Source organism: Nonomuraea sp. NPDC004186, from assembly GCF_053603495.1.
In genome coordinates, this window is the sequence record NZ_JBSGFQ010000063.1 from 1 (window position 1) to 56565 (window position 56565).

51 protein-coding genes and 1 riboswitch (1 of these 52 only partly in view) are annotated in these 56565 nt (G+C 70.8%); of the genes, 23 read left to right on the plus strand and 28 right to left on the minus strand.

Going from position 1 to position 56565, the window contains the following annotated elements:
* The 3 genes from ACWEPL_RS39400 to ACWEPL_RS39410 form a co-directional block, all read right to left on the minus strand.
* Nucleotides 1-939 (minus strand): ArsA family ATPase (locus ACWEPL_RS39400; protein ID WP_452439163.1); only part of this gene is annotated, 939 nt, incomplete at its 3' end.
* 1 nt (nucleotide 940) lies between these two features.
* The gene (locus tag ACWEPL_RS39405; RefSeq protein ID WP_350728975.1) at nucleotides 941-1375 is read right to left on the minus strand and encodes an SRPBCC family protein; all 435 of its coding nucleotides are present in this window, start codon (nucleotides 1373-1375) and stop codon (nucleotides 941-943) included.
* Nucleotides 1376-1442: 67 nt separating this feature from the next.
* Entirely contained in the window at nucleotides 1443-2210 is a 768-nt protein-coding gene (locus tag ACWEPL_RS39410; protein WP_350728974.1) for a metallophosphoesterase family protein, read from the minus strand.
* 103 nt (nucleotides 2211-2313) lie between these two features.
* On the opposite strand from ACWEPL_RS39410, the gene ACWEPL_RS39415 reads away from it, so the two are divergent.
* Nucleotides 2314-4062 carry an AMP-dependent synthetase/ligase gene (locus tag ACWEPL_RS39415; protein WP_452439164.1) on the plus strand — a complete coding sequence of 583 codons (1749 nt, stop codon included), beginning with the start codon at nucleotides 2314-2316 and terminating at the stop codon, nucleotides 4060-4062.
* A 20-nt stretch (nucleotides 4063-4082) separates the two neighbouring features.
* Here the strand turns inward: ACWEPL_RS39415 and ACWEPL_RS39420 are convergent, their stop codons facing one another.
* Nucleotides 4083-4862 carry a DeoR/GlpR family DNA-binding transcription regulator gene (locus ACWEPL_RS39420; RefSeq protein ID WP_452439165.1) on the minus strand — a complete coding sequence of 260 codons (780 nt, stop codon included), beginning with the start codon at nucleotides 4860-4862 and terminating at the stop codon, nucleotides 4083-4085.
* 174 nt (nucleotides 4863-5036) lie between these two features.
* On the opposite strand from ACWEPL_RS39420, the gene ACWEPL_RS39425 reads away from it, so the two are divergent.
* From ACWEPL_RS39425 to ACWEPL_RS39435, 3 genes are read left to right on the plus strand one after another with little or no spacing between them, the layout of a single operon-like run.
* Entirely contained in the window at nucleotides 5037-6323 is a 1287-nt protein-coding gene (locus tag ACWEPL_RS39425) for an ABC transporter substrate-binding protein (protein ID WP_363963510.1), read from the plus strand.
* Complete coding sequence (locus ACWEPL_RS39430) at nucleotides 6323-7195, plus strand: carbohydrate ABC transporter permease (protein WP_364251226.1); 873 nt, start codon at nucleotides 6323-6325, stop codon at nucleotides 7193-7195. The genes ACWEPL_RS39425 and ACWEPL_RS39430 overlap by 1 nt, the downstream gene beginning before the upstream one ends.
* Nucleotides 7192-8109 (plus strand): carbohydrate ABC transporter permease, encoded by a 918-nt coding sequence (locus ACWEPL_RS39435; RefSeq protein WP_363963506.1) that lies wholly within the window; start codon nucleotides 7192-7194, stop codon nucleotides 8107-8109. The genes ACWEPL_RS39430 and ACWEPL_RS39435 overlap by 4 nt, the downstream gene beginning before the upstream one ends.
* Nucleotides 8110-8115: 6 nt before the next feature.
* Here ACWEPL_RS39435 and ACWEPL_RS39440 read toward each other — a convergent pair whose 3' ends face one another.
* From ACWEPL_RS39440 to ACWEPL_RS39465, 6 genes are all read right to left on the minus strand, one after another.
* The gene (locus ACWEPL_RS39440) at nucleotides 8116-9237 is read right to left on the minus strand and encodes a glycosyltransferase family 4 protein (RefSeq protein WP_363963504.1); all 1122 of its coding nucleotides are present in this window, start codon (nucleotides 9235-9237) and stop codon (nucleotides 8116-8118) included.
* Between the two features lie 8 nt (nucleotides 9238-9245).
* A complete protein-coding gene (locus ACWEPL_RS39445; RefSeq protein WP_452439166.1) occupies nucleotides 9246-10820 on the minus strand; it encodes a M48 family metallopeptidase in 1575 nt (524 codons plus the stop codon).
* An 11-nt stretch (nucleotides 10821-10831) separates the two neighbouring features.
* Nucleotides 10832-11638, minus strand: a complete 807-nt coding sequence (locus ACWEPL_RS39450) for a hypothetical protein (RefSeq protein ID WP_452439167.1) — start codon at nucleotides 11636-11638, stop codon at nucleotides 10832-10834.
* A 524-nt stretch (nucleotides 11639-12162) separates the two neighbouring features.
* The gene (locus ACWEPL_RS39455) at nucleotides 12163-12678 is read right to left on the minus strand and encodes a C40 family peptidase (protein ID WP_363963498.1); all 516 of its coding nucleotides are present in this window, start codon (nucleotides 12676-12678) and stop codon (nucleotides 12163-12165) included.
* Nucleotides 12679-12751: 73 nt separating this feature from the next.
* Nucleotides 12752-12916, minus strand: a riboswitch (cyclic di-AMP (ydaO/yuaA leader).
* Nucleotides 12917-13310: 394 nt separating this feature from the next.
* The gene (locus tag ACWEPL_RS39460) at nucleotides 13311-14285 is read right to left on the minus strand and encodes a C40 family peptidase (RefSeq protein ID WP_363963496.1); all 975 of its coding nucleotides are present in this window, start codon (nucleotides 14283-14285) and stop codon (nucleotides 13311-13313) included.
* 131 nt (nucleotides 14286-14416) lie between these two features.
* The gene (locus ACWEPL_RS39465; protein ID WP_363963494.1) at nucleotides 14417-15739 is read right to left on the minus strand and encodes an NYN domain-containing protein; all 1323 of its coding nucleotides are present in this window, start codon (nucleotides 15737-15739) and stop codon (nucleotides 14417-14419) included.
* 144 nt (nucleotides 15740-15883) lie between these two features.
* Here ACWEPL_RS39465 and ACWEPL_RS39470 point away from each other — a divergent pair, with 144 nt between their 5' ends.
* Nucleotides 15884-16945: a phosphotransferase family protein gene (locus tag ACWEPL_RS39470; protein WP_452439168.1), complete on the plus strand. Its 1062-nt coding sequence runs from the start codon at nucleotides 15884-15886 to the stop codon at nucleotides 16943-16945.
* Here ACWEPL_RS39470 and ACWEPL_RS39475 read toward each other — a convergent pair whose 3' ends face one another.
* Both ACWEPL_RS39475 and ACWEPL_RS39480 read right to left on the minus strand, forming a co-directional pair.
* Nucleotides 16946-17593: a response regulator transcription factor gene (locus tag ACWEPL_RS39475; protein WP_363963490.1), complete on the minus strand. Its 648-nt coding sequence runs from the start codon at nucleotides 17591-17593 to the stop codon at nucleotides 16946-16948.
* Nucleotides 17590-18801: a sensor histidine kinase gene (locus tag ACWEPL_RS39480; protein WP_452439169.1), complete on the minus strand. Its 1212-nt coding sequence runs from the start codon at nucleotides 18799-18801 to the stop codon at nucleotides 17590-17592. The genes ACWEPL_RS39475 and ACWEPL_RS39480 overlap by 4 nt, the downstream gene beginning before the upstream one ends.
* A gap of 105 nt (nucleotides 18802-18906) precedes the next feature.
* Between ACWEPL_RS39480 and ACWEPL_RS39485 the strand changes: the two genes are divergently transcribed.
* Genes ACWEPL_RS39485 through ACWEPL_RS39495 form a run of 3 tightly spaced genes read left to right on the plus strand, consistent with a single transcriptional unit; the run spans nucleotide 18907 to nucleotide 21310 of the window.
* On the plus strand, nucleotides 18907-19134 hold the full coding sequence (locus ACWEPL_RS39485) for a hypothetical protein (protein WP_452439170.1): 228 nt from the start codon (nucleotides 18907-18909) through the stop codon (nucleotides 19132-19134).
* The gene (locus ACWEPL_RS39490) at nucleotides 19131-19631 is read left to right on the plus strand and encodes a PH domain-containing protein (RefSeq protein WP_452439171.1); all 501 of its coding nucleotides are present in this window, start codon (nucleotides 19131-19133) and stop codon (nucleotides 19629-19631) included. Before ACWEPL_RS39485 ends, ACWEPL_RS39490 begins: the two co-directional genes overlap by 4 nt.
* Nucleotides 19628-21310, plus strand: a complete 1683-nt coding sequence (locus tag ACWEPL_RS39495; RefSeq protein WP_452439172.1) for a PH domain-containing protein — start codon at nucleotides 19628-19630, stop codon at nucleotides 21308-21310. The genes ACWEPL_RS39490 and ACWEPL_RS39495 overlap by 4 nt, the downstream gene beginning before the upstream one ends.
* 211 nt (nucleotides 21311-21521) lie before the next feature.
* On the opposite strand, the gene ACWEPL_RS39500 is transcribed toward ACWEPL_RS39495, so the two are convergent.
* The 3 genes from ACWEPL_RS39500 to ACWEPL_RS39510 all read right to left on the minus strand — a co-directional run bounded on the left by ACWEPL_RS39500 (nucleotide 21522) and on the right by ACWEPL_RS39510 (nucleotide 26154).
* Complete coding sequence (locus tag ACWEPL_RS39500) at nucleotides 21522-23078, minus strand: hypothetical protein (protein WP_452439173.1); 1557 nt, start codon at nucleotides 23076-23078, stop codon at nucleotides 21522-21524.
* Between the two features lie 141 nt (nucleotides 23079-23219).
* Nucleotides 23220-24659 (minus strand): serine/threonine-protein kinase, encoded by a 1440-nt coding sequence (locus ACWEPL_RS39505; protein ID WP_363963480.1) that lies wholly within the window; start codon nucleotides 24657-24659, stop codon nucleotides 23220-23222.
* Nucleotides 24649-26154, minus strand: a complete 1506-nt coding sequence (locus ACWEPL_RS39510) for a serine/threonine-protein kinase (protein ID WP_363963478.1) — start codon at nucleotides 26152-26154, stop codon at nucleotides 24649-24651. The genes ACWEPL_RS39505 and ACWEPL_RS39510 overlap by 11 nt, the downstream gene beginning before the upstream one ends.
* A gap of 75 nt (nucleotides 26155-26229) precedes the next feature.
* Between ACWEPL_RS39510 and ACWEPL_RS39515 the strand changes: the two genes are divergently transcribed.
* Together ACWEPL_RS39515 and ACWEPL_RS39520 are read left to right on the plus strand one after the other, a co-directional pair.
* Nucleotides 26230-27954, plus strand: coding sequence for a DEDD exonuclease domain-containing protein (locus tag ACWEPL_RS39515; protein WP_363963476.1), 1725 nt, complete (start codon nucleotides 26230-26232; stop codon nucleotides 27952-27954).
* 17 nt (nucleotides 27955-27971) lie between these two features.
* Entirely contained in the window at nucleotides 27972-28259 is a 288-nt protein-coding gene (locus ACWEPL_RS39520) for an Lrp/AsnC family transcriptional regulator (RefSeq protein WP_080041188.1), read from the plus strand.
* A 479-nt stretch (nucleotides 28260-28738) separates the two neighbouring features.
* On the opposite strand, the gene qcrB is transcribed toward ACWEPL_RS39520, so the two are convergent.
* The 4 genes from qcrB to ctaE are packed head-to-tail and all read right to left on the minus strand — an operon-like array spanning nucleotide 28739 to nucleotide 32980.
* The gene (gene qcrB, locus ACWEPL_RS39525; RefSeq protein ID WP_452439174.1) at nucleotides 28739-30397 is read right to left on the minus strand and encodes a cytochrome bc1 complex cytochrome b subunit; all 1659 of its coding nucleotides are present in this window, start codon (nucleotides 30395-30397) and stop codon (nucleotides 28739-28741) included.
* Nucleotides 30394-31506, minus strand: a complete 1113-nt coding sequence (gene qcrA, locus ACWEPL_RS39530) for a cytochrome bc1 complex Rieske iron-sulfur subunit (protein WP_363963472.1) — start codon at nucleotides 31504-31506, stop codon at nucleotides 30394-30396. The genes qcrB and qcrA overlap by 4 nt, the downstream gene beginning before the upstream one ends.
* Nucleotides 31503-32312: a cytochrome bc1 complex diheme cytochrome c subunit gene (gene qcrC, locus ACWEPL_RS39535; RefSeq protein WP_350728936.1), complete on the minus strand. Its 810-nt coding sequence runs from the start codon at nucleotides 32310-32312 to the stop codon at nucleotides 31503-31505. Before qcrC ends, qcrA begins: the two co-directional genes overlap by 4 nt.
* Before the next feature lie 14 nt (nucleotides 32313-32326).
* Nucleotides 32327-32980, minus strand: coding sequence for an aa3-type cytochrome oxidase subunit III (ctaE, locus tag ACWEPL_RS39540; RefSeq protein WP_350728934.1), 654 nt, complete (start codon nucleotides 32978-32980; stop codon nucleotides 32327-32329).
* 210 nt (nucleotides 32981-33190) lie between these two features.
* Here ctaE and ACWEPL_RS39545 point away from each other — a divergent pair, with 210 nt between their 5' ends.
* Together ACWEPL_RS39545 and trpD are read left to right on the plus strand one after the other, a co-directional pair.
* Nucleotides 33191-33589: a hypothetical protein gene (locus ACWEPL_RS39545; RefSeq protein WP_355192687.1), complete on the plus strand. Its 399-nt coding sequence runs from the start codon at nucleotides 33191-33193 to the stop codon at nucleotides 33587-33589.
* A 6-nt stretch (nucleotides 33590-33595) separates the two neighbouring features.
* Nucleotides 33596-34642, plus strand: a complete 1047-nt coding sequence (gene trpD, locus ACWEPL_RS39550; RefSeq protein ID WP_363963469.1) for an anthranilate phosphoribosyltransferase — start codon at nucleotides 33596-33598, stop codon at nucleotides 34640-34642.
* Between the two features lie 609 nt (nucleotides 34643-35251).
* Here trpD and ACWEPL_RS39555 read toward each other — a convergent pair.
* The 4 genes from ACWEPL_RS39555 to ctaC all read right to left on the minus strand — a co-directional run bounded on the left by ACWEPL_RS39555 (nucleotide 35252) and on the right by ctaC (nucleotide 39538).
* A complete protein-coding gene (locus ACWEPL_RS39555) occupies nucleotides 35252-36454 on the minus strand; it encodes an Ig-like domain-containing protein (RefSeq protein WP_452439175.1) in 1203 nt (400 codons plus the stop codon).
* Between the two features lie 200 nt (nucleotides 36455-36654).
* Nucleotides 36655-37068, minus strand: coding sequence for a cytochrome c oxidase subunit 4 (locus ACWEPL_RS39560; protein WP_350728931.1), 414 nt, complete (start codon nucleotides 37066-37068; stop codon nucleotides 36655-36657).
* Nucleotides 37068-38732 carry an aa3-type cytochrome oxidase subunit I gene (ctaD, locus tag ACWEPL_RS39565; protein WP_350728929.1) on the minus strand — a complete coding sequence of 555 codons (1665 nt, stop codon included), beginning with the start codon at nucleotides 38730-38732 and terminating at the stop codon, nucleotides 37068-37070. Before ctaD ends, ACWEPL_RS39560 begins: the two co-directional genes overlap by 1 nt.
* On the minus strand, nucleotides 38729-39538 hold the full coding sequence (ctaC, locus tag ACWEPL_RS39570; protein WP_452439176.1) for an aa3-type cytochrome oxidase subunit II: 810 nt from the start codon (nucleotides 39536-39538) through the stop codon (nucleotides 38729-38731). The genes ctaD and ctaC overlap by 4 nt, the downstream gene beginning before the upstream one ends.
* Before the next feature lie 163 nt (nucleotides 39539-39701).
* On the opposite strand from ctaC, the gene ACWEPL_RS39575 reads away from it, so the two are divergent.
* The 3 genes from ACWEPL_RS39575 (at nucleotide 39702) to ACWEPL_RS39585 (ending at nucleotide 41584) form a co-directional block, all read left to right on the plus strand.
* Nucleotides 39702-40844: a cysteine desulfurase family protein gene (locus ACWEPL_RS39575; RefSeq protein WP_355191532.1), complete on the plus strand. Its 1143-nt coding sequence runs from the start codon at nucleotides 39702-39704 to the stop codon at nucleotides 40842-40844.
* A complete protein-coding gene (locus ACWEPL_RS39580) occupies nucleotides 40841-41086 on the plus strand; it encodes a sulfurtransferase TusA family protein (protein ID WP_452439177.1) in 246 nt (81 codons plus the stop codon). Before ACWEPL_RS39575 ends, ACWEPL_RS39580 begins: the two co-directional genes overlap by 4 nt.
* 63 nt (nucleotides 41087-41149) lie before the next feature.
* Nucleotides 41150-41584 (plus strand): CBS domain-containing protein, encoded by a 435-nt coding sequence (locus ACWEPL_RS39585; protein WP_350728925.1) that lies wholly within the window; start codon nucleotides 41150-41152, stop codon nucleotides 41582-41584.
* A gap of 55 nt (nucleotides 41585-41639) precedes the next feature.
* Here the strand turns inward: ACWEPL_RS39585 and ACWEPL_RS39590 are convergent, their stop codons facing one another.
* Complete coding sequence (locus tag ACWEPL_RS39590; RefSeq protein WP_452439178.1) at nucleotides 41640-42626, minus strand: carbohydrate kinase family protein; 987 nt, start codon at nucleotides 42624-42626, stop codon at nucleotides 41640-41642.
* Between the two features lie 98 nt (nucleotides 42627-42724).
* A complete protein-coding gene (gene erpA, locus ACWEPL_RS39595) occupies nucleotides 42725-43078 on the minus strand; it encodes an iron-sulfur cluster insertion protein ErpA (protein WP_192792115.1) in 354 nt (117 codons plus the stop codon).
* A 165-nt stretch (nucleotides 43079-43243) separates the two neighbouring features.
* Here erpA and nadA point away from each other — a divergent pair, with 165 nt between their 5' ends.
* Nucleotides 43244-44395 (plus strand): quinolinate synthase NadA, encoded by a 1152-nt coding sequence (nadA, locus tag ACWEPL_RS39600; RefSeq protein WP_350728921.1) that lies wholly within the window; start codon nucleotides 43244-43246, stop codon nucleotides 44393-44395.
* A 9-nt stretch (nucleotides 44396-44404) separates the two neighbouring features.
* On the opposite strand, the gene ACWEPL_RS39605 is transcribed toward nadA, so the two are convergent.
* Nucleotides 44405-45250, minus strand: a complete 846-nt coding sequence (locus tag ACWEPL_RS39605) for an alpha/beta fold hydrolase (RefSeq protein WP_452439179.1) — start codon at nucleotides 45248-45250, stop codon at nucleotides 44405-44407.
* 28 nt (nucleotides 45251-45278) lie between these two features.
* Nucleotides 45279-46115 (minus strand): NAD(P)H-binding protein, encoded by an 837-nt coding sequence (locus ACWEPL_RS39610; RefSeq protein ID WP_452439180.1) that lies wholly within the window; start codon nucleotides 46113-46115, stop codon nucleotides 45279-45281.
* A gap of 80 nt (nucleotides 46116-46195) precedes the next feature.
* Between ACWEPL_RS39610 and ACWEPL_RS39615 the strand changes: the two genes are divergently transcribed.
* The 7 genes from ACWEPL_RS39615 (at nucleotide 46196) to ACWEPL_RS39645 (ending at nucleotide 55133) form a co-directional block, all read left to right on the plus strand.
* A complete protein-coding gene (locus tag ACWEPL_RS39615; RefSeq protein WP_452439181.1) occupies nucleotides 46196-46798 on the plus strand; it encodes a TetR/AcrR family transcriptional regulator in 603 nt (200 codons plus the stop codon).
* A 198-nt stretch (nucleotides 46799-46996) separates the two neighbouring features.
* Nucleotides 46997-48616, plus strand: coding sequence for an FAD-binding oxidoreductase (locus tag ACWEPL_RS39620; RefSeq protein ID WP_452439182.1), 1620 nt, complete (start codon nucleotides 46997-46999; stop codon nucleotides 48614-48616).
* A 120-nt stretch (nucleotides 48617-48736) separates the two neighbouring features.
* Nucleotides 48737-49429 (plus strand): EthD domain-containing protein, encoded by a 693-nt coding sequence (locus ACWEPL_RS39625; protein ID WP_363963450.1) that lies wholly within the window; start codon nucleotides 48737-48739, stop codon nucleotides 49427-49429.
* A complete protein-coding gene (locus ACWEPL_RS39630; RefSeq protein ID WP_363963448.1) occupies nucleotides 49429-50940 on the plus strand; it encodes a GMC family oxidoreductase in 1512 nt (503 codons plus the stop codon). The genes ACWEPL_RS39625 and ACWEPL_RS39630 overlap by 1 nt, the downstream gene beginning before the upstream one ends.
* Nucleotides 50941-50951: 11 nt before the next feature.
* Entirely contained in the window at nucleotides 50952-52532 is a 1581-nt protein-coding gene (locus ACWEPL_RS39635) for a GMC family oxidoreductase (protein WP_452439183.1), read from the plus strand.
* A 127-nt stretch (nucleotides 52533-52659) separates the two neighbouring features.
* Entirely contained in the window at nucleotides 52660-53748 is a 1089-nt protein-coding gene (locus ACWEPL_RS39640) for an IS701 family transposase (protein ID WP_355191511.1), read from the plus strand.
* Nucleotides 53727-55133: an ATP-binding protein gene (locus ACWEPL_RS39645; RefSeq protein ID WP_452439184.1), complete on the plus strand. Its 1407-nt coding sequence runs from the start codon at nucleotides 53727-53729 to the stop codon at nucleotides 55131-55133. The genes ACWEPL_RS39640 and ACWEPL_RS39645 overlap by 22 nt, the downstream gene beginning before the upstream one ends.
* 3 nt (nucleotides 55134-55136) lie before the next feature.
* Here the strand turns inward: ACWEPL_RS39645 and ACWEPL_RS39650 are convergent, their stop codons facing one another.
* Nucleotides 55137-56565, minus strand: partial view of an FAD-dependent oxidoreductase gene (locus ACWEPL_RS39650; protein ID WP_452439193.1) — the 3' portion only. The gene runs 200 nt beyond the window's last position; 1429 of the gene's 1629 nt are visible here — the last part of the coding sequence; its start codon lies beyond the right edge, outside the window — the gene reads right to left on this strand; its stop codon occupies nucleotides 55137-55139.

Below are 56565 nucleotides of genomic sequence, written 5' to 3' on the forward strand. Positions count from 1 at the left end.
GGTGTGGCAGGCTTGCGGCGTGCTGTCGGCTTTCCTCGTACTCGGGCTCGCGCTCACCACGCTCGCCGTGGAGCGCGGCCGCATCTGGTCCGTCAGCAGGTAGGGGCTGACGTGGATGGGCAGCGGCGCGAACGACTGCTCCGCCTCGGCCAGCAGCCTGGACTGCGCCGCCGCCCACTGGGCGCGCCACTCGTCGGCGCCGTCGGAGGGGAAGACGCGGTTGGCGATGACGGCGTCGACGCGGTAGCCGTACAGGTTGAGCGAGGTGAGGGTGCGTCTGGCCTCGGCGAGCACCACGGACTCGGGCGTGAGCACGAGCCGCACGGAGGCGTGGTCGCCGGTGAGCAGCTCGCGCACCTCCATGAGGCCGCGGTGCAGGCGCTCGCCCGCGCTCATGACCTCCTCGCCGGGCGCGCTGACGTGGGCGACGCTGCGCACGAACGGCGAGACGAGCCTGACGAGCCTGCGGCCGACGGGCATGAGCTTGCTGACGTGCCAGTCGAGCGCCTCGGGCAGGGCCAGCAGCCGCAGCGTCTCGGCGGTGGGCGCGCAGTCGACGACGATCACGTCCCAGCGGCCCTCGCGGGCGTGCTCGCGCAGCTCGAGGAGGGCGATGACCTCCTCGGCGCCGGGCAGCACGGTGATCTCCTCGGAGGTGATCTCGTCGAGGCCCAGCTCGCTCAGCACCCCCCTGGCGTACTGCTGCAGCTCGCCCCAGTGGCGCTCCAGCGACTTCTGCGTGTCCACCTGGTGGAGGTGCAGGCCCGGCGCGATCTCGCCGGGCTCCACGTCGAGCGCGTCGGCCAGCGAGTGGGCGGTGTCGGTCGAGACGATCAGCGTCTTGAGCCCGCGCCTGGCGGCGAGCGTGGCGGTCGCGGCGGCGGCCGTGGTCTTGCCGACGCCGCCCTTTCCGGTGAAGAGCAGGACCCTCGGGCTCAACTCAGCTGCCTTCGACGCGCTTCTTGAGGCCCTTGAGCGCGGTGTCCACGATCACCTTCTCGGCCTTGCGCCTGATCATGCCGATCATGGGCACGCTCAGATCGACCGTGAGCTCGTACGTCACGTCCGTGCCCCTGCCCGTGTCGGCGAGCAGGTAACTCCCCCGCAGCTCGGAGACCATCTTGCCCGGCTCGACCACCTGCCAGCTCACGTGGTCGTCCTGCCAGGTGTAGCCGAGGGTGTAGGTGTCACTGATCATCCCGGCGTCGAGGACGAAGCGCACCGTCTCCGGCCTGCCCTGTCCGTCGGTGGTGAGGACCTCGGCGCTCTTGACCTGCCCGGCCCAGTCGGGGTACGAGGGGAAGTCGGCGATGACCGCCATGACCTCGGGCCGGCCTGCGCTGATGGTGGTGCTCGAAGTGGTGCGATCAGCCATGCGACCACCGTAATGCAGAATCCCCTCGTTGCGGTGGATCGCCCGGCGCGGCCCACCGCAGGCCGGGTCACCATTCGAGGACGAAAGGCACGCCCCTTCCTCTGAAGTGGCCCACGTTCACGCATTCGGTGCGCCCGATGCGCGTGCGCGCGTAGAGCGGGTTGTGCACGTGGCCGAAGAGCGCGTAGCGCGGCTGGGTCCGCTCGATGGCCGCCAGGGTGGCCTCGCTGCCGCGCTCGAACCGCCTGGCCACCACGTCGTAGAGGAGCTCGGGCACGGCCGGCGGGATGTGGCAGCACAGCACGTCCACCTCCCCGACCGCCTCGACCTTGGCCGCGTACTCCTCGTCGCTGATCTCGTACGGCGTGCGGTAGGGGGTCTGCAGCCCGCCGCCCACGAACCCGAACCGCAGGCCGCCGATCTCCGCCACCTGCCCGTCGAGCACCTGGAGGCCCGGCCTGAGGTAGTCGCCCCACAGGCGCGGCAGGTCGACGTTGCCGTAGGTGAGGTAGGCCGGGGTGGGCATGGCGGCGAAGAGGGTCTCGTACTGGGAGCGCACGTGGCGTTCGATGTGCTCGCGCGGGTCGCCGTCGAGCGTCGCCCACAGGCGCGCGGACATGGCCCTGGCCTCGTCGAACCGCTTGGCCGTGCGCAGCGCGATGAACTCGGCGGCCCGCTCGGCGCCGAACAGGGTGGGGAAGATGCCCTGCGCGTGGTCGTCGTAGTCGACGAAAAGGATCAGGTCACCCAGGCAGACCAGCGCGTCCGCCCCGTCGCCCGCCCTGGCCAGCGCGTCGACCCTGCCATGGACATCGCTGACGACATGGACCCTCATGGGCAAATCCTACTGAGGGTGGCTGCTAGCGTGAGCTGTGACACTACCCGCCCGTAACTTGACGCGGTAACGTCCAGGCGGTCCCCGAAGAGGAGTTGATCCGTTGCGCGAGTACAGCGTTCCCGTCCTGGTCGATGTGCCTGCTTCCGCAGGCCTGTCCGACACCGTGTTCAAGCGGGCCGAGCAGGAGCCGGGCGCCGTGATCATGCGCCGCAAGACGGACTCCGGCTGGCCCGTGGTCACCGCCTCCGAGTTCCGCGACCAGGTGGTCGGGGTGGCCAAGGGGCTGATCGCGGCGGGGATCTCGCACGGCGACCGGGTCGCGCTGATGTCGCGCACCCGTTACGAGTGGACGCTGGTCGACTACGCCGTCTGGACGGTCGGGGCGGTCACCGTGCCGATCTACGAGACGTCCTCGGTCGAGCAGGTCAGGTGGATCCTGACCGACAGCGAGGCGAAGGCGGTGTTCGTCGAGCTGGACGAGCACGAGGAGACCGTCAAGGAGGCCGTGCCCGAGCTGAAGCAGGTCTGGCGGGTCAACGGCGTCCTGGAGGCGGGTGACGTCTCCGACGCGGAGGTGGATCGGCGGCGCGAGCAGGTGGGCATCGCCGACCTCGCCACGGTCGTCTACACCTCGGGCACCACCGGACGGCCCAAGGGCTGCCGCATCACCCACGACAACCTGCTCTTCACCGCCCGCAACGTGCTGCGCGGGCCGCTGGAGCCGCTGTTCGCCACCAAGGACCCGGCGGCCCTGCTGTTCCTGCCGCTGGCACACATCCTCGCCCGGATCATCCAGGTGGTGCTGATCGAGGCGGGCGCGGTCATCGCGCACACCCCCAACATGAAGAACGTCGCCCCCGACCTGCAGGACTTCAAGCCCACGTTCCTGCTGGGCGTGCCCCGCGTGTTCGAGAAGGTCTACAACGGCGCCGAGCAGAAGGCCATCTCGGGCGGCAAGGGCAAGATCTTCGCCAGCGCCGTGGACGTGGCGATGGCCTCGAGCCGCGCCTCCGCCGCCGGCGCGCCGCTCGGGCTCCGGCTGAAGCACCTGCTGTTCGACCGGCTGGTGTACACCAAGCTCCGCGCGGCCACGGGCGGCCGCCTGTCGGCCGCCGTCTCCGGCGGCGGCGCGCTGGGCGAGCGGCTCGGCCACTTCTTCAAGGGCGTCGGCATCGAGGTCTTCGAGGGCTACGGCCTGACGGAGACCACGGGGCCGTGCACGGTCAACATGCCGTACGGCAACAAGATCGGCACGGTCGGCAAGCCGCTGCCCGGCGTGAGCCTGCGCATCGGCGACGACGGGGAGATCCTGGCCAAGGGCCGGAACGTCTTCCCGGGCTACTGGAAGAACGACGAGGCCACGGCCGAGGTGATCGACGCCGAGGGCTGGTTCCACACGGGCGACATCGGCGAGCTGGACGCCGACGGCTACCTGCGGATCACGGGCCGTAAGAAGGAGATCCTGGTGACGGCGGCGGGCAAGAACGTCGCCCCGGGGCCGCTGGAGGACGCGCTGCGCGCCCACCCGCTGGTCTCCCAGGCCATGATCGTCGGCGACGGCCGGCCCTTCGTCGCCGCCCTGATCACCCTCGACCCCGAGGCGCTGCCCGACGGGGCCTCCGCCACCGAACTGCGCACGGACCCGGCGGTGCTGGCGCAGGTCCAGGAGGCGGTGGACCGGGCCAACCTGCTGGTGTCGAAGGCCGAGCAGATCAAGAAGTTCATGATCCTGGACCGAGACATCACCGAGGACAGCGGGCACCTGACGCCCACGCTCAAGGTCAAGCGCAACCTCGTCATGCGCGACTTCGCCAAGGAGATCGACGGGCTCTACGACGGGAAGCACTGACGGCTCAGGCGCCGTCGTGGTCACGCGGGGCCGGGCGCCTCGGCGATGAGGAGCTCGCCCACGTGCCCGGCCAGCTCCTCCCTGGCCGGCTGCGGCAGGCCTGAGTCGCTGACGAGCACGTCCGCCTCGCGCAGCTCGGCGATGGTGCTGATGCCGACCGTGCCCCACTTGGTGTGGTCGGCGGGCACGACGAGCCGGCCCGCCGCCTCCACGAGGGCGCGGTCGGTCTCCGCCTCCATCATGTTCGGGGTGGTGAAGCCGGCCCTGACGGTCATGCCGTGCACGCCGAGGAACAGCAGGTCCACGTTGAGCCGGTGGATCGCGGCCACCGCCACCGGGCCGACCAGGGCGTCCGACGGGGTGCGCACGCCGCCGGTGAGCACGACCGTCTGGTCGCCCCTGCCGGCGTGGCGGAAGACCTCGGCGACGCGCACCGAGTTCGTCACGACGGTCAGGGCCGGGACGGCGGCCAGGCGGCGGGCGAGGGTCCAGGTGGTGGTGCCGGCCGAGAGCGCCACGGTGGCGCCGGGCCGTACGAGGGCGGCGGCGCGGCGGGCGATGGCCCGCTTCTCCCCCTCCTGGCGCACCGATTTGACCGCGAAGCCCGGCTCGTCCGTGGAGCCGACGCTGGTGGCGCCGCCGTGCACCTTGGCCAGCAGGCCGCGCCCGGCCAGCAGCTCCAGGTCGCGGCGGATGGTGATGTCGGAGACGCCGAACGCGCGCACCAGCTCGACCACGCGGACGCCGCCGTTCTGCCTGAGGAGCTCCAGAATCGCCTGCTGACGCTGCTGGGCGAGCATCGCATCACCAGATCCCGACAGGTTCCGACACCGGTTCGATCGCATCATGACACGGCGTGGCCGCTGGGCAAGGTCATAGAAATGTGCGTTGACAGTTGGAAATGTTGGGTTTTCGCTGAATGAAGGTGAGTGAAGTCGGGGGGATTTGAAGGGTCCGGCTAGGAGGAACCCATCATGGACCAACGTCTGCCGATCTCCCGTCGCCATCTCCTGCTCGGTGCCGCCGCGCTCGGCGTGCCGGCCGCCCTCGTCGGCTGCGGCTCCGACGACACCCCGGCCCCCGCCGGCGGCAAGACCGCCGGCAACCTGGGGACGGTCACGATCGGCTCCAACGCCTCCGACGAGATCCCGAAGAAGTCCCTGGATACCCAGGTCAAGGCCTTCACGCAGGCCACGGTCAAGATCAACACGGTGGACCACAACACGTTCCAGGAGAACATCAACCGCTACCTGCGCGGCACGCCCGACGACGTGTTCACCTGGTTCGCGGGTTACCGGATGCAGTTCTTCGCCGCGCAGGGGCTGGCGACCGACGTCTCGGACGTGTGGCGGGAGATCGGCGGCGACTACACGCAGGCGTTCAAGGACCAGTCGACCGGGACCGACGGCAAGCAGTACTTCGTGCCGGCCACGTACTACCCCTGGGCGGTCTTCTACCGCAAGAGCGTCTGGCAGGAGAAGGGATACCAGCCGCCGGCCACGCTGGACGAGTTCACCGCGCTGGCCAGGAAGATGAAGGCCGACGGGCTCATCCCGATCGCGTTCGCCGACAAGGACGGCTGGCCGGCGATGGGCACGTTCGACATTCTCAACATGCGGATCAACGGCTACGACTTCCACGTCTCGCTCATGGCGGGCAAGGAGTCGTGGACCGACCCGAAGGTCAAGCAGGTCTTCGACACCTGGCGGGGCCTGATGGAGTACCACCAGCCGGCCGCGCTCGGCCGCACCTGGCAGGAGGCCGGGCAGTCGCTGGCGCAGAAGAAGACCGGGATGTACCTCCTGGGGATGTTCGTCGCCCAGCAGTTCCCCGAGGCCGACCGCGCGGACCTCGACTTCTTCACCTTCCCCGAGATCAACCCGGCGTACGGGACCGACTCGATCGACGCGCCCATCGACGGCTACATGATCTCCGCCAAGGCCAAGAACGTGGACGGCGCCAAGGCGCTGCTCAGGCAACTCGCCCAGGCCTCCTCGCAGAACATCGCCACGAAGCTGGACCCGGGCACGCTGGCCGCCAGCTCCAAGGCCGACACCTCCGGCTACAGCGCCCTGCAGAAGCGCGGCGCCGAGCTGGTGTCCAAGGCCACCCACATCGCGCAGTTCCTCGACCGCGACACGCGGCCGGACTTCGCCTCCACCGTGATGATCCCGTCGCTGCAGTCGTTCGTGAGCAAGCCCGGCGAGATCGACTCCCTGCTGGCGAGCATCGAGAAGCAGAAGGCCAACATCTTCCGCTGATGGCAGTCAAAACCCGCCGCTACTCCGCCCGCGACGTGACCATCCTGGTCATCGGGCTGGGGATGGCCATCGTCGTCAACGTGGGCCTCATCTGGGGGCCCACGCTGGCCTCCGTCGGGCTCTCCGCCACCGACTGGAACGGCATCGGGCCGATCGAGTGGGTGGGCGGGCAGAACTACCACGACCTGGCGGCCGAATACCCGCCGTTCTGGTCGGCCGTCCGCAACAACCTGCTGTGGCTGGGCTTCCTCGGGCTGGTCGCGACGCCGTTCGGTTTGTTCTGCGCGGTGCTGCTGGACCGGCGGCTGCGGCTGTCGCGCGTCTACCAGAGCGCGCTCTACATGCCGGTCGTGCTGTCGCTGGCCGTCGTGGGCTTCATCGCGCAGCTCGTCTACTCCTCCGACTACGGCGTGCTGAACGCGGTGACCGGGCTGACCGTGGACTGGCTGGGCGACAGCTCGATCAACATCTGGGTCGTCATGGTCGCGGCCGGGTGGCGGCACGTCGGCTACGTCATGATCATCTACCTGGCCGGGCTGAAGGCGGTCGATCCGGCGCTGAAGGAGGCGGCGGCCATCGACGGGGCCGACGAGCGGCAGGCGTTCTTCCGCGTGGTGTTCCCGACCCTGCGGCCGGTCAACGTGATCGTGCTGGTCATCACGGTGATCGAGGCGCTGCGGGCCTTCGACATCGTCTACGCCATCAACAAGGGCAGGAACGGGCTGGAGCTGCTGTCCGTGCTGGTCACCGAGAACATCGTGGGCGAGGCCAGCAGGATCGGGTTCGGCTCGGCGATCGCGGTGATCCTGCTGGTGATCTCGCTGGGGTTCATCGTCACCTACCTGTCGCAGATGTTCAGGGAGGAACGATGACGCTCACGGCCCCGCCCGCCGCTCCCCCGGCCCAGGAGCGGCGCGCGCCGTCCCGGCGTCCGGTGCGGCCGTTGCGGATCCTGCTGCACGCCTTCCTGACGCTGGTGGCCCTCGGGTGGCTGCTGCCGCTCGCGCTGGCCGTCTACGCGTCGCTGCGCCCGTACGAGGAGACCGCCCGCCTGGGCTACTTCTCGCTGCCCGAGCACCTCACGCTCGGCTACTACGGGCAGGCGTGGTCCCAGGCCGAGCTGCCCCGCTACTACCTCAACACGTTGATCATCGTCGTGCCCGGTGTGCTGATCACGTTGTTCATGGCGTCGTTCACGGCCTTCGCCATCGCGCGGCTGCGCATTCCCGGGCGCAAGGCGCTGCTGATCGTGTTCACCGCCGGGAACCTGCTGCCGCCGCAGGTCCTCATCACCCCGCTCTACACCCTCTACACCCTCGTCCCGCTGCCCGCGTGGCTGTCGGGCTCGCAGTCGCTCTACGACTCCTACCTGGGGCTGATCCTCGTCCACGTGGCGTTCCAGTTCGGCTTCTGCGTGTTCGTCATGGCGAACTTCATGCGCACGATCCCCGAGGAGATCACCGAGGCGGCGCTGGTGGACGGGGCCTCGGTGTGGAAGCGGTACTGGCGGCTGACGCTGCCGCTGTGCCGTCCGGTGCTGGCGGCGCTGTCCACGCTGCAGTTCACCTGGATGTACAACGACTTCCTGTGGGCGCTGGTGCTGATGTCGTCGGGCGACAAGCTGCCGGTCACCTCCGCGCTGAACAACCTGCGCGGCCAGTTCTTCACCGACTACAACCTGCTGGCCGCCGGGTCGGTGCTGGTGGCACTGCCCACGCTGATCGTCTTCCAGCTCCTGCACAAGCAGTTCGTCGCCGGTCTGACGCTGGGGGCCACCAAGGGCTAGAGGGGGCTAGAGGAGGGTGCGGAAGCGGGCGGCCACGTGCTCCCACGCCCAGTCGCGGGCGATCCAGTCGCGGCCGCCCGCGCCCATCTTGCGGGCCTTGTCGGGGTCGGTCAGCAGCTCGACGATCGCCTGGGCCACCTCGCCCGGGTCCTCTCCGTCCACGACCAGCCCCGTCTCGCCGGGCCGCACGGCGTCGGGCGCGCCACCGGACGCGCCGGCCACCACCGGCAGCCCGGTGGCGGACGCCTCCAGGAACACGATCCCGAGCCCCTCCACGTCCACCCCCTTCCACCGGGTACGGCACGGCATCGCGAACACGTCGGCGGCGGCGTAGTAACCGGGCAGGCTCGCGGCCGGCACCGTGCCGGTGAACCTGATCGACTCCCGCCCCGCCGCCAGGCGTTCCAGCGTCCTGCGGTGGGGGCCGCCGCCGACCAGCAGCAGCACCGCCTCCGGCACCGAGCGCAGCACCCGGGGCCAGGCCCTGATGAGCTGGTCCTGGCCCTTCCTCGGCACCAGCCGCGACACGCACACGACCACCGGCCTGCCGTCCAGGCCCAGCTCCGCCTTGGGCGCGTCGGGGCGGAACTGGCCGACGTCCACGCCGGGCGCCAGCCGTACGAGCTTGCCCGGCGGGACGGCGGCGACCAGGCGGCCGCGCGTGTACTCGCCCAGGTACGTCACCACGTCGGCGTGCTCGCCGATCCTGCGCAACACGGCGCGGAAGCCCGGCGCGCTCGCCCACGACGCCTCGTGGCCGTGGGTGAGCATCACCACGCGCCGCGCGCCCGCCCGGCGCAGGCGGGGGGCGAGCAGCCCGAGCGGCGCCGCCGCCCCGAACACCACGGTCTGCGCGCCGTGCTCGGCCACCAGCCTCGCCGCCCTACGGGCGACGGCCGGCGTCGGGAGCATGAGCCGCGTCGGATGCCGCACGATCGGGAACGGCTGGAGCTCGTCGAACTCCTCGCAGCCCGGCCAGGCGGGCGCGTAGACGACCACGCCCGGCGTGCGCAGCGCGAGGCCGTGCACGAACGACTGGATGCCGCCCGGCCTGGGCGGGAAGTCGTTCGTGACGACCAGCACCTTGGGCCCCGCACCCGGCGTCGCGCCGGCCGCCGCGCTTGTCACCGCGCGTGTCACTGCACGGGGACGCCGTTCAGCTTGGCCCATGCACGGGCCATCGCGATGCGCTCGGGGCTGGAAGGATGGGACGCATAGAGCACATATTCCACCGCATCCGGCGACAAGTCGGAAATATTGGTGACTGCCAGGCGTTTCTGCATCGCTATGAACGTGGCCGGGTCGTGCGTGAGGTCCAGCGCGTGAAGGTCGGCCCTGGCCTCGATCTGGCGGCTGATCAGGTTCTCGGCGGGGCTCATGAGCAGCGAGCCGAAGGTCATCAGGCCTATGACCGCGCCGACCGCGCGCGGATCGCCCAGGCCTGTGACGCCGGTGCGGCGGCGTACCAGGTCAAACACCCAGAACAGCAGGATCGCGCCCAGCGCGGCGCCCAGGGCGCCGATGAACGTGCCGTAGAGCACGTCGTCTGTCTTGGCGTGGCCCAGCTCGTGCGCCACGACCAGCTCGACCTCGGCCTTCGGGGCCTTGAGCAGCGTGTCGTAGACGACGATGCGGCGCGTGGCGCCGAACCCGGACACGTAGGCGTTCAGCGCCGTCGTCCTGCGGGAGGCGTCGGCGACCAGCACGTCCTCGACCGGCACGCCGTCCCGCTTGGCCATGTCCAGGAGCTCGGTGCGGAGCTGGCCCTGCTGCATGGTCGTGAAGTCGTTGAACAGCGGCTCGAACACCACCGGGTAGACGAACGACGCCAGCACCGTCAGCGCGAACGCGCCCACGGCGGCCGGGATCCACCACCGCCTGAACTTGCGGGCCAGCGCCACGAGCACCAGCAGCATCAGGCTGAGCATGAACGCGTCGACGCCGATGTTCTTCAGCCGGTCGCTTCCCCAGGACCCCCAGGTCTGGATGGACAGGCCGTAACTGCGCAGCAGCGTCTCGCCCCAGATGGCGATCGGCAGCTTGATCAGCTGGGTGAAGAGGGTGATGACCACGACGCCCAGCACCACGCGGACCCACCAGGAGCCTTTGAGCCACGCCACCAGCTTCACGCCGAGCGGGGTGGCGACGAGCAGCCCGGCGATGATCAGCATGAGGGCCAGCGAGAGGTAGGCGGGCAGGGTGCTGGCCGCGTCGAACGCCTCGGACCTGGCGATCTGCGCGGCGGTGAAGTCGCGGGCCGGGTCGGGTGGTCCGGAGGTCAGGAGGTGCCAGGGGGTGCTGAAGGCGGCCACGGCCGCGATCACCAGGCCGAGCAGCACGGCCGCCACCGCCGCCTGCCGCCTCAGCCGGCGCTCGCCGTCGGACTCCGGTGGCCCTCCCCCGTTCACGGACACACCCTCACCATGCCCCCGCCTTCCGCCGCCGCTCTCCTCCTTCACGAACACACCACCGCCGGCCACCGGCCCCGCGCTCTCCCCTTTCACGGGCGCGCCACCCCCGGACACCAGCCCCGGGCTCTCCCCTTTCGCGGACGCGCCACCCCCGGACACCGGGCTGACGCCCTCCCCCTTTACTGACGCGCTCTCACCGTGACCGCGCGCCTCGCCACTCAGAGCCGCGGTGCCTCCGGCCTCCTCACCCTCCTTCGACGCCTCTTGCGACGCGTCGTCCACGTTCCGCCGTTCGCTCATCTGCCTCCCCCTCACGCGAGCTGGTCTCGCACGTAGTCGCGCCACCGTGCCGTCAGCGTGGCCGCGGAGAGGCCGAGCGCGGCGAGTGCTCGGTCTACGCCGCCCGCGCGGGCGTCACGGTAGAGCCTCACCAGCGTCCTCTCACCGAACCGGTCAGCCAGGAAGCGACACGCCAGCCAAGCCTCCTGGTACGCCCGGGCGAGCCGGACGGAGTCCCGCCCGTCAGCCGCGAAAGCCGCAGGTCCGGGCAATTCCCTCGGCAGCCTCCCGGCCCGCACCTCGGCGGCGAGCTCGGCGGCCGCGGTACTCACAGGGAGCCCGGAGTCGCGGTAGCCGACGTAGTCGGCGAACCCCTCATAGAGCCATGGGGGCAGGCGGTCGGTGCCGGCGACGACGTGGGTGAGCTCGTGGGTGAGTACGACGTCCTTGCCGGTGGAGTTCAGCTTGGCGAAGAACTCGGGGACGATGATCACACGCCCGCGATCGGCCACCGCCGCCAGCCCGTCGACCCGCCCCACCCCGGCCAGCCCGGCCGCCTCGACGGCGGACGAAGGAACGACTACGAGCGGTCGTACTGACCTTCCGAGCACGGCCGACACCCGCTGCCCCGCCCGATCAGCCCTCCGTGCGATGTCGCCGAGCTCGGCGGGTGCGGTGCGCCGGCCGACGACCACGGACCGCGCCCCACGGGCCACGACCTCGCCGTCACCCCACGGTCCGCGGACTCCGGCGGGAAGGATGGGGGAATCGGGGGTGGGGGCGCTGGCGGAGGCGACGGCGAGAAGCAGGACGGAGACGATCGCAGCCCGCCGACTCACCTGCCCTGACACGATGCCCGATCGTAGCCGCCCGCCGACCCATGACCGGCCACTCCGCACCCCGAACCGCGCGCCCGTGAGAGCCGTCCACCCGCACCGCATGCGGTGGCTGCGCGCCAGAGGACCGCACACCGCGCGCCACCGGACGGGGAGCCTGGCCCGTGAGCCGTGACCCGTGAGCCGAGGGTCATGAAGCCGAGGGTCGTGGGGCTGAGGGTCGTGAGGTCGTGGGGCCGTGACGTCGTGGGGCCGTGGGGCCGAGGCTTGGGGGCTGTGGGGCCACGTGCGCGAGGCCGTGAGGCGGGGAGCCGTAAGGCGGGGAGCCGTAAGGCGGGCGGTGTGGGTGAGTGGGTGGGGTGGCTGTTTTGAGGGGGTGCCGTGGCGGTGGGTGCGTTGTGCGGGTCAGCGGGCGTCTTCCTGGAGGCCCTCAGCCAGGTGCGGCGGGTGGTGCCGCCCGTGCTCCGCCGTAAAAAATGAAAGTGACAATGGGAGAGCCCCGCCCGGAGGAGCCGGGCGGGGCTTCTTCACATGCCGGGACGAACAGCGCCGACGAACGACGCCCGCCGCCATTCACTCAGCTTGTCGATGCGTACCCGTTCGCCTGTCCGAGGCGAGTGGACCATCTTGCCCTTGCCGACGTACATGCCCACGTGGCCGAGCCCCCTGAAGAACATCAGGTCGCCGGGCCGGAGGTTCCGCCACGAGACCTTGTTCCTGGTGCGGGCGAACTGGCTGGCCGCCACGCGTGGGAGCTTCACCCCGGCCTTCTTCCAGGCGTACTGGACGAGGCCGGAGCAGTCGAACGAACCAGGGCCTGTGCCTCCGTACCGGTACGGGTCACCGACCTGGTTCTTGGCCACGACGACAGCCTTGCGGGCCTTCGCCTTCTGACGGGCGACCTTGGCCGCCCTCAGCGCCGCGGCCGAGGTCGTCTTCGAGGTTCCGGCGGTTGCGGCCGCCTTGGTCGTCGAAGCCGAATCGGTCGTGGCCGCCTGAGCCGTTGGGGCATGGAGGATCGCACCTCCGGCCGTCACGGTCATCGTGAGCGCTACGCCACTCAGGGCAATGCGGGACAGACGGGGGTTATGCAGGGAGGTAGACAGGATTTCTCCTTGACTCTTCCACGAATGCCTGCCGGGTTAGCTGACGGATTCGGGCCTGGAAGTCGCCCTACGGCGCGATGTGCGCGCCGATTCACCCCCTGATCCCTGGGGAACTGGGATCGCTGGGTCCCCGGCTCCGTGCCTCCTGGCTGCACGGATTCGGCAGGCCAACCGTCCCGACCAATGTGTTGATATGGGGACATTTGGGCGGTTGACCAGCGGATCTTTATCTGTCTCACACCGGGAAAGACCGGTGCGGGTTCGCGGGGGACATGGCTTGTTCACCGCGACGTCGCCAGAAGCTACGCCGAAGGGTCAAGGATCGGCAAAGCGGAACACCGCTTGTAAAGATCAGATAGTGGAGTCAGTAAGGAGGGAAATCCCTGCTGGAACACCAGGTTCCGTTACCGAAATGTGACGCTGCTCACATTTGTTTTCGCGCCCGTTTGTCAGGCCCCAAATGTCGCGTTTGTCACACTTGTTGCGACTCGTCAGGCGCGCTGGATCGTTCCCATCGCCCATCAGCCGAACCTCGTTCGGCTGATGCGATCAACGATCCGGCGTCGTAGCTACGGGCGGATGGCGCCCACGAGGCGGCCGCCGTACGCCGAGAGTTTGACGACCTTGACCACGTCGCCCGTCTGCGGCGCGTGAACGATTTTCCCGTCGCCGGCGTAGATACTGACGTGACCCAAGCTCGAGCTGAAGATGAGGTCCCCCGGCTGGAGGGCGCTCAGTGAGACCTTGCGGCTCGCGCCCCAGGCCCACTGCTGCCAGGTCGTGCGCGGCAGTGACACGCCCGCGGCGCGCCACGCCGCCTGGGTCAGGCCGGAGCAGTCCCAGCCGCCCGGACCCGTCCCGCCGAACACGTACGGCTTGCCCACCTGGGCGAAGGCGAAGCGCAGGACGGCGGCGGCGTTGCCCGAGGCCGGGCCCGTGTACTGGATGCCGACGCTGTTCGGGTTGCCGGGGTTGTAGGCGCCCAGCTTCTTCAGGAGCTTCTTCTGCTCGGAGATCAGCTTCATGATCTCCGAACGCTCCTTCTCGACCCCGTCCCGTTCCCGGTCGGCCGCCTCCAGCGCCTCTTCCGCCTTGTCGCGTTCGACCTTCAGCCCGCGGTTCTCCCGGTCGAACGCGGCCAGCTTCTCCGCCCGCTCCCGCGAGAGCTGCCCGGCCAGCGCCAGGCTCATCAGGAAGTCGTCGGGGCGGTCCGCGCTCACCAGGCCGGGCAGGGAGGTCACGTCGGTGCCGAGCTTGTAGCTGTCGACGGCCATGCCGATCACCTGGGCGCGCAGGTCCGCGACCGTCGCCAGCTTGGTCTTGTAGCGGTCGTTCAGCTTGGTGTAGGCGCCCTTGGCGGCCTTGTACCGCTCGGTGGCCGTGTTGAAGCGGTCGACGACCTTGTCGGCCTTGTCGTTGAGCTTGTCGAGCTTGGCCTTGGCCTGTCCGAGGGTGGGCCGGGGATCAGCGACGGCGGCTCCCATGGGAGACAGGACCAGCCCGAACGCGAGACCCGCGGCCACCGGCACCCTGCCAAACCTCACTGTGTCGCCTCCCAGGGATGATATCTGGGGCGAATAGTACAGAAGTGGCGGGTGAGGTCACACGTTATCCGCCCAATTCGTAATATCCCTGGCACGGCGCGGCAAATCCGCACGTAAGGGGTGCAGGTAATCTAGGCCCGGCCCAGCCTGCGCAGCAGCAAGCCAGACGGAACGGGTCTGGCTCCCATCCGCCTGACGGACTCGGCCACCTCGCGGTCCGACGACACCACGGCCATGGCCCGGCCGGGCGGCTCGGCGCGTACGAGCTGGCGGATCAGATCGTCGGCGATCTCCCCCGGCTGGCTGAACAGCACCCGCACCCCGCGCGGCGCCACGACCTGCACCGGGGAGTTGAGCTCGGCCCCGTCGAACACGACGGTGACCTCGACCCTGGTCTGCGCCACCAGCCCGCCGAGCCCGGTCATGAGCCGGGTGCGCTGGTCGGCGAGGGTGAGCGTGCCGTAGCCGGTCTTGGTCACGTTGTAGCCGTCAATGATCAGGTGGACCTGCGGCAGGGCCAGGAGCTGGTCGAGGAGCTGCGGGTCGTCGTCGGCCAGCGCCCGCGCGGGCACCCCCCGGACGCCGGGCCGCTCGCCGGTGACCGCGGCGACCGAGTCGGCGGGCCGGCTGATCATCGTGGGCAGGGCGAGCTCCCTGCGCAGCCCGGCCGAGGCGTCCTGCAGCGCGTCGAGCAGCACCCGGATGCGGGCGTCCTCGATGCTCCTGCCCTCGCGGGCGGCCCGGCGCGAGGCCTCCAGCTGCTTCTCCACGTCGGCCAGCCGCTCACGCAGCCGCCGCAGCTCGGACTCGCCCGCGGTGCCCGCGACCGTGGCGGCCGACCTGGCGTCCTCCGCCGCGTGCTCCATCTCCTCGGCCCGCTGCACCGCGGCCTTGGCCCGCTCGCGGGCGTCGTGGAGCTTGCGCCTCAAATCAGAATTTTCCGCCCGGGCCGCCCTGATCTGCTCGCGCAGCCGGTCGGCCTCCTCCTTGGCGGCGGTCTTCTGCGCGGCGAGCTGCTCGCGGAGCCGGTTGACGACCTCCTCGCGCTCCGATCCCTCGGCCGCCACGGCCGACTGCACCAGGTCCGTACGGGCGACCTCGATCATCTCCGCCCAGCCGGGCGGTCGGGTGAGGTAGGCGGCCGCGGCCACGAGCACGGGGTCGGCGGCCGGTGGGACATTTCCCTCGGCCAGGGACGCCACCAATTCGGGCCAGCCGGCCTCCACCGATTCGGCCACCAGCTCGCGGAACTTCTTGTCGTTCTCGAGCTGCGCCGCGATGGGCGCGCTGCCGAGTTTGGCGCGTTTTCGGGGGTCGAACTTGGCGATCCCGCGAAGGGGCGGCGGTATGGAGGCAGCGGGCATCGTCCCGAGGACCTGGGACGCCAGATCGACGACATTGAGCCGCACCTGCTCGGGAAGCGGGCGAGACAGGCCTTCACCCGCTGAACTCATCCCACTTGTCCCTTCGTGACATGCCCTTTCAGACAAGGGTACGGCTGCCGCGTACCTGACCGTAACGGCCACCTCTGTCTAGACAAGCGCTTGGTTGGGGATGTACGACTGAGCCGGGACGGGTGTTCACCCAGGAGGCCGACCATGGCAGAAGAGATCCGCACCTCCACCCGTGACCTGGTGGAACTGCGCGACAGCCTGGCCCGCTGGCTGCGCGGGAGGGTCGGGGCGAGCGCCTCGGTGTCCGAAGTGTCCAGACCCGCCGAGAACGGCATGTCCAGCGAGACCCTGTTCTTCACCGCGACCTGGGGCGAAGGGCGAACGCGCTGCGTAGCCAGGCTCGCACCTGCGGTAGAAGCCGTTCCCGTGTTCCCCTCGTACGATCTTCGGGCGCAGTTCGAGATCATGCGCCTGGCCAGGCAGAAAGCTGGGATCCCAGCGCCCAGGGCCCTCTGGTTCGAGCCGGACCCGGAACACCTGGGCACGCCGTTCCTCGTCATGGAGCGCGAGGACGGCGACGTGCCGCCGGACGTGATGCCGTACACGTTCGGGAGCTGGCTGCTCGACGCGGCGCCCGCGGACCAGCGCAGGCTGCAGGACGCCGGTGTGGCGGTCCTGGCGGCGCTGCACCGGGCGGAGTTCACGCCCGCGGAGCTGGCCCCGTTCGGGGCCGCCGGGTTGCGCGCGCACGTCGAGGCGCAGCGGCGCTATTACCAGTGGGCCCACGGCGAGCGGCCGATCCCGGTGCTGGACCGGGCCTTCCGGTGGCTCGAGTCGCGCTGGCCGCGGGAGCCCGGGCCCGACGTGCTGTGCTGGGGCGACGCCAGGATCGGGAACATGATGTTCAGGGACTTCACCCCGGTCGCGGTGCTCGACTGGGAGATGGCCGCGGTGGGGCCGCCCGAGCTGGACCTGTCCTGGATGATCTTCCTCCACCGCTTCTTCCAGGACATCACAGTCTCCGCAGGCTTTCCTGGCATGCCCGACTTCATGCGCAGCGAAGACGTTTGCAGGAAATATCGGGAAATCACGGGGTACGAGCCTCGCGACATGGACTTCTACGAGATGTACGCGGCGCTCCGGCACGGCATCGTCATGGCCAGGGTGTGGCAGCGCCGGATCCACTTCGGCGAGCAGCCCAGGCCCGACGACCCCGACGACATGGTGCTGCACCGGGCCACGATCGAGGAGCTCCTGACCCGCTGACTACGTGCCTGCGTCGTAGACCAGCAGCGCGACCTGGACCCGGTTGTTGAGGTCGAGCTTGGACAGGATGCGCGAGACGTGCGCCTTGACCGTGGGCACGCTCATGTAGAGCTCCCGCGCGATCTCGGCGTTGGACCTGCCCTGCCCCACGGCCAGCGCCACCTCCCGCTCCCGCTCGCTGAGCCGGCCGAGCAGCTTCCTCGCCCGTGAGGTACGGTCTCCCGCAACGCCGTCGGACACGTGCGTGATGAGCTGCCGCGTCACCGCGGGCGACAGGATCGGCTCGCCCGCGGCCACCTTCCTGATGGCCTGCACCAGGTCGCCAGGCGCGATGTCCTTCAGCAGAAACCCCGCGGCCCCCGCCCGCAGCGCCCGCAGCACCTGCGCGTCGGCGTGGAACGTGGTCAGCACCACCACCTCGGGCGGCGCGGACGTGCCGCGCAGCGCCTCGGTGGCGGTGAGCCCGTCGACGCCGGGCATGCGGATGTCCATCAGCACCACGTCGGGCCGGTGCTCGGCCACCAGCGGCGGCACCTCGGACCCGTCACCGGCCTCGGCCACGATCACGATGTCCTCGGCGCCGCCCAGGATCATCGACAGCCCGGCACGCACCATCGCGTCGTCGTCGACGATCAGCAGCCTGATCATGCGTCCTCCCGAGTCGTCTCCACCGGCCAGGGTAGCCACGCGCGCACCACGAACTCGCCGTCCTGCGTCGCGCCGTGCTCCAGCCGCCCGCCCGCCAGCTCGGCGCGTTCGGTCAGCCCGATGAGCCCGGCCCCGGCACCCGGGATGTACGGGACGTGGCGCACCCCCACGGGATTGCGCACCTCCGCCGACAGCCCCTCGCCCCGCGTGCCCGAGACGGCGACCGCCACGGGCGCCCCGCCCGCGTGCTTGCGCGCGTTGGTGAGCGCCTCCTGGACGATGCGGTAGACGTTGCGGCCGAGCCCTTCCGGCGCGTCGCCGCCGGCGCGCAGGTCGAGCCGGACGTCCATGCCCGCGTGGCGGCACTCCTCGACCAGCGTGGGCAGATCGGCGAGCGTGGGCTGCGGCCGGTCGGGCACCGGGTCGTCGTCGCCGCCCGGCCCCGCGTGGCGCAGCACGCCGATGACCTCGCGCAGGTCCTGCAAGGCCAGGTGGGCGTTGGTCCTGATCGCCCCGGCCGCCCTGGCGATCTCCTCGGCGGGCGCGTCCGGCCGGAACTCCAGCGCGCCGGCGTGCAGGCTGAGCATGGAGATGCGGTGCGCGAGCACGTCGTGCATCTCCCGGGCGATGCGCTCGCGTTCGAGCCGCTTGGCCTCCTCCGCGGCGCTGTCGGCCCGCTGCCTGAGCGACCAGACGAGCTGCCGCCGGGCCCTGACCACGACGCCCCACGCGAACACGGTCAGCACCAGCGCCAGGGACAGGGCCACCATCTCGCCGCGCTCCGCGTCGGTGTGGTACCGCAGCAGGATGAAGGGCACGAGCGTGACGAGGGAGAACAGCATGACCGGGCCGGAGACCTTGAACGGCCGGTGCACCGCCACGGTGAACAGCCCGACGACCGAGGCCCCGCCGGCGAGCTCCAGATAGGACGAGAGCAGGGTGGCCACCAGCGCGAACCCCACCGGCCAGCGCCGCCGCAGCCACACCGCCACGCACGACAGCGCGCCCACCACCTGCTCCAGCAGCTGCAGCGGCTCCGGCTCGTCCTGGAGCTCCGGCAGGGTCATGACCGTGATGCCGCACGCGAGCAGGAACATGGCGATGTCGACGATCCAGTCGCGGGTCGAGCGGCGCACCCGGCCGCCCTCCCTGCCGTCGCCGAGCAGCACCGACGGCAGCGCCCACCGGTATTCGTGCGTCACGTTCATCGAGATTAGGCCCCGTCGAGGGTACGGCGACAGCGACCAAAGTAGCTGCCGCGCGAGACCTACGGCCGACGCGGCCCCCGTGACCCGTGGACGACGCTGGGGACCATGAAAATGGTGCTGACGCTGCTCGGCTGGCTGCTGCTCGTGCAGGGAGTGGGCGGCCTGCTGAACACCCTGTTCGGTTGGTGGCGGTGGGCGCACGACCTGCTCCTGGTCAACCGGCTGCCGTTCCTGGAGGGCTACGAGGTGTTCGCGGCCATCGTGATCGGCGTGCTCGGGTTCGTGCTGCTGGCCGTGGTCGACTCGGGCAAGAACGCGGAGAGCGGCAGATGAACGCGGGGACGCCGGCCGGGCTGCGGCCGCCGCGCAACCAGGCCGATCCGCGGGCGGTCGCCTGGTGGACGGTGCAGGGGCTGATCCTCTTGGTGCCCGTGGCCGCCGCCGCGGTGGCGGCGTACTGGATCCTCACCTCGCGGCCGGTCTGGCTGGGGGCGTGCGTGGCGCTCTTCGCGGCGGGCTGCGTGGCGCTGGCCGTCCTGGCGCCGCGGGCCACCTACCGGGTGGAGCGCTGGGAGGTCACCGACCAGGCGGTCTACACCCGCAAGGGGTGGCTGACCCACACCTGGCGGGTGGCGCCGATGTCGCGGATCCAGCGGGTCGACACCGCGCGGGGGCCGGTGCAGCGATTGTTCGGGCTGGCGGACGTCACGGTGACCACGGCCTCCTCCGCGGGGGCCATCAAGATCGAGGCGCTGGACCACGAGGTGGCGGCCGAGCTGGCCGAACGCCTCACCGCCCTCACCCAGGCCACGCCGGGGGACGCCACGTGAACGACGACCCCTTTCTTGACGAGGGCTGGCGGCGGCTGGCGGGGCGGAGCCTCCTGGCCTCGGCGGTCAAGTCGCTGGCGATCGTCGCCGGCGTGGTGGCCGGTCTCCTGCGCTTCCTGACGAGCCTGGACTGGCCGATCGGCGGGATCGCGGCGGTCTGCGCGGCGGCCGCGATGCTGGTCGTCTCCGCCGTGGTGGCGTATGACGTGGCCAGGCTCCGTACGACGCGCTGGCGGCTCACCCGGGAACGCCTCGAACTGCGCTCGGGCATCACTCTCCGCCGGCACCGCGCGATCCCGCTCGACCGGGTCCGCAGCGTGAACCTGCGGGCCGACCCGGTGGCGCGGGTGTTCGGCCTGACCGTGGTCAAGGTGGGCACGGGCGAGCACGCGGCCGAGGGGACCGAGCTCGTGCTCGACCCGCTGACCAGGCACGAGGCGGAGTCGCTGCGCCGTACCCTGCTGCGCCAGGACGAGCGGCCCGCCTCCGGCGAGGGGCCGCTGGCGGAGCTGCGCTGGTCGTGGATCCGGTACGCGCCGCTGTCGCTGTGGTCGTTCACGGGGGCCGCGCTGGTGCTCGGGGCGCTCTACAAGGCGCTGAACTCGTTCGGGGCCAAGAGGCTCGTCACAGAGGCAGCCGACGGGCTGTGGGACTGGGTGACGGCGCGGCCGCTGGTGGCGGTCCCGCTGATCCTCGCGGTGAACCTGGCCGTCGGCGTCCTGGGCGCCGTCCTGCTGTTCGCCGAGTCGTGGGGACGTTACCGGCTGGAACGCGAGCCCGGCCGCCTCCGCCTCCACCGCGGCCTGCTGACCACCCGGTCCCTGACCCTGGAGGAGCGCAGGCTGCGCGGCGTGGAGATCAGCGAGCCGCTGCTGCTGAGGCTGGGCGGCGGGGCCCGCGTCAAGACCATCGCCACGGGCCTCGGCAAGGCGGACGAGCACGAGACCGAGGACGCCGCCGCCCTCACCCCTCCCCTCCCCCGCGCCATGGCCTGGTCCCTCGCCACCAAGATCGCCAACACCCCCGCCGCACCACCGGCTCCCGCCGCACCCCGGACGGATGCGCTCGGGCATGCCACGCCCGTGGACGCGCCCTGGCCGACGGCGGGCGTCACCGGCCACGGCGCGGCCCCGGGCCGGCACCGGGCGACCGAGCGTGACGCGGGCGAGGCCGCCGGACCGGACGCCGGCGCGGGCGGGCTGGCGATGGGCGCGCTGGTGCCGCATCCGGCGGCGGCCGGGCGGCGGCGGATCGTGCGGGCGCTGGTGACGGTGGCCGTGCTGGCCGCGGGCGCCGGCCTGGCGTCCTGGCTGCTGCCGTGGCAGTGGTCGCGGGCCGCTGTCTGGGCGATCCCCGCGCTGGCGCTGCCGTTCGGGATGTGGCTGGCCGTGGAGAGCGCCAGAAGCCTCGGCCACGCGCTCGGCCGCCGCCACCTCCTCACGAGGCAGGGCGCGGTGGTACGCAGGACGATCGCGCTCGACCGCAGAGGCGTCTCCGGCTGGACGATCACCGAGTCGTACTTCCAGCGCCGCAGCGGCCTGCTGACCGTCTCCGCCGCCACCGCCGCGGGCAAGGGCCACTACGACGTGGTGGACGTGGACCGCGGCGACGGCCTGGAGCTGGCGGCGCGGGCGGTTCCGGGCCTGCTCGAACCGTTCCTGGTCCGGGAAAAGAAATGAGCCGCGTGATCCCCCTCGGTTTGCCCATGCCCCTGTACTGGACAAACGTGATCGCGCGGCTCAGGTCCTGCAAGACATAAAGGTATTTGTCGCGCTTGCAAGCGGGTTGCAGCTCCATTAACCGTTGACAGGATGATCCGTCAGGGGGATGTTTCCCGCGCGCGGCCGTCACCGAGGAGGGGCGCCACGCCCCTCCTCGACCGGGGTCTGCTCAGCTGCCCGCGGGCTGCTTCGCCAGCTCGGCCATGAACGCCTCGGCCACGGTGACCACGCCGTCCATCGCCTCCTTCTGCGGCATGAACACGACCTTGGGCGAGGTGGCCGGCTCCTTCTCGGGCCGCTGGTGGCCGGAGAAGTCGATCCTGACGACCACCGGGCCCTTGCGCATCAGCACCGTGCCGGTGGACGCGGAGACCTCGCGGCTGTGCCGGTTCTGGATGAACTGCTGGTACGCCTGATCGCCCATCCCCTTGATATCGGTGAGCTTGCCCCAGGAGATGCCGCCGATGGACGACTCCTCGAACTGCTTGTCGCCGCCCCGCTCGCTGGCGTAGTAGCTCACGGCGGCGCCCACGTCGGCGGCGCCCGCCCGGTTGGTGAACCGGTGCACGGTGATCAGGACGCTGCGGATCTTCCTGATCCCCTCGCCCGCGCCGGGCACGTCCAGGTTGAGCCAGCGGCACTCGGTCTGGGCGTCGGAGCCGGCCTCGGTGCCGCGCGCCCTGGTGGTGGGCTCGGGCACGAGCCGCGTGGCCACCTCGGTCACGGCCCCGCACTCTCCGGGGAATGCCGCCAGGACGGTCGGCGAGGGCTCGGGGCTCGCGCTCGTACTCGTACTCGTGCTCGTGCTCGGCGAGGCGGGGGCCTGCGACGGCTCCGGCTGGGCCAGCACGTTCGGGTGCTGCGCCTGCCAGGCCGCCATGCCCTTGGCGAAGAAGCCGGCCAGCCGGCTCACCTCGCGGATCGCGTTGTCCTCGGTGATCGACTGCGTGGTCTCGCTGGTCAGGATCGCCGCGTCCTTGCGCTGCTGGCCCGCCTGGTACTTGATCTCGACCGTCATGTCGCCGACCCGGGCGTTGGCCTGGCCGTAGGAGTACCACAGCAGCTTGCCGCTGCGACGCCAGGTGTACTGGGCGTGCGCGGCGTCACCGACGCCCTGGATCTCCTTGATCGGGGAGACGTACTCCTTCTCGTCGGGCTTGAGCGAGGGCTTGGCGGTCGCGGCGTACCTGTCGCCGCCGTAGTCGACCTCGTACGAGTTCTGCGCCATGGACCTGCCGGTCTTGGCGCCGTCGGCCTTGTGCTGTTCGATCCGGACGTCGATCTCCCTGCTGCGCCAGAACTCGCCGAACGAGATGCGCCGGTTCTCCCATTTGCAGGTGAAGGAGACCGTGTAGTCGCCTTCCCTGGAGTCCTTGGTGACGGTCGCGCCGGGCACGAGCCGGTCGGCCTCCTCCGCGGACAGCATGGCGCACACGTCCAGGCCGACGGGCGCCGAGGAGGCGGCCCGCGACGGCCGCTCGCTCTGCGCCGCGGGCGGCTGGGAGGGGCGCGAGACCTTGCTGACCACGAAGTACGCGCCCACCCCGCCCATCGCGACCAGCACCACGATGGCGGCGGCCAGCGTGGGCAGCAGCCAGGCGGGCCGCCGGGGCGGCGGTGGCGGTGGCATCGGTGGCAGGGTCGGCGGCTGGGTGGGCGGCTCGAAGCGCCTGCCCGGCACCTGGTAAGGGGTGGTGGACGGCTCCCACTCGCTGCCGGGGTTCACTGGGACTCCTGGGGTTGCCCTGACTTGCGGGGAAACATGCTAGTCATCCCCCTTGCAAGGTACTTGCAGCACTCCCGCCCATTCTGGCAGCGGCCCCTCCCCGACGGCGCCCACTTCGAACGGCACGGTGCTCCCACGGGCTCACTTCGACAGGGCGGCCGAGACCAGGCGGGCGACGGCGAGGGCGGGCTCCTTGTCCGCCGGGGCGCTGACCGGAACGTTCTCGCGGTGCCAGACCACCTCGCCGAGCACGTTGCTCGTGCGGAAGAGCACCGTGCTGTCGGACCAGCCCGTCGCGTCGCTGTTGATGTAGGCCTTGAAGCTGTTCTGGATGATCGCCGACTCCCCGACCCCCGGGACGTCGGAGACCGAGCCGCGGACCTCGCGCATCACCGTGCCCTCCGCGCCGGTGCGGCCGGTCTTCTCGCTGGCGAAGCGGCGCTGCGCCACCTGGGGGCCGCCGAGATCGCCGTCGGGCCGCTCCGCCCAGGCGCGGACGACGATGCGGCGGCGGCCGTCCTCCCCGCCGTCACGCAGGATCCACTGGCACTCGCCCGGCCGGGTGGCCTCGCGCGACGGCTTGGCCTTCATGATCCGGGCGGCCTGCTCGTCGGTGAGCAGCTTGCAGGGATCGGGCGCCTTGGCGAACCTCCCGGTCTCAGGCCCTTTGCCCAGCGCGCCCGCGGCGTACCAGCCGCCCGCGCCCAGCACCACGGCGGCGGCCAGCACGACGGGCACCAGCCACCGGCGGCGCCGGGGCACGGGGGCGGGCCCGGCCAGGGCGCTCAGCGCCTGGCGGACCTGGGCCGCCGTGGGGCGGGCCGCCGGGTTCTTGGCGAGCATGGCCATGAGCAGGCCGCCGAAGTCGCGGCCCGCCCTGACCGGCAACGGCGGCTCGTGCAGCAGCACCGCCGCCGTCACCGCCGCGGGCAGCGCCCGCTCGAACGGCGCGCGCCCCTCCACCGCGGTGTAGAGGCTGGCGCCGAGCGACCACAGGTCGGACGCCGGGCTGGAGGGCTCCTCGTTGAGCCGCTCGGGCGCCATGTAGCCGGGCGAGCCCGCGCCGCCGAACCTGCCGCCCTGACCGCCCATCGGCGTCGCGATGCCGAAGTCGGTGAGCATGGCGGAGCCGTCGAAGTCGAGCAGGATGTTCGCGGGCTTGACGTCCTGGTGGAGCATCCCGTGGGCGTGGGCGACCTCCAGCGCCGACAGCACGCGCAGCCCGACCGCGGCCACGAACCCGGGCGGCAGCGGCCCCTGATCCTTGATCACCTTGTCCAGCGAGCGGCCGGTGACCAGGTCCATGATGATCCACGGCTGGCCGCCCTCCAGGACGACGTCGTGCACCAGCACGATCGCCGGGTCGCGCAGCCGTCCGGCCGACCTGGCCTCGTGGATCGCCATGTCGGCGAACTCGGCCCGCTCCCGCGGGGTGAGCCCCTCCGGCACGCGTACCTGCTTGGCCGCGACCTGACGGTCGAGGATCTCGTCGATGGCCCGCCACACCGTGCCCGCGCCGCCCTGTCCGAGCCGCTCGATGAGACGGTAGCGGCCGGCCAGCAGATAGAGGTCATCCGGCATTGCGCAACGCCTGCTCGCTCGTCTGCGCCGCTTTCAGCGCCCGCTGCTTGATCTCCTCGTCGGTGGGTTTGTCCCCGAGGGTGGTGAACTGCACGGTGACCACCAGGTTGGCCAGGCGGTAGTAGATCTGGGAGGTGTGCACGCGGCCCGTGGGGCCCTTCAGCTCGAAGCCGAACGCCTCCTCGCCGACGCCGGCGATCTCGCGGACCGGGGTGCGCGTGGCCCGCTGCGAGGTCTTCGCGCCGATCTCGTCCCAGGTCCAGTCGACCGTGCCGGTCCTCGTCCACCAGGTCTTCTGGCCCTTGAAGAGGGCACCGGCCGTGGCCGGGGTCATCGACCACGGGTCGACGGTGTCGGAGTCCTTCTGCACCTGCAGGCCCACACCCGTGTTGGCGAGCGTCCAGCCGCACTTGGGGCCGTCGCCGTCGGAGCTCGCCTGCGCCTTGGGCGGGCTCTGCGTACGCAGCAGCGCGCCCACCTCCTCCTGGCTGATCAGCTTGCACACGTCCATGGGCACGGTGAACGCGGCCGGCACCGCGCCCGCCCGGTCCCTGAGGACGAGGAAGGCGGTCGCGCCGCCCGCGCCGAGCACGAGCGCCGTCGCCGCGGCGATCCAGATCGCGGCCCTGCCGGGCCGCTTGACCCTGGTCGGCGCGGTCACGTCCTGGTTGACGGGCAGGTGCGGGGCATGCCCGCCGGCGGCCACCTGCCGGAGCGCGGACACGATCACCCGGGGGTCGGGGCGGGCGGCCGGCTGGTGCGCCATCATGGCCGCCAGCAGCGGCCCCAGCGGCCCCGGAGCGGCCGGTACGGGCTCCGTCAGCGTGGCCCGCACCCGCTGGGCCGCCGACCCCCCATAGGCCGGCGCGCCCGTCAGCGCGACGTAGAGCGTGGCGCCGAGCGACCACACGTCGCTGGCGGGCCCGCCCGGCTCGCCGGCCAGCCGCTCGGGCGCGATGAACCCGGGCGAGCCGATCATCAGCCCCTGCTCGGTGAGCGTGGCCTGGCCCTCCTGCCGGGCGATGCCGAAGTCGGTGAGGACCACCCGCCCGCTCTCGGTCAGGAACACGTTGCCCGGCTTGACGTCGCGGTGCTGCATCCCCAGCGCGTGTGCCGCGATCAGCGCCTCCAGCACGTCGGCGCCGACCCGCGCGGCATGATCGGCCGGCATGGGTCCGAACTCGCGGACCGTCTCACCCAGCGTGCGGCCCCGCAGCAGCTCCATGACGAGCCAGGGCCGCTCCTGCTCGACGACCACGTCGTGCAGCGCCACGATGCCGGGATGGCGCAGCCGCGCCGTGGCCTGCGCCTCCCGCACGGCCCGCATCACCGAGTCGGAGCGCTCCTTGGGCGACATGCCCTCGGCCAGCGTGAGCTCCTTGACCGCCACCTCGCGGTCGAGCATCTCGTCCCTGGCCAGCCACACCTTCCCCATGCCGCCCGCGCCGAGCGGGCGCAACAGGGCATAGCGGCCGGCAAGTCTTCCCGAGGACATACAGGGAAGGGTAACTAAGGATCAAGAGCGGTGGTTATTCGTTCCTGTCGGTCTTCCTCTCTATGGTCTTGGAACGTGGACGCGGTTCAAGGCACTCTCGACGAGCTCGGCACTCCGCTGAGCGAGGTCACTTTCGTCGTTTTCGACCTCGAGACGACCGGCGGCGCCCCGTCCGACGACGCCATCACCGAGATCGGCGCGGTCAAGGTGCGGGCGGGCGAGGTGCTGGGCGAGTTCTCGACGCTGGTCGACCCAGGAGGGCCGATCCCGCCCTTCATCTCGGTGCTGACCGGCATCACCGACGCGATGGTCGTGGCCGCGCCGCGGATCGAGGCGGTGCTGCCGAGCTTCCTGGAGTTCATCCGGGGGGCCACGCTGGTGGCCCACAACGCCGGCTTCGACACCCGCTTCGTCAAGGCCGCCTGCGCCGCCCACGGCTATCCTCCGCCGGCCAATCCGGTCGTCGACACCGTCGACCTGGCCCGCCGCGTGCTGACCCGCGACGAGGTGCCCAACGCCAAGCTGGCAACGCTGGCGAGGTTCTTCCGCAGCTCCACCGAGCCGTGCCACCGTGCCCTGCAGGACGCCAGGGCCACCGTCGAGGTGCTGCACGGGCTGATCGAGCGGGCCGGCTCGTTCCAGGTGCACACGCTCGAGGAGCTCAAGTCGTTCGTCCGCGCCCCCACGCCGGAGCAGCAGCGCAAGCGCCACCTGGCCGAGTCGGTGCCGCACGCCCCCGGCGTCTACTTCTTCGAGGACGAGCGCGGCGAGGTCCTCTACATCGGCAAGAGCACCAACCTGCGCAACCGCGTACGCTCCTACTTCACCGCGGGCGAGACCCGCCCGCGCATCCGCGAGATGATCGGCATCGCCGAGCGGGTGCGCCACGTCGTCTGCGCGACCGCCCTGGAGGCGGAGGTCAGGGAGCTGCGCCTGATCGGCGGCGCCAAGCCGCGCTACAACCGCCGTTCCCGCTTCCCCGAGAAGGTGGTCTGGCTCAAGCTCACCACCGAGGCGTTCCCGCGGCTGTCGATCGTCCGCGAGCTCAAGGACGACGGGGCCACCTACCTCGGCCCGTTCGGCAGTGCCCGGCTGGCCGACGAGGCCCGCATCGCCCTGCACGAGGCGGTCCCCCTGCGCCAGTGCACCCAGCCCGTCACGCTGCGCACCCGGCGGGCGGCCTGCGTGCTCCACGAGATGGGCCGCTGCGGCGCGCCCTGCGAGGGCAAGGAGAGCCAGGAGGAATACGCGCTCCACGCGGAGAGCGCGCGCCGGGCCATGACGCTCGACGCCTCGCTCGTGTTCAGCGCCGTGTCGGCGCGCATGGAGCGGCTGTCGGTGGAGCAGCGCTACGAGGAGGCGTCGGTCGATCGCGACCGGCTGGCGTCCTTCGTCCGTACGGCGGCCCGCATGCAGCGCCTGAGCGCCATCACGCGCATCCCGCAGCTGGTGGCCGCCAGCCCGGCGTTCGGCGGCGGCTGGGACATCCACGTCATCCGGTACGGGCGGCTGGCGGCGGCCGGGGTCATGCCGAAGGGCGCCCATCCGACCCCTTTCGTCGCCTCCCTCACGGCCACCGCCGAGGCGGTCATCCCAGGCGCCGGCCCGATCCACGCGGCCAGCGCCGAGGAGACCGAGTGCATCCTGCGCTGGCTGGAGTCTCCCGGGGTGCGGCTGGTGGAGGTGGAGGGCGAGTGGAGCCTGCCCGCCTGGGGCGCCGCCCGGCACAAGGCCCGCATCGACCTCGCGTACCGCCATCTTGATCAGCCCCGTAATCGGGAGGGGCGACCTTTGAGGTGAAACGATAGAGTTGATGCATGGTCACGGCTATCGTCCACATCAATGCAGAGGTAGACCGGATCCCGGAGGTCGCCCAGACGATCGCCGAGATCCAGGGGGTCAGCGAGGTCTACTCCATCACCGGCGAATACGACCTGCTGGCGATGGTGCGGGTGGCGGCGTACGAGGAGATCGCCGAGGTGGTCCCCGGGCGGATCAACAAGGTGGCCGGGGTGCTGCACACGGAGACGCACATCGCCTTCCGGGCCTACTCCAAGCACGACCTGGACGCCGCCTTCTCCATCGGCTTCCCCGAGGCCGACTGACCCACACGGGCCGACCCCCACACGGGCTGCCACACGGGCCGACCCACACCGGCTGCCCCACGCGGGCTGACCCACGCGGGCTGACCTCATCGGCCGCGGCGGCCTGCCTGTCGATGCGCCGCCTCGAGACGTCTCGGGCCGAGCGCCCGCGACCGGCGCGACTTCCGGCGCCTGACCACGCCGTCTTCCGGCGAGCCCGCCCCTCGGCCGTGCCTTTGGCCGGGGTCCCCCACCGCGTGCGAGCGCCTGTGACGACGCTCCCAGCCCCGGCCAAGCGCGCCCGCGCATCCCAGGCACAGCACGCTCACCGGGCGCCGTAGTCCCACGGCGCGCCCCCAGGCACGACACCCTCGCCGGGCGCCCAGGCCGCCTCTTCCCGGGCAACGCCCTCTTCCCCGGCAACGAGAACGGGATGAGACGGCGACGGGCCCGGACGAACGTGTCGTCCGGGCCCGCACCGTATGTGGCGAGAGGTGATGTCAGTGCGTGAGGCTTCGGTCTTCCTCGCCACCGGAGCCGATGGCGGCGTGCTCTTCCTCGTGCCCGTGCCCGTGTCCCTCGTCCAGCGGGATCTTCTCCCCGCCGTACGCCTTCGACATGCGAGCGCGCAGCTTGCCGAGCGGACCACGCATGCCCTTCGGCGGGATGCCCGCGGTGTCCTCGGCCACCGGCAGCATCGCCACCGGCTCCTTGCCCCGCATGTGGGCCTCGATGTCGTCCGCCGGCGGCGTGTGGACCTCGATGAACTCACCGTGCGGCAGCCGCTTGATGACGCCCGACTCCACGCCGTGCGACACGACCGCGGCGTCGGAACGCTGCAGGCCGAGGCAGATGCGGTAGGTGATGATGTACGCCAGCGCCGGCGCGACGAAGACCAGCACCCGGCCGGCGTACGTCGTCACGTTGAGGCTGATGTGGAAGTTCGCCGAGATCTCGTCGTTGGCGCCCAGCAGCCAGAGCACGCCGTAGAACGTGATGGCCGACATGCCGATCGAGGTGCGGTGCGGGTTGTTGCGCGGCCGGTCCGCGATGTGGTGCTCGCGGTGGTCGCCCGTCACCCAGCGTTCGAGGAACGGGTAGAGCGCCAGGCCCGTCATGACGATGCCCATCGGCACCAGCGCCGGGATGATCACGCTCAGCGGCAGGGTGCCGGCATGGGAGGTGCCGAAGAGGTTGATCTCCCACGGCACCATGATGCGCAGCGCGCCTTCGAGGAAGCCCATGTAGAAGTCGGGCTGCGAACCCGCTGACACGTCGGCGGGCGTGTAGGGGCCGAACAGCCAGATCGGGTTGATCTGGGTGAACGTCGCCAGACCCGCCACCGTGGCCAGCGTGAACAGGAAGTACGCCCCCGCCTTCGCCATGAAGGCCGGGTAGAACGGCGCGCCGACCACGTTGTGGTTGTTGCGCCCCTTGCCCGGCATCTGCGTGTGCTTCTGCACCCACATGAGCACCATGTGAGCCGAGATGAGCGCCAGCAGGATGCCCGGGATGAGCAGGATGTGCAGCGAGTAGAACCGGGCGACGACATCCTCACCCGGATATTCCCCGCCGAACAGGAAGAACGTGATGTACGTGCCGACCAGCGGCAGCGAGATCGCGACACCCTCGGTGATCCGCAGACCGGCGCCGGAGAGCAGGTCGTCGGGGAGCGAGTAGCCGGTCAGACCCTCGGCGAGCGCCAGCGTCAGCAGCAGCACGCCGATGATCCAGTTGAGCTCGCGCGGCTTGCGGTAGGCGCCCGTGAAGAACACCCGCAGCATGTGGACCATCATGCCGGCCACGAACATCAGGGCCGCCCAGTGGTGCATCTGCCGGATGAGCAGACCACCCCGGACGTCGAAGCTGATCTCCAGCGACGACGCGTAGGCCTCCGACATCATGACGCCCTTGAGCGGCGCGTACGAGCCGTCGTAGGCGACCTCCATCATGCTGGGCTTGAACCAGAACGTCAGGAACGTACCGGTCAGCAGCAGGATGACGAACGAGTAGAGCGCGATCTCACCCAGCAGGAACGACCAGTGGTCCGGGAAGATCTTGCGCAGGTTGCGCTTGAGGAAATTGGCCCCGCCCAGGCGGTCGTCGAGGAATGTCGACGGCCCGGCGATGGCCTTGGGCACGGCGGTCAGATCGCTCATGCCTGGCCTCCCTTCTCCCTGGCCGCGCGCTCGGCGTCACCGCGTTCCCAGTAGCTCGGGCCGACCGGCACCTGGAAGTCGCCCTGGGCGATCAGGTAGCCCTCGGCGTCGACCGTGATCGGCAGCTGCGGCAGCGGCCTGGCGGCCGGACCGAAGATGACCTTCGCGCCGTCGGCCGCGTCGAACGTCGACTGGTGGCAGGGGCAGAGGATGTGGTGGGTGTTCTGCTCGTACAGGGCCGCGGGGCAGCCCACGTGCGTGCAGATCTTGGAGTACGCCACGATCCCGTCGTGCGTCCAGTTCTGCCGGACGCCGCTCTTGAGCTCCTCCGGGCGGAACTTGATCAGGATCAGCGTGGCCTTGGCGAGGGCGTTGAGGTCGTGCTGGTAGCCCTCGGGGACCACCGACAGGATGCCGCCGGGCGAGTTGAAGTCGGCGGCCCGGATGGGCTGGCCGGTGCCCTCGACGACGAGCCTGAGCGGCTTGCCCTCCTTGGTCTTCTCGCCCCAGACCGTGTGGCGCAGCAGCTTGTTGAACTTCGCGCCCGGCATCTTGCTGTTGTCGAGGTCGCGCAGCAGCACCACCGGCACGAGGCCGAGGGGCGCGGCGGCCAGCAGCAGCGTGCGGCGCATCAGCTTGCGCTTGACGAAGCCGCTCTCGTTGGCGCCCTGCACGAACGTGTCGGCGACCACCTCGCGGTCCTCCTCGGCGGAGGCCATCGGGTGGCGCTCCTGGACCAGGGAGTACTTCGGCATGATCATGCGTACCCAGATCACGATGCCGATCGCCAGCCCCAGGATCGCCACGGTCAGCGAGGTGCCCAGCGCGAAGTTGGACACTCCGGTCGCCTCGGGGCTGCCGACCTGGAAGACCACGTAGGAGATGATGAACGCGATCGCGGCCAGGAACGTGATCGTGAAGCAGAGCGCCACGATCTTCTCGGCCTTGCGGGCCTTGCTCTCGTCCGGCAGCGTGACGCCGGGGACGTCCTTCTCGACGTCCGTGGCCTCCGCGGTGCCGAGCATCGAGGTGCCCGGCGCGGGGGTGCCGATGACGCGCTTGGGTACGCGCTCATCGGGCTGCTCGATCTCGTGCTCGTTGTCTGTCATGACTTCTGTCGCTTCTTCGCGGTGATCCAGATGGCGGCGAGTGCGAGGACACTGAGGCCTGCGATCCACGCTACGAGACCTTCGGTCACCGGGCCAATGCGCCCGAGGCCGAAACCTCCCGGGTCCTTCTGCGCGCGGACCTGCGTGATGTAGGCGATCATGCTGCGCTTCTCTTCGGGCGTGATGGTCGAGTCATTGAAGACCGGCATCGCCTGCGGGCCGGTGACCATCGCCTCGTAGATCTGGGTGGGGGTCGCCGAGTTGAGGTTGGGGGCGTACTTGCCCTGCGTCAGGGCGCCACCGGCGCCGACCCAGTTGTGACACTGGATGCAGTTGGCGCGGAACAGCTCGCCGCCCTTGCCGGCGTCGCCGAGCTTGGCGTCGACCTGCTCCTGGCCCGGGACCTGCGGGCCGCCGCCGAGCGACTGCACGTAGGCGCCGATCTGCCTGATCTTGGTCTCGTCGACCCAGGGCGCCATCGGCTTGCGCGGCGCCTGCGGACCCGGGTTGGCGGCGGGCATGCGGCCGGTGCCCATCTGGAAGTCGACCGCCGCGGCGCCGACGCCGACGAGCGTGGGCGCCGTCTTGGTGCCCTCCGCGTTCATGCCGTGGCAGCTGGAGCAGTGCTTGACGAACAAGCTCCTGCCCTCGGCCACGTCATCGACCTTGCCTGCCGCCAGTGCCGCGTCGGCAGGCTTACCCGCCTGGACAAAGGCGGCGTATACCATCCCGACCAGCGCCAACGCCAAAATCAGGACGGCATATCTCGCGAGGGGATGCCGCCGCCAAGCGGTGATCCTAGTCACAGAGATCCCGTTCCTTAACGAATGATGTAGATGGTCGCGAAAAGACCAATCCAGACGACGTCTACGAAGTGCCAGTAGTAGGACACGACGATCGCGCTGGTGGCCTGCTCATGCGTGAAGCGCTTCGCGGCGTACGTGCGTCCCAGCATGAACAGGAACGCGAATAGGCCACCGGTCACGTGCAGGCCGTGGAAGCCCGTCGTCAGGTAGAACACCGAGGTGTAGGGGTTGGCGGACAAGGTCGCGCCCTCTGATGCCAGCTCGCCGTACTCGTACAGCTGCCCGGCCACGAAGACCGCGCCCATGAGGAAGCTGACGATGTACCAGAAGCGGAGCTTGCCGACCTGCCCCTTCTCCGCGGCCCACACGCCCAGCTGGCACGTCACACTCGACAGAACCAGGATGATCGTGTTGGCCGTCGCGAACGGGATGTTCAGGTGAGCGCCCTCGGCGGCCTCCAGGCCGACCTTGTGGAAGGCGGGGCCCCAATCGAAGCCGTTGCCCACGCTCACCGACCGGATGGTGAAGTACATCGCGAACAGCGCCGCGAAGAACATGAGCTCAGAGGACAGCCAGACGATCGTCCCGACACTGACCAGATTGGGTCTGCGGTACGACTGTGCTGTCGTCGTCGAAGTTATTGCGGATGCTGTCGCCACGGGCAGCATTATTGCGGCTTCGGTGGTCGGTCCCGCGCACGACCCCCCGGTTAGCAGGTACAAACCGGGAGGCAACCTGGGAGAATCGCCTCAAAACCCCCTGTCAGGCATGGTGGCCTGGGAATGCACACCGGCGCACCGGTACGATCCGAGGTGACCATACTGCTACAAGGGATAGCGAGCGCGACAGTGACCTCCACTGGGAGCACCGACGACACGATGAGGGTTCTCGTCTACAGCGACGACGCCGCCACCAGGGCCGAGGTGATCCAGGCCATCGGCAGGCGCCCCGCCGCCGACGTACCCCTCGTGGAGATCGTGGAATGCGCCACCGAGCCCAAGGTCCACCAGTGGCTGGGCTCGGGCGAGATCGACGTGGCCGTCCTCGACGGCGAGACGCAGCCCGCGGGCGGCATGGGCGTCTCCCGCCAGGCCAAGGACGAGGTCTACGACTGCCCGCCCGTCTGCCTGATCATCGCCAGGCGCGACGACCGCTGGCTGGCCGACTGGTCCAAGGCCGACGCCGTGGTGCCGCAGCCGCTGGAGCCCATGGTCCTGGCCGACACCGTGGCCGACCTCATGCGCCGCCGCTCCTCGACCCGACTCAACGCTAAGTAGGTGCCCATGGACTCCCGGACGACCTGGCCCACCCTGCTGTCCGCTCTCCTGTCCGGAGAGCACCTCACCTCCGACGAGTCGGCCTGGGCGATGCGGGAGATCATGTCCGGCGCCGCGACGCCGTCCCAGATCGCCGGCTTCGTGGTGGCGTTGCGCGCCAAGGGCGAGACGGTGGCCGAGGTCGTGGGCCTGGCCCGCACCATGCTGGATCTGGCCACGCCGCTGAGCGTGGAGGGGCCCGTGGTCGACGTGGTCGGCACGGGAGGCGACCGCGCCCACACGGTCAACGTCTCGACGATGGCCGCCATCGTGGCCGCCGCCGCGGGCGCCCGGGTGGTCAAGCACGGCAACCGCGCCGCCTCGTCCTCGTGCGGCGCCGCCGACGTCCTGGAGCACCTGGGCATCCGGCTCGACCTCACGCCGGAGCAGACGGCGCGGGTGGCCGAGCAGGCGGGCATCGCCTTCTGCTTCGCCCCGGTCTACCACCCCGCGCTGCGCTTCGCCGGGCCGACGCGCAAGGAGATCGGCGTACCCACGATCTTCAACTTCCTCGGCCCGCTCACCAACCCGGCCCGCCCGGCCGCCCAGGCCATCGGCGTCTTCGACGCCAAGATGCTGCCCGTGCTGGCGGGCGTCTTCGCCGAGCGCGGCGTCAGCGCGCTGGTGTTCCGCGGCGACGACGGGCTCGACGAGCTGACCATCGCGGGCACCTCGACGGTCTGGGTGGTCAAGGACGGCACGGCCACGCAGACGACCTTCGACCCGTCCGTGCTCGGCATCCCGCGCGCCGACGTGGGCGCGCTGCGGGGCGGGGACGTGGCCTTCAACGCCCAGGCCGTGCACGACCTGCTGCAGGGGAAGACGGGGCCGGTGCGCGACGCCGTCCTGCTCAACGCGGCCGCGGCCCTGGTGGCCCTCAACGGGCCGGGCGACGACCTCGACGCCGCCATGACCGACGGCTACGCCCGCGCGGTCCAGGCCGTCGACTCCGGCGCGGCCGCCGCCACCCTCGACCGCTGGATCGAGGTCAGCGCCACCGTCAACGGCGCCTGACCGCCCCTTTCGAGGCGCGCCCCAGCTGAGGGGCGCGCCTCCCTCTGGAAGTACGCCCCCGTCCGGCAGTACGCCCTCCGTCCGCTCGCCGCTGAGGCGCGCACGCCGCCGCAGCGCCGGGGTCCGTACGACGGCGCGGGGAGCGGATCGGAGCAGCGGCCGGCCGGTAGCTTCACCCTCGCCAAGCTCTCCCCCGCGGACGGCGGCCCCCGTCCCGTCCCTCAGCGCCACGCAGACGGCCTGGCCCTCCCATCCCCTGGCCGATGCACCACTTGGACGGCGTCGCGGCGCTGAGGCGCGCACAGCGGCGCGGAGAGCGGGCCGGAACGGCGAATGCCCCTCCCCCGTGCGCTTCAGCCCAGGTCACGCAGGCCGCCGGGCCCCGGTCCTTGCGAGCGCGCTGAGGCACCGCCGATCCGGGGCAGCGCTGAGCCGGAGCGCCGCTGAGCCCAGGGCGTGGCGAGCCCGGGCTGTGGCGAGCCCGGGGCGCGTTCAGCCTCGTGTGTGGCGATCCGGAGCCGTGGCCGGCCCCGAGTGTGGCGGGTCGGGGCCGGTGTCGGCGGGTCGGAAGGCGGTGGTCCAGGCCGTGGTCGGCGGCGCGAATCGGTATCAGAACGTGATGGTCGGCCCGTCCTTAAGCACGCTCCACTTGAGCCACTCCTTCCAGTTCTCCTGCCAATGCCCCCACCCGTTCGTGGGCTCCAGCTTCCGCGGCGACCCCGTGATGATGATCGGATCCCCGATCAGCGTGTTCTTGACGAACCAGATCGCGTTCTCCGGGCTGATGTTCACGCAGCCGTGGCTGACGTTCGAGTTCCCCTGCGACCCCACCGACCAGGGCGCGCTGTGCACGTACTCGCCGCTGTTGGAGATGCGGACGGTGTGGTAGACCATCAGCGAGTAGTAGCCCGACTGGCCGGGCCCGATCCCGGGTGAGGTCATGAGCGTGGAGTCCTCGCGCGACATCGCCAGGTGGATGCCGGAGGTGGTGTAGAACTTCCACGACCCGCCCTGCCCCGCGCTCATCGGCATCTCGCGGATCTTCTTGCCGTCGCGCCGGACGTGGAGCACGTGTTCGTCGGTGCTGCCCTTGGTGATCTGCGAGCGGCCGATCTTGAAGTCGAGCCGTACGTCGCGCTTGCCGTACAGGCCGGGGCCCCCGCGCACGCCGGCCAGCTTCGCGTCCAGCCGCACCTTCGTGTGCGCGGGCCAGTACTCCAGCGGCCGGAAGTCCACGTGGCTGTCGTCGAACCAGTGCCAGGCGCCCTCCACGGGCCTGGAGCTGCGGACCGTGAGGTTGCGCTCGACGGACACCCGGTCGGTGACCGGCTTGTCGAAGGCGATCATGATGGGCATGCCGACGCCGACCGTCAGCCCGGTGTCGTCCTTGTTCGGGGTGATGGTCTGGATGTCGAACGTCTTGTTGCCCTTGATCGTGGAGAACGTGCTGGTGGTCTGGGTCTGCTTGCCCGCGGCGTCCGCGGAGACGGCGGTGATCGTGTAGTTCGCCCCGGGGCGGGCGGTGACGGTGCTGCGCCAGTTGGTGCCGTCGGCGCTCAGGACGCCCTTGAGCGCCCCGGACTTGCCGCCGTCCACCCGTACGCTCTTGAGCGTGCCTCCACGGGCCGAGACGACCACGGGCTGGTCTGTGGCCACGTTCGCGGCCTTGTCCTGCGGAGAGAACGTCACAGCGGGCCCCTGGGCCCCGCCGGCCATGGCGACCCCCTCAGGCTTCGGGGCCGAGGCCCCCGAGCACGCCGCCAGCAGCGCCAGCGCCAGCAGGCCGGCCGATCCATTCGCTACGCGCCCCACGTATGACTCCCTCGTCCGACAACGAACCCCTTGACCTGCTCACCACCCTGTTGTGCCCGAAAAGGCCCTTAGCGGCGGTCCGCATAGCAGACTTCTCATTACTACCCTCAGTGATCGAATAACCACATCGGATCACCGTTAAAGAACACAAAAAAACGGGCGTCCCCCCTCAAGGGAGACGCCCGTTCAGGCAGTCCGGGTCAGTGCGAGAAGTTGCCCCGGTAGTACTGGAAGACGAAGCCGATCATGGCCATGATGACCAGGAAGATCCCGATCAGGAACATCCAGAAGCCGATCACGAACCCGGCGAAGGCGAAGGCCGCCGCCAGGCACAGGAACAGCGGCCACCAGCTGCTCGGGCTGAAGAACCCGATCTCGCCCGCGCCGTCGCTGATCTCGGCCTGCTTGTCGTCCTCCGGCTGGGCGCCGATGCGCCGCGCGGTGAACATCAGGTAGTAGCCGACCATGAACGCGAACCCGACCGAGATCGCCATGGCCGTGGTGCCGACCGGCTCACCGTGGCCCGTCGCCGCCTTGGTCCAGAACCAGTAGGCGACGTCGACACCGGCGAAGAACAGGCCGCACGCGAGGAACAGCCAACCCTGGACCTTCATCAGGCCTCGACCTCCGATGCCGTCGGCTTGGCGGACACGTGCGGGTAGTGCAGGTCGAACGCGGGACGCTCGGACCGGATGCGCGGCAGCGAGGTGAAGTTGTGCCGCGGCGGCGGGCAGGAGGTCGCCCATTCGAGCGAGCCGCCGTAGCCCCAGGGGTCGTCGACGGTGACCTTCGGCGCGCTGCGCCAGGTCTTCCAGACGTTGTAGAAGAACGGCAGCGTCGAGGCGCCCAGCACGAACGCGCCCACCGACGAGATCATGTTGAGGTCGGTGAAGCCGTCGGCCGGGCTGTAGTCGGCGTAACGACGCGGGAAGCCGAGCATGCCCAGCCAGTGCTGGATGAGGAACGTCGTGTGGAAACCGATGAACAGCAGCCAGAAGTGCAGCTTGCCCAGCTTGTCGTCGAGCATCTTGCCGGTGAACTTGGGCCACCAGAAGTAGAAGCCCGCGAACATGGCGAACACGACGGTGCCGAAGACCACGTAGTGGAAGTGGGCGACGACGAAGTAGGTGTCGCTGATGTGGAAGTCGAGCGGCGGCGAGGCCAGGATGACGCCCGTCAGGCCGCCCAGGAGGAACGTGACGAGGAAGCCGACCGAGAACAGCATCGGCGACTCGAAGGACAGATGCCCTCGCCACATCGTTCCGACCCAGTTGAAGAACTTCACACCTGTCGGCACCGCGATGAGGAACGTCATGAACGAGAAGAACGGCAGCAACACCTGCCCGGTCGGGAACATGTGGTGCGCCCAGACCGTGATGGACAGACCGGCGATCGAGATCGTCGCGACCACGAGGCTGATGTAACCGAAGACCGGCTTGCGGCTGAAGACCGGCAGGATCTCGCTCACGATGCCGAAGAACGGCAGCGCGATGATGTACACCTCAGGGTGTCCGAAGAACCAGAACAGGTGCTGCCAGAGCAGCGCGCCTCCGTTGTCGGGGGCGAAGACGTGCGTGCCGAGCTTGCGGTCCGACTCCAGCACGAGCAGCGCGGCGGCCAGCACCGGGAAGGCCATCAGCACGAGCATGCTGGTCAGCAGGACGTTCCAGACGAAGATCGGCATGCGGAACATGGTCATGCCGGGCGCGCGCATGCAGATGATCGTGGTGATGAAGTTCACCGAGCCGAGGATCGTGCCGAGGCCGGACAGGGCCAGGCCCATGATCCACAGGTCGCTGCCGATGCCGGGCGAGTTGATCGCGTTGGACAGCGGCGTGTAGGCGAACCAGCCGAACGAGGCCGCGCCGCCCGGCGTGAAGAAGCCGGACACGGCGATGAGGCTGCCGAACAGGTAGAGCCAGTAGCTGACCATGTTGAGGCGCGGGAACGCCACGTCGGGGGCGCCGATCTGCAGCGGCATCAGCTCGTTGGCGAAGCCGGCGAACAGCGGCGTCGCGAACATCAGCAGCATGATCGTGCCGTGCATGGTGAACAGCTGGTTGAACTGCTCGTTGCTGGTGAACTGCATGCCCGGCTGCGCCAGCTCGGCCCGCATGATCAGCGCCATGACGCCGCCGATCAGGAAGAAGGCGAAGGACGTGATCAGATAGAGGTGCCCGATGATCTTGTGATCAGTGGAGGACAGCCACTTGGCGATCACCTGGCCCTTGGTGACGGGCCTGGCCGGCGCGCGAAGGGGTTCGTGGATGGCGGTCACTGGGCACTCCCAGCCTGGTTCGTAGCGATGTACTGGTTCCACTCGTTCGAATCGACGAGCTTCACGTTGAACAGCATGCGGCTGTGGTCGACACCGCAGAGCTCGGCGCACCGGCCCGCGAAGATCCCCGTACGGGCCAGAGTGGTGATCTCGAACTTACGGCCCGGGTTGCCTTCCTTGATGCCGGGGATGACGTCCCGCTTGAACAGGAACTCCGGCACCCAGAACGAGTGGATGACGTCGTCGGTCGACAGGTCGAACTCGACCTTCGTGTTCGTCGGCAGCACCAGCTGGGGCCCCTGGTGATAGTCGCTCACCGGCGTGCCGGGGACGGGGGCCATCGTCTTGCCGTTGACCGTCGTGGTGAAGCGCCAGCTCCACTGGAAGGCCTCGACCTTGACCTTCACGGTCGCGTCGCCGTCCACCTTGGCCAGCACCTGGCTGTCACGCGCGGTGAAGAAGAAGAACACCGACACCATGACGAGCGGGATCAAGGTGTAGAGCATCTCGATCGGCAGGTTGTAGCGCACCTGCGGCGGCAGATCGGCCGAGGACTTGCGCTTGCGGTGGAAGATGGCCGCCCACACGATCAGAAAGATGACGACCGCACCCGTGGCGAGTGCGGCGATCCAGGCCCCGTTCCACAGGCTCTGGACCACGCCCGCCTGCTCGGTGACATGGTCGGGAAGAAGACCACGAGACCAGTCGGCCTTCGGAACGTCATTAGCACACGCCGTAGCAGTGGCCAGCAGCAACGCCAAAGCGGCGGCACGCGGCACCCTGCGCCGGGCCAACGAACGCCGCATCGTACGGCGAGTCGGACTCACGGATCGCCTACCCCACAGATGAAGCCCAAGAGTCTTTCTCTTGGGCGCTCTTATTTCCAGATGCACAGCTGATTGCAGACACATTAGCGTGCAGGTGCTTCGCCCTACCGCGCGACCCCTCGATGGCGCCGCAAGTGGGACGATGAGTCTCGTGGCGTATTTCGACGCGGCTTCGAGCGAGCCGCTCCACCCTCAGGCACGCGAGGCGCTGCTGGCGGCGATCGACGTCGGCTGGGCCGACCCCGCGAGACTGTACGGCCAGGCCCGCCGCGCACACCTGCTGCTGGAGCAGGCCCGCACGGAGGTGGCCGAGGCGCTCGGCGCGCGCCCGGACGAGGTGTCGTTCACATCGTCGGGCACGCAGGCCGTGCATCTCGGCGTGCTCGGCACCCTACACGGCAGACGCAGGGCCGGGCGCCACCTGATCACCAGCGCGGTCGAGCACTCCAGCGTGCTGCACGCCGGTGGCGTGCACGAACGCGACGGCGGCACGACCGAGACGGTGGGCGTGGACCTGACGGGGCGGGTGGATCTCGAGCGGTTCACCGAGGCGGTCGCCCGGCCCGGCACCGCGCTGGCCTGCCTGCAGACGGCCAACCACGAGGTCGGCACGGTGCAGCCGGTGGCGGAGGCGGCCGCGGCGTGCCGGTCCCACGGGGTTCCGCTGCTGGTGGACGCGGCGCAGACGGCCGGCAGGATGCCGATCCCGCCCGGCTGGTCGGTGCTGACGGCCAGCGCCCACAAGTGGGGCGGGCCCGCGGGCGTGGGCGTGCTGGTGGTGCGCAAGGGCACGCGGTTCCGCTCGTTCCTGCCCGAGGACGAGCGGGAGCGGCGGCGGGTGCCGGGGTTCGAGAACGTGCCCGGCATCGTCGCGGCGGCGGCCGCGCTGCGCGCGATGGCCGCGGACGCGGCGCAGGAGCAGGCGCGGCTGTCGGAGCTCGTGGCCAGGATCAGGGAGACGGTGCCGAAGATCGTCCCGGACGTCGAGGTGATCGGCGACCCGGTCGACCGGGCGCCGCACATCGTGACCTTTTCGTGTCTGTACGTCGACGGCGAGGCCTTGCTGACCGAGCTGGACAAGGCTGGTTTCGCTGTTTCGTCAGGAAGCTCGTGCACCGCTAGTACGCTTCGTCCATCGCACGTTCTTGAAGCGATGGGCGTGCTGACGCATGGCAATGTCCGGGTGTCGCTGCCCAGGGGCGCCTCCGCGGCGGAGGTCGACAGATTCCTCGCCGTGCTGCCCGATCTGGTGCGCCGCATCCGGCAGGACGCAGGAGTCGCATGACCGAGGTTACCCAGCCGGCTTTGACGATCGACGCGCTCGGGAAGAAGTGCCCGATCCCGATCATCATGCTGGCGGAGCAGATCAACTACGTCCCGCTCAACGCGGTGGTGGCCGTGCTGGCCGACGATCCGGCGGCCAACACGGACGTGCCGGCGTGGTGCAGGCTCAAGTCACACCGGCACGTCGGCTCGTACGAGCTGCCTGAGGGCGGCTGGGCCATCCACGTCCGGCGCAACTACTGACATTCCCCCCGAAAGTGGGGTAGAGGCTTCCCGTACGAAGTCACCGACTTTCGGGGGGAAGCCATGACCAGAGGACATCCGCACGAGACCGCCCGTGACGTGATGCATCCGGGGGCCGAGTGCATCGGCGCGCACGAGACGCTCGACCGGGCGGCCCAGCTGATGCGCAACATGAACGTGGGGGCACTGCCCGTGTGCGGCCCCGACGAGCGGGTGAAGGGGATCATCACCGACCGCGACATCGTCGTCAAGTGCATCGCCTCGGGGCACGACCCCTCGAGGACGACGGCGGGCGAGCTGGCCGGGGGCCTGGTCTTCGTCACCCCGGAGACGTCCGTGGACGAGACGCTCACGCTGATGGAGCAGCACCAGATCAAGCGGCTCCCCGTGCTGTCGGACAACCGCATCGTCGGCATGATCACCGAGGCGGACCTGGCCAAGCACCTGCCGGACGACAAGCTCGCCGAGTTCCTGCACCACGTCTACGCGAGGAGCTGAGCCGTGCGGGCCGCCCCGGGGCCGCTCACAGCGGGCCGGGGCGGCCGAGCGGCGCCTACGGGTGGTAGCAGCGCACGTGATCGGCGATGTCCGCCGTGGCCTCCTTGCCGTACGCGGCGCTGAACCGCTCGAGGAAGACCTGCTGCCCGAGCTCGTACTCCTGGCCGCCGACGCGCTCGAGCACGTGGGTGGCGGTCAGGTTGCCGACCTGGCCGCAGCGCTCCAGCGGCAGCCCCCAGGCCAGCCCCGACAGGAACCCGGCGCGGAAGGCGTCGCCGACGCCGGTGGGGTCGGCCTTGCCCAGCTCGGGGGCGGGGGCGACGTGGATGGACGGCTCGCCCCTGCGGTCGATGACGGCGCCCTTGGGGCCGAGCGTGGTGATCCGGACGCCGACCCGGTGCAGGATCTCCTCGTCGGACCAGCCGGTCTTCTGCTCGATGAGCCCCTTCTCGTAGTCGTTGGAGAAGAGGTAGGCGGCGCCGTCGACGAGCTGGCGGATCTGCTCGTCGGCCATGCGCGCGAGCTGCTGGGAGATGTCGGCGGCGAACGGGATGCCGCGCTGGCGGCACTCGTCGGTGTGGCGCAGCATCGCGTCGGGGTCGTTGGGGCTGATCAGCACCAGGTCGAGGCCGTCCAGACGGTCGGCGACGGGCTTCAGCTCGATCAGCCGTGCCTCTGCCATGGCCCCGGTGTAGAACGAGGCGATCTGGTTGTGGTGCTGGTCGGTCGTGCACAGGAAGCGCGCGGTGTGCTGGGTCTCCGAGATGTGCACGGAGTCACAGTCGACGCCGTGGCGCTCCAGCCACGAGCGGTAGTCGGCGAAGTCGTTGCCGACGGCTCCCACGAGAACCGGCTTGAGGCCGAGGCAGGCCATGCCGAACGCGATGTTCGCGGCGCAGCCGCCACGACGGATCTGAAGGTCATCGACCAGGAACGAGAGTGACACCCGATCGAGCTGCTCGGCGATGAGCTGTTCGCCGAAGCTTCCTGGGAAGGTCATCAGGTGGTCTGTCGCGATTGAGCCGGTAACGGCGATGCGCACGGGATTCTTCTTCCTCGTTGTCAGCAGGCCTATGAGCCCCACGAGAATACGCGAAGGTCCCGCACGCACAAAGGCGAGCGGGACCCGGCGGCCACCGACTAGTTGAAGGAGTCACCACAGGCGCAGGAGCCCGTGGCGTTGGGGTTGTCGATGGTGAACCCCGACTTCTCGATCGTGTCGACGAAGTCGATCGAGGCCCCCATCAGGTAGGGAGCGCTCATGCGGTCGGTGACCACGCTGACTCCCCCGAAGTCCGACACCACGTCGCCGTCCATCGACCGGTCGTCGAAGAAGAGCTGGTAGCGCAGGCCGGAGCAACCACCCGGCTGCACGGCGACCCGCAGCTGCAGACCTTCCTCACCCTGCTGCTCAAGCAGGCTCTTGACCTTGGCGGCGGCCGCGTCAGTCAGGATCAGGCCCTGCGCCGTGGTCTCGCTGCTCTCAACCGTCATCTGCTGACTCCCTAACCCGGCTGTCTGTTTCCGACGTCCTACTAATGACGCTACCAACACCTGGCCCATGCCACACATTCCCGGGGCCGCCGCCCCCCGTAATAAGGAGGTATCCCCCATATGTCATGATGAGTATCGTCACTTCGACGATAAGGGGGTTTGGCCATGGCCACCCAGACTGGGCTGCCGCTCTACGTCCTCGGCCAGGGCGCCGATCCGCACAGCGAGAAGGGGGTCGAGTGCCCGGGCGAGCTGCCGCCCGCCTCGGACCCCGACCTGGTGGAACGGGCCCGCAAGGCGAAGGAGGCGCTCGGCGACCGGCTGTTCGTGCTCGGGCACCACTACCAGCGCGACGAGGTCATCCAGTTCGCCGACGTCACGGGCGACTCGTTCAAGCTCGCCCGGCTCGCGGCGGCCAGGCCGGAGGCGGAGTTCATCGTCTTCTGCGGCGTGCACTTCATGGCAGAGTCGGCCGACATCCTGACCGGCGACCACCAGAGGGTGGTGCTGCCGGACCTGGCGGCCGGCTGCTCGATGGCGGACATGGCCACGTTCGACCAGGTCGAGGAGTGCTGGGAGGCCCTGGAGGACGCCGGCCTGGCCGATCAGGTGATCCCGGTCACGTACATGAACTCCAGCGCCGACATCAAGGCCTTCTGCGGCAGGAACGGCGGCGCGGTCTGCACCTCCTCCAACGCCCGCCGCGCCCTGGACTGGGCGTTCTCGCGCGGCGAGAAGGTCCTGTTCCTGCCCGACCAGCACCTGGGCCGCAACACGGCGGTGCTGGAGATGGGCATGTCCCTGGAGGACTGCGTCGTCTGGAACCCGCACCGCCCCAACGGCGGCCTCACCCAGGAGCAGCTGGAGCGGGCCAGGATGATCCTCTGGCGCGGCCACTGCTCGGTGCACGGCCGCTTCACGGCGGAGTCGGTCGACGACGTGCGCGCGCGCATCCCCGGCGTGAACGTCCTGGTGCACCCGGAGTGCCGGCACGAGGTCGTGCTCAAGGCGGACCACGTGGGCTCGACCGAGCACATCATCCAGACCCTGGAGGCGGCCCCCGCGGGCTCCAGCTGGGCGATCGGCACCGAGCTGAACCTGGTGAAGCGGCTGGCGCAGATGTTCCCCGACAAGAGCATCTCGTTCCTGGACAAGACGGTCTGCTACTGCTCGACCATGAACCGGATCGACCTGCCGCACCTGGTGTGGGCCCTGGAGTCCCTGGTGCTCGGGGAGGTCGTCAACCAGATCACGGTGGACGAGGACACCGCCCACTGGGCCCGGGCGGCCCTGGACCGCATGCTCGCCCTCCCCTGACCCACCCCTCTAATCCCTGCCGGCCACGAACGCGCCCACCGCGGCCCGGAAACCCTCCGGATCCTCGACCCAGGGCAGGTGACCGGCGCCCGGCAGGGTCACCCGCGAGACGTCCGGCAGCGCCCGCTCCAGCGAGTCCACCGCCCGGCGGGGCCGGATGTCCTCGGCCCCATCGATGATCAGCACCGGCACCGCCAGCGCCGCGCAGGCGTCCCGCAACGCGGGTGTGCCCCAGTCACGCCTGCCCTCGGCGTTCAGGACGGCGTTGCACTCGAAGTTGACGCCGAGCCAGGGGGTCGCCATGCGTTCGGCGTGCTCCATGGCCCGGCCGCGGTCGGCGAAGTCCGCCGTCCACTGCAGCACCGCGAACTCACGGTCCTCGGCGGCCGTGCGTTCGCGGCTCTCCAGCGCCGCCCAGCGCTCCACGTCCCCGCTCACCGCGCCGCGCAGGCGGAGCCGGTACTCCTCGCGCCAGGTGTCGCCCGGGTCGATGCCCGTGCCGGAGACGTAGACCAGGCCGCGTACGCGCTCGGGGTGGTCCAGGGCGTACCGCAGGGCCAGCTGGGCGCCCCACGAGTGGCCCAGCAGCACCATCGACTCCAGGCCGAAGTGGCGGCGGACGGCGTCGAGGTCCGCCACCGTCCGGGCCGTCGAGTACGGCCCGACCCGCTGCGAGCGACCGCAGCCGCGCTGGTCCCACCGGTGGACGGCCGCGACGCCGGACAGCAGCCCGGCCACGTCCTCGAAGGTGTCCCACAGGCCCGGCCCGCCATGACAGAAGACGACGGGACGGCCCTCGCCGCTCCGCACCGCCCAGAGCCGCACGCCGTCGTCGGTCAGCACCGTCTCGTCCATGGAGGGCATGATCCCGCGTGGGCGGGGCTCAGCGGAAGGCGGCGGCGTTGCGCCGGGCCCAGGCGGCGAACGGCTGAGGGGCCCGGCCGAGCACGCGCTCGACGTCCGGGCTGATCCGCCGCTCGGCCTCGGTCGGCTCGCCGAGGATGTCCAGCGTGGTGTCCGCGACCGGCGGGGGCATGAACGCCAGCATCTGCGCGCGGGCCTCCTCGCGGGTCTGCTCGACGAACGCGACCGGCTCGCCGATCGCCTGGCCGATGGCCTCGGCGTTCTGCCGCGGGGACACCGCCTCCGGCCCGGTGAGCTCGTAGGTCCGGCCGTCGTGACCCGGCTCCCGCAGCACGGCGGCGGCCACCGCGGCGATGTCGTCGGGGTCGATGATCGGCAGCCCGACGTCTCCGAACGGCGCCGCGACCGTGCGGTCCGCGCGGATCGACCCGGCCCAGGCGTACCTGTTGGAGGCGAATCCGCCCGGCCGCAGGATCGTCCACCGCGCTCCCGAGCCGACGACAGCGCGTTCCACCTCCGCCCCGAAGCGGCCGTGGGACGCGCTGTCCGGGCGGGTCACCACGCCCTGCGAGGAGAGCAGGACGGTCCTGCCCGGCCCGCTCACCGCGGCGACGATCTCCTTGGGCTCGACGGCGAACAGGTCGCCGCCCGTGAGGAGGAACACCGCGTCCGCGCCCTCCAGCGCCGCGCTCATGCTGCCGGGGTCGGCCAGGTCGGCGGCGACCGCCCGCACGCCCTGCGGCACGTCGGCGTCGGTGATGCGGCGGGACACGGCGGTGACCTGCTCCCCCGCCTCGGCCAGCAGCCGGACCAGCGTCCGCCCGACGTTCCCCGTGGCTCCCGTGACAACGATCATGATCTCTCCCAGTTGTTAGTTAGTCGGCTGACTCACTTGAGGGAGACCCTAGCACGGCTCAGCCGCATATAGTTAGTCAGGTGACTGACTCAACGGGTTCGCGGGCGAGGACCGCGGCCGCCAAGCGCCAGCGGCTGATGGCCGCCGCCGCCCAGGTCGTGCACCGGCAGGGGGCGGAGCGCACCACCATCGCCGACATCGCCCACGCCGCCGACGTCCCCGTGGGCAACGTGTACTACTACTTCAAGACCAAGGACGACCTGGTCGCCGCCGCCCTCGCCGAGCACGCGCGGCAGCTGGGGCTCCTCACCGACCGCCTGGACGGGCTCGACGACCCGAGGGAGCGGCTGAAGGCCCTCGTGGAAGGGTGGGCCAGCCAGCGCGAGCTCGCGGCCCGCTACGGCTGCCCGACCGGGACGCTCGCCGCGGAGCTGGACAAACGCCCCGAGGGCGGCCTGGACGCGGAGGCCGGCCGCGTCATCCGGCTGCTGCTGGACTGGGTCGAGCGCCAGTTCCGCGAGCTCGGCCGGCCTGACCCCTGGGACCTCTCCCTGACGCTGGTGGGCGCCTACCAGGGCATGTCCCTGCTGGCCAACGCCCTGCGCGACCCCGACGTCATGACCCGCCAATGCGCCCGCCTGCTCGACTGGCTCGACTCCCTGCCCGAGGCCCCCGCCGCCTGAAGGCCTCGGCCCCCGCCGGGCACGTACTTCGTGACGTCCGCCGCCCTCTTCGTGAGGTGGGCGGCCGGAGGTAACGGACTCCGATCCTTTTTCGCGGCATCCGCAGGAGGCCGGGACACCATGAGGATGTCCTGACGATCACCCTCCGCGGAACCGCACGGAGGGCTCCCACGTGGAGAATCTCCAGAAGGAGCGATCATGGAACGTCCGTCGAGGCGGGGATTACTGGGTGGCGCCGCGCTGGTGGCGGGTGCCGTGACGTTGCCCGCGTCCCCCGCCGGAGCCGCCGTGTCATCCGGCGGACCGGTCACGGGTCCGGTCACCGTGTACCCTGCCGACCCCCGCTACCAGGAGCTGACCGTGGGCTACAACCAGCGCTGGGTCGGCGCGCCCGACTATGTGCGCGTGGTCAGCTCGACCGCCCAGGTCGTCGCCGCGGTGCAGGAGGCGGTCGACGCGGGCAAGCGGATCTCGGTGGTGTCCGGCGGCCACTGCCTGGCCCCGTTCGTGTTCAACTCCGACGTGGACGTCGTCATCGACCTGTCCGGGCTGGACGAGGTGTACTTCGACCAGCAGCGGGGCGCGTTCGCGGTCGAGGGCGGCGCCCGGCTGTCGGGCGTCTACGACACGTTGTTCAAGAAGTGGGGCGTGACCATCCCCGGCGGGATGTGCCCCACGGTCGGCATCGGCGGCCATGCCACCGGCGGCGGGTACGGCTTCCTGTCCCGGCAGCTCGGGGCCGTGATCGACCACCTGGCGGCGGTCGAGGTCGTGGTCGTGGACCGCTCGGGCACCGCCCGCGCCGTGACGGCCTCGCGCGATCCGGGCGACCCCAACCGCGACCTGTGGTGGGCGTGCGCCGGCGGCGGGGGCGGCAACTTCGGCATCGTCACCCGCTTCTGGTTCCGGACGCCGGGCACGACCGGCTCCAACCCGAGCCGCCTGCTCGTCAACCCGCCCAAGGACGTGCTGCTCAGCGCCGTCGGCATCCCGTGGAGCATGCTGGACCGCGCGAAGTTCGCCACCCTGGTCACGAACTGGGGCGCCTGGTACGAGGGACACGCCGCGCCCGACTCCCCCGCCAGGATCCTGTCCGGCGTCGCGTCGCTGGCGCACCGCTCGAGCGGAAACGTCTTCCTGCTGACCCAGGTCGACGCCACCGCCCCCGACGCGGCGCGGATCCTCGGCGACTACCTGGGGGCCCTGACCGCCGGACTCGGCGTCGACGCCGTGGTGGCGGCCCAGCCGGCGCAGCGGCTCCCGTGGTTGCGCGCGGTCAAGTTGATCGCCGCCAGCATCCCCTCGTTCATCAACCCGACGCTGCGCGGCTCCTCCAAGTCGGCCTACCTGCGGCGCTCGTACACGGCCGAGCAGGCGGGCGCGATGTACGACGCGCTCACCCGTACGGACTTCGCCAACCCGGCGGCCGCGGTGACCCTGGCCGGGTTCAGCGGCGGCGCGATCAACGCCGTCCCCGCCACGCGGACCGCTCTGGCGCATCGCGACGCCGCGTTCTGGACGCTGTTCGAGACCCAGTGGCAGGACCCGGCCGCCGACGCCGCCAACATCGGCTGGCTGCGCGACCTGTACGGCTCGGTGTGGGCGGCCACCGGCGGCTACCCGGTGCCCGGCGACCAGGCCGACGGCTGCTACATCAACAACCCCGACCCCGACATCACCGACCCCGCGTTCAACCGCTCGGGTGTGCCGTGGCAGACGCTGTACTACAAGGGCAACTACGCCAGGCTCCAGCAGGTCAAGGCGGCCTACGACCCCCGCAACGTCTTCCGGCACGCGCAGTCGGTCTCGCTGCCGTAGCGGCACCTGGCCAAGTGCCGCACCGTACTTGACTTTGTCAGCGCGGCGCCGCCGGGCCCGCTTCCCGGCGCGGATGCGCGCTCCTAGCGTCGGACACACCGAGTGACGGAGGAGAACACCGTGATCCATCAACTCATCTTCGCCGCGCCCAAGCCCGGGATGACGGAGGAGGAGTTCCAGCAGTACTGGCTGAACGTGCACGCCGTCCGGTACGCGAGCAAGATCCCGCAGATCAGGAAATACCTGATCGACACCCGGATCCCGCTCCGGCCCGACGAGGGCGAGCCGCTGTGGAGCGGCGTCGCGGAGATCTGGCTGCGCGACGAGCGGGAGCAGCTCGAGTCGCTGCAGACGCCCGAGTTCCTGGAGGGCGCGCGGGCCGACGAGCCGCGCTGGGCGGCGTTCTGGCGCACGCTCGTGCTCGACACCGACGCGCACGAACTGGTGCCGGGGCCCGAGCTCGCCCCGCCGTCGGGCGTGAAGCTGATCGTGCTGGTCAAGCGGAAGGAAGGGCTGCCGCTGGCCGACTTCAGGAGCGCCGACCTCGGCCCGCACGCCGAACTGGTCGCGCAGGTGCCGGGGCTGCGCCGATACCTCCAGTGCCACGTCAGGGACGGCGCGTACGCCATCGGCGAGGCGGTGCTCGACGCCGCCCACCTCCTGTGGTTCGACGACAGGGACGCCATGGAGGCCGCGCTCGCCTCGCCCGAGTACGCCAAGGTCGTGGCCGACATGGAGACGCTGGTCGAGCCGAGGTACGTGCACCGGATGGCCGTCACCGAGCACTGGGTCATCGGGCCGGAGAGCCGCTGATGTCCGCCGGTGACCAGAAGAGGGAATACGACTACATCGTCGTGGGCGCCGGCGCGGCCGGGGCGGTCGTCGCCGCCAGGCTCGTCGAGCGGACCGAGGCACGCGTGCTCCTGCTGGAGTCCGGCGGCGACGCCGGCCTGGCGGCCATCCGCCAGACGGGCATCCCCGGCATGGCCTCGCTGTGGCAGGACCCCGCCGTCACCTGGCCGTACGTCACGGTCCCGCAGGCCGGGCTGGGCTGGCGGACGATCCCGCTGCCCCAGGGGAAGGTGCTGGGCGGCGGCAGCTCGGTCAACGCCATGCTGTACGTCCGGGGCAACCGCCGCGACTACGACGGCTGGGCCGCCCAGGGCAACGAGGGCTGGTCGTACGACGAGGTGCTGCCCTGCTTCAAACGGGCCGAGGACTACGAGGAGGGCGCCGGGCCGTACCACGGGGCGGACGGGCCGATGAAGGTGGCCCGCCTGTCGTCGATGTCGGAGGTGTCGCGCGCCTTCCTCCAGGCCGCCTCCGAGCTGGGCTTCCCCGGCGGGGAGGACTGGGACTACAACGGCGCCGCGCAGGAGGGCGCCTTCGCCTACCAGTCCACCAGGACGAAGGACAACCAGCGATCGAGCACGGCGTCCGCCTACCTCGACCCGCTGCGCGGCCATCCCCGCCTCACCGTCGAGACCGGCGCGACGGCGACCCGCGTGCTGCTGGACGGCACGACGGCCACGGGCGTGGAGTACCTGCGCGACGGCGCGCTCCACCGCGCCGGGGCGAGCGCCGAGGTGATCGTCTCCTGCGGCGCGCTCGCCACGCCCAAGCTGCTGATGCTCTCCGGGATCGGCCCGGCCGAGGCCCTGCGCGAGCACGGTCTCGCGGTCGCCGCCGACCTGCCCGGCGTGGGCGCCAACCTGCACGACCACCTCATCCTCGGTGTGGCCTACGCCGCGCGGTCGATCCTGCCGCTGCCCGAGCTGCTGGCGGAGGCGGGGCTGTTCCCACCGGACGACCCCGATCTCCAGATGCTGTTCGGCCCCGTGCAGTTCGTGGCCGACGAGTACCGCGTCGACGGGCCCGCCTTCACCTTCGCCCCCGTGCTCGCGCGGCCGCGCAGCAGGGGCAGGCTCGCCCTGCGGTCGGCGGACCCCGCCGACGCGCCCCTGGTCGACCCCCATTACCTCGAGGACCCGGCCGACCTGGCGGCGCTCGTGCGCGGGATCGAGCTGTCCAGGGAGCTGGCGCACAGCAGCTCGATGTGCTCGTTGCACGACCGCGAGAGCGCGCCCGGCCACGGCGCCGACCTGCCCGCCTACGTCCGCGCCACCGCGACCACCGTGTGGCATCCGGTGGGGACCTGCCGCATGGGTCGCGACCCGCTGGACGTGGTCGACGCGGCGCTGCGCGTGCACGGCGTCGAGCGGCTGCGCGTCGCCGACGCCTCGATCATGCCGTCCATCCCCGCGGGCAACACCGCCGCCGCCACCGTCATGATCGGGGAGCGCGCGGCCGACCTGCTCACATGAAGGAGCCGACCGTGCCAGACAGCTACAGGTACATCGTCATCGGCGCCGGCGCGGCCGGATCGGTGGTGGCCGCCCGGCTCAGCGAGGATCCCGACGCCTCCGTTCTCCTCCTCGAGGCGGGCGACGCACAGGTCACTGACGCGGTAACGACGCCGTGGCGGTGGAACGAGGTGCTGCTGACCGACCTGGACTGGGCGTACATGAGCGAGCCCCAGCCCGGTCTGGACGGCAACCGCGTCTACTCGGCCGCCGGCCGGGGCCTGGGCGGCACCTCGAACATCTACCACATGATGCACACCAGGGGCCGTCCCCAGGACTACGACGACTGGGCCTACCACGGGTGTCCCGGCTGGTCCTTCGACGACGTGCTGCCGTGGCTGCAGCGCCTGGAGGACCAGCGCGACGGGCACAACCCGCTGGCCGGCAAGGACGGTCCGATGACCGTGGCCGACGCGGGCGAGACGGGCAACCCGGTGTCGGAGACGTTCATCGAGGCCTGCGTCGAGCTCGGCCATCCGCGCCTGGACGACTTCAACGCGGGCCTGTTCGGCGCGGGCTGGCACCACGTGAACATCAAGGACGGCCGGCGCAGGGGCGCCCGCGAGTCGTACCTGGATCCCGCGCTCGACCGGCCCAACCTCACGGTGCTGACCGCGGCCCTCGCGGCACGGCTGCTGTTCGAGGGGACGCGCTGCGTCGGCGTGGAGTACCTGCGCGAGGGCCGCACGCACACGGCGCGGGCCGAGGCCGAGGTGGTGCTGTGCGCGGGCGCCATCCAGTCGCCCAAGCTGCTGCTGCTGTCGGGCCTGGGCCGGGCCGGCGACCTGGCCGAGCTCGGCATCCCGGTCGTGGCCGACCTGCCCGGGGTCGGGGCCAACTTCCACGACCACCCGCTGGTCATCGGGCCGATCGGCTACCTGGCCGAGCCGGGCGACGACCCGCGCGGCAACGTCACCGAGGTCGCGCTCTTCTGCGGGTCGCAGGACGGGCTGCCCGTCCCCGACCTGGAGGTCGCGCTGGTGCACCGCGCGCCGTTCGGCGAGAAGTTCTTCGCCAACGTCATCCGCCGCGTGCAGACCGGCCAGCCGGTCGCGCCGGTGCGGGAGCTGGTGGACCCGCACGTGATCCTCAGCCTGACCGGCCTGGTGTCGCCGGTCTCACGGGGATGGGTACGGCTGGCGGGCACCGACCCGACCGCCTACCCGCGGATCAACGCCAACTACTTCGGCGACCCGGTCGACCTGGAGCGCACGGTCACCGCCGTGGAGGTCGCCCGGGACATCTACCGCACCAAGGCGTTCACCGGCCGGTGGGGGCTGGCCGAGGTCGCCCCCGGGCCCGGCGTGACCACCCGCGAGGAACTGCGCGCCTGGGTGAAGGCCAACACCGGGTCGTACTACCATTTCGCCGGCTCCTGCCGGATGGGCACCGACGCCTCGGCCGTGGTCGACCCCCGGCTGCGGGTGCGCGGCGTGGAGGGGCTGCGCGTGGCCGACGCCTCCGTCATGCCCTCGCTGGTCAACGCGCATCCGCACACCACGGTCGTGATGATCGGCGAGCGCGCGGCCGACCTCGTCCGTACCTCTGGGTAGAAGTCCCACAGGTAGAAGTCTCATAAGTGGCAGCGAGAGTGCCAGCACAACCTCGTCCTGTCAGCCGGCCCGGAACATTTCAATAATTCGAGGAAAGGGGGATGTTCAATTTATAGGGGTTGGTCGCATGGCCATCTACTCGGATTTGCATTCGCGAGAGTTTTGGCTCTCTCCTTTCTGTGAGGACCTGTTCACGTCCTTCCTCCGCTCCGATCAGCGCCGATGGGGCGAGGTCTACGTCCACGGCCTGGTCTCCGTCCCGGGCCGCAAGTCGATCCGCCGGATCTCCAACCACGTCGTGGGGCGGCCCGTCGACCAGTGCCTCCAGCAGTTCATCAACCAGAGCCCCTGGGACTGGGCGCCCGTACGGCAGCGCCTGGCCCAGCTGCTCGTCGAGGCGATCCGCCCGAAGGCGTGGGTGCTGGAGGAGGTCGTCTTCCCGAAGAACGGGTCCAAGTCGGTGGGCGTGGCGCGGCAGTTCGCCAACTCCGCGGGCCGCCTCCTCAACTGCCAGATCGGCCTGGCGGTCGTGATGGTGGGAGAGGACGGCGGCTGCCCGGTCAACTGGCGGCTGCTGCTGCCCCGCTCGTGGGACGAGGACGACGGCCTGCGCAGCCGGGCCCGCGTACCGGCCCACGAGCACAGCCGGCCCCACTGGCGGCACCTGCTGCAGGCCGTCGACGAGATGGTGGTCGACTGGGGGCTGCCTCCGGCGCCCATCGTGGTGGACGGCAGGTCGATGCCCGGCGTGGAGCTCCTCCTCGCCGGGCTCGCCGAGCGCGGGCTGCCCTACCTCGTCCGCGTCTCCCCCGGCACGCTGCCGGCCGGCGGGTCCGGCCTGCCCGCCCGCCCGGTGCTGGAGCCGTTACGGCCCCGGCTGCAGGTGGTGCAGGGGCAGGCGGGCACGCGGCCCCTGTACCAACAGCAGGGGCAGGGCCACCGCTGGTACCCGCGCTCGGGGGCGCGGGCGATGTGGCTGACCGACCTGGGCCGCAACCGGGTGTCCGACCTGGCGGGACTGGTCGGGCTGCGCAACAGGGCGGCGTCCGTGCTCGCCTCGGTCGCCGCCGAGTCCGGCCTGCAGCACTTCGAGGGCCGCTCCTTCCAGGGCTGGCACCACCACGTCACGCTGGTGTCGGTGGCCCACGCGTACCGGCTGCTGGGCGGCCTGGACGGACGGGAATCGGAGGAACTGTGCCTGCGCCCGCATGGCTGACCGCCCGGCTCTCCGCGATCGAGCTGTTCGCCGGGCTGTCGGACGCGCAGCTCGACTGGCTCGCGTGCGCCGGGACCGTCAGGGAGCTCGGCGAGGGGCAGGCGCTGTTCGTCGAGGGTGCGCCGGCCGACGGCTTCTACATCCTGCTGGACGGCGAGATCGTGGTCTCGAAGCTGGTCGGCGGGCGGGAGCAGGTGCTCACCCGGCACCTCGGCGACGCGCTGGAGCACCAGTTCATCGGCGAGCTCCCGCTGCTCACCAGCGACGAGTACCTGGCCACCGCGCTGGCCGTGGGGCCGGCGCGGGTCGTGGCCTACGGCAAGGACGCGTTCTTCGACATGCTGGAGCGCTGCCCGCAGGTCTGCCGGGTGCTGCTGCCGGTGCTGGCCGGGCGCATCAACGCCATGGAGCGCCAGGCCGGGCGCAGCCGCATGCTGGAAGGGCTGGGCATGCTGGCGGCCGGCCTGGCCCACGAGCTGAACAACCCGGCGGCGGCCGCGCTGCGGGCCGCGCGGGAGCTGCGCGACCTCGCGCCCCGGCTGGCCGCCACCGCGGTCGAGTGGGGGCGCACGGGCGAGGAGACCGAGGTGCGGCTCGTCGTGGGGTTCCAGGACCGGGTGGGCTCCGGGGCCGCGCTGGACCCGCTGGCCGAGGCGGAGGCGGCCGACGACGTCGCCGACTGGCTCCGCGAACAGGGCCTCGGCCCCGACCGGGCCGTCGAGCTGGCCGACGACCTCGCCGAGCACGGTGTGGACCGCGCCGCGCTCGACGAGCTGGCCGCCGGGCTGCGGCCGGACGCGCTCGCCGCGGCGCTGGCGTACCTGGTGCCGGTGCTGCGCATCCGGACGCTCGCCGGCGACGCGGCCGAGGCCGCCGAGCGGGTGGTGGAGCTGGTACGGCGCACCTCGGCGTACACGAACCTGGACCGCGCGCCCCAGCGGGACGCCGACCTGCGCGAGGGCCTGGAGGCCACGCTGGCCCTCATGGCGCCCAAGCTGCGCAACATCCGCGTGCGCCGGGAGTACGGCGGCGTCCCCGACCTCCAGGCCTTCCCCAGCGAGCTCAACCAGGTCTGGACCAACCTCATCGACAACGCCGTGGACGCCATGGGCGGCGAGGGCGAGCTGACGATCAGCACCAGGCGGGAGGGCGACCACGCCGTGGTGGAGTTCCGCGACACGGGACACGGCATCCCCGCCGAGGCGCTGCCGAACGTGTTCCAGCCCTTCTTCACCACCAAGGATCTGGGCAAGGGGACCGGTCTCGGGCTCCACGTCAGCATGGACATCGTGGCGCAGCGGCACGGCGGCACGATGGAGGTCGACTCGCGGCCGGGCGACACGCGGTTCGTGGTGCGGCTGCCGCTGGCCCGGGTCCCCGAGTAGGGGTCAGCTCTCCGAGTGGTAGCGGTGGATCATCGACACCGCCATGGCGCCCTCGCCGACACCCGAGGCCAGCCGCTTGACGGAGTTGGCGCGCACGTCGCCGGCCGCGAACACGCCCGGCACGCTCGTCTCCAGCAGCAGCGGCTGCCTCGGCAGGTCCCAGCTGGCCAGCCCCGCCACCGGACCGAGGTCGGGGCCGGTCAGCAGGAAGCCGTGGGCGTCCCTGCGCACGAGGTCGTCCAGCCACTCGGTGCGCGGCCGGGCGCCGATGAACACGAAGACGTGCTCGGCCTCCCGCGTGGTCAGCTCGCCGCTGCGGGTGTCGCACAGCGTGATGCGCTCCAGCCGGTCCACGCCGCCGGTGGCGACCACGCGGGTGTTCGTCATGACCGTGATGTTGCCCGTCGCGGCGATCTCGTCCACCAGGTACGCGGACATGCCGCTGGCCAGGCTGTCCGCGCGCACCACCATGGTGACGTGGCAGGCGTGCCGGGAGAAGTGCAGCGCCGCCTGGCCGGCGGAGTTGGCGCCGCCCACGATCCACACCTGCCGCCCCACGCATGACTCGGTCTCCGTCAGGGCCGCGCCGTAGTAGATGCCGGCCCCCTCGAAGCGGGCCGCGTCCTCGGCGTCGAGACCGCGGTACGACAGGCCCGGCGACAGCAGCACGGTGGCCGCGGTGATCTCCTTGCCGTCGGACAGGTTCAGCACGCAGGCCCGGCCGGCCCGGCTCAGCCGCCTGGCCTCGACCGGGGCCAGCACGTCCACGCCGAACCTGCGGGCCTGCGCCATCGCGCGGTTGGTCAGATCGACGCCGGAGATGCCGGACGGGAAGCCGAGGTAGTTCTCGATCCGGCTGGAGGTGCCGGCCTGGCCGCCCGGGACGTACGCCTCGATGAGCAGCGTCGCCATCCCCTCGGACGAGGCGTAGACCGACGCGGCCAGCCCGGTCGGGCCGCCTCCGACGATCGCCACGTCGTAGTGCGGGTGGCTGAGCTCCGTCGCCAGGCCCAGGGCCGCCACCACCTCGCCGTGCCCGGGGCGGGCCATGCGGCGCCCGTCGGGCAGCACGACCTCGGGGACCTCCGGGGCGCCCGGCTCCGCCTCCTCGAACCTGAACGGCAGGCGGTAGCGGGTCAGCAGGTCGCGCAGCCGGTGCGTGGCGGGCGCGAACCGGTGGCCGACCAGGCGGATCCCCTGGTACGGGGGCTCGTGGGCGGACTCCCAGTCCGACAGCAGGTCGTCGAGCACGGGGTAGAGCCGCTCCTCCGGCGGCTCCCACGGCTTGACGAGATAGTGGTCCAGCCGCACCTCGTTGATCGCCGAGATGGCGACGCTCGTGTCGGCGTAGGCCGTCAGGAGGACGCGGCGGGCTGCAGGGAAGCGCCGGCCGGCCTCCACCAGGAACTCGATCCCGGTCATCTCGGGCATG

Excerpts from the sequence above, each read along its gene's own strand:
- ACWEPL_RS39425 (WP_363963510.1), top strand. The coding sequence starts at position 5,037 with ATGGACCAACGTCTGCCGATCTCCCGTCGCCATCTCCTGCTCGGTGCC.
- ACWEPL_RS39620 (WP_452439182.1), top strand. The coding sequence starts at position 46,997 with ATGGAACGTCCGTCGAGGCGGGGATTACTGGGTGGCGCCGCGCTGGTG.
- ACWEPL_RS39630 (WP_363963448.1), top strand. The coding sequence starts at position 49,429 with ATGTCCGCCGGTGACCAGAAGAGGGAATACGACTACATCGTCGTGGGC.
- ACWEPL_RS39435 (WP_363963506.1), top strand. The coding sequence starts at position 7,192 with ATGACGCTCACGGCCCCGCCCGCCGCTCCCCCGGCCCAGGAGCGGCGC.
- ACWEPL_RS39490 (WP_452439171.1), top strand. The coding sequence starts at position 19,131 with ATGAACGCGGGGACGCCGGCCGGGCTGCGGCCGCCGCGCAACCAGGCC.
- ACWEPL_RS39470 (WP_452439168.1), top strand. The coding sequence starts at position 15,884 with ATGGCAGAAGAGATCCGCACCTCCACCCGTGACCTGGTGGAACTGCGC.
- ACWEPL_RS39405 (WP_350728975.1), bottom strand. The coding sequence starts at position 1,375 with ATGGCTGATCGCACCACTTCGAGCACCACCATCAGCGCAGGCCGGCCC.
- ACWEPL_RS39510 (WP_363963478.1), bottom strand. The coding sequence starts at position 26,154 with ATGTCCTCGGGAAGACTTGCCGGCCGCTATGCCCTGTTGCGCCCGCTC.
- ACWEPL_RS39475 (WP_363963490.1), bottom strand. The coding sequence starts at position 17,593 with ATGATCAGGCTGCTGATCGTCGACGACGACGCGATGGTGCGTGCCGGG.
- ACWEPL_RS39430 (WP_364251226.1), top strand. The coding sequence starts at position 6,323 with ATGGCAGTCAAAACCCGCCGCTACTCCGCCCGCGACGTGACCATCCTG.
- nadA (WP_350728921.1), top strand. The coding sequence starts at position 43,244 with ATGGCCACCCAGACTGGGCTGCCGCTCTACGTCCTCGGCCAGGGCGCC.
- ctaE (WP_350728934.1), bottom strand. The coding sequence starts at position 32,980 with ATGCTGCCCGTGGCGACAGCATCCGCAATAACTTCGACGACGACAGCA.
- ctaC (WP_452439176.1), bottom strand. The coding sequence starts at position 39,538 with ATGCGGCGTTCGTTGGCCCGGCGCAGGGTGCCGCGTGCCGCCGCTTTG.
- qcrA (WP_363963472.1), bottom strand. The coding sequence starts at position 31,506 with ATGACAGACAACGAGCACGAGATCGAGCAGCCCGATGAGCGCGTACCC.
- ACWEPL_RS39485 (WP_452439170.1), top strand. The coding sequence starts at position 18,907 with ATGAAAATGGTGCTGACGCTGCTCGGCTGGCTGCTGCTCGTGCAGGGA.
- ACWEPL_RS39445 (WP_452439166.1), bottom strand. The coding sequence starts at position 10,820 with ATGAGCGAACGGCGGAACGTGGACGACGCGTCGCAAGAGGCGTCGAAG.
- ACWEPL_RS39465 (WP_363963494.1), bottom strand. The coding sequence starts at position 15,739 with ATGAGTTCAGCGGGTGAAGGCCTGTCTCGCCCGCTTCCCGAGCAGGTG.
- qcrB (WP_452439174.1), bottom strand. The coding sequence starts at position 30,397 with ATGAGCGATCTGACCGCCGTGCCCAAGGCCATCGCCGGGCCGTCGACA.
- ACWEPL_RS39575 (WP_355191532.1), top strand. The coding sequence starts at position 39,702 with ATGAGTCTCGTGGCGTATTTCGACGCGGCTTCGAGCGAGCCGCTCCAC.
- trpD (WP_363963469.1), top strand. The coding sequence starts at position 33,596 with ATGGACTCCCGGACGACCTGGCCCACCCTGCTGTCCGCTCTCCTGTCC.
- ACWEPL_RS39560 (WP_350728931.1), bottom strand. The coding sequence starts at position 37,068 with ATGAAGGTCCAGGGTTGGCTGTTCCTCGCGTGCGGCCTGTTCTTCGCC.
- ACWEPL_RS39585 (WP_350728925.1), top strand. The coding sequence starts at position 41,150 with ATGACCAGAGGACATCCGCACGAGACCGCCCGTGACGTGATGCATCCG.
- ACWEPL_RS39640 (WP_355191511.1), top strand. The coding sequence starts at position 52,660 with ATGGCCATCTACTCGGATTTGCATTCGCGAGAGTTTTGGCTCTCTCCT.
- ACWEPL_RS39505 (WP_363963480.1), bottom strand. The coding sequence starts at position 24,659 with ATGCCGGATGACCTCTATCTGCTGGCCGGCCGCTACCGTCTCATCGAG.
- ACWEPL_RS39605 (WP_452439179.1), bottom strand. The coding sequence starts at position 45,250 with ATGGACGAGACGGTGCTGACCGACGACGGCGTGCGGCTCTGGGCGGTG.
- ACWEPL_RS39455 (WP_363963498.1), bottom strand. The coding sequence starts at position 12,678 with ATGACCGTGACGGCCGGAGGTGCGATCCTCCATGCCCCAACGGCTCAG.
- erpA (WP_192792115.1), bottom strand. The coding sequence starts at position 43,078 with ATGACGGTTGAGAGCAGCGAGACCACGGCGCAGGGCCTGATCCTGACT.
- ACWEPL_RS39580 (WP_452439177.1), top strand. The coding sequence starts at position 40,841 with ATGACCGAGGTTACCCAGCCGGCTTTGACGATCGACGCGCTCGGGAAG.
- ACWEPL_RS39520 (WP_080041188.1), top strand. The coding sequence starts at position 27,972 with ATGGTCACGGCTATCGTCCACATCAATGCAGAGGTAGACCGGATCCCG.
- ACWEPL_RS39610 (WP_452439180.1), bottom strand. The coding sequence starts at position 46,115 with ATGATCGTTGTCACGGGAGCCACGGGGAACGTCGGGCGGACGCTGGTC.
- ACWEPL_RS39420 (WP_452439165.1), bottom strand. The coding sequence starts at position 4,862 with ATGCTCGCCCAGCAGCGTCAGCAGGCGATTCTGGAGCTCCTCAGGCAG.
- ACWEPL_RS39410 (WP_350728974.1), bottom strand. The coding sequence starts at position 2,210 with ATGAGGGTCCATGTCGTCAGCGATGTCCATGGCAGGGTCGACGCGCTG.
- ACWEPL_RS39480 (WP_452439169.1), bottom strand. The coding sequence starts at position 18,801 with ATGAACGTGACGCACGAATACCGGTGGGCGCTGCCGTCGGTGCTGCTC.
- ACWEPL_RS39545 (WP_355192687.1), top strand. The coding sequence starts at position 33,191 with ATGAGGGTTCTCGTCTACAGCGACGACGCCGCCACCAGGGCCGAGGTG.